The following is a 49372-nucleotide window of genomic DNA, read 5'->3' as shown; positions in this document are numbered from 1 at the left end:
ATCGCCTCGAGCTGCTGCAGCCGCTGCAACTCCGCGGCCTTCTCCTCCGCCGACCGGGCGTGCACCGGCAGCGCGTCGGACAGCTGCACCGGCAGGATCCCCAGGCACACCGGCCGGCGGCTCCAGCAGGGCCCACCGTCAGCCCCACCCCGAACCCGCTGCCGCCGAACACACCCCCAACCTAGGCCGCAGGTACGACACTTCCCGCCCCTGAGCAGCACAGATGCCGACAACCCCGTGCGCATCGGCGCAGCACGGCGCCGGCACCACCGGCGAGCCCTCGCACGAGCACCGACCGGAGAGCTGCTGGCACCCGGGTCAGCCGGTGCCTCGCACCAGCCGGTGCCCCAGAACCCAGGAGCCCCGACCCGGCGCCCGGGAGCCCTCCACGAGCGTCCCTCGACGCCGGTCACGCGAGCAGCTCCGCCACCCGGGCCGGATCGGTCGCCACGTCCAGGTGCGCGCCGCTCCCGTCGCCGCGCACCTCCCACCGCGAGCCCGCGCAGCCGCGGCGTCCCGGTCGTACGCCGCGGAGAGCTGCACGTACCGGACGTCGCCACCCGGCCACCGGTCGGGCACCGGGACGTCGACGTCGACGTCGACGTCGAAGAAGCCGACCGGCAGTTCGTGACCCTCCGCGAGGACCGGGCGGGCGACCGCCGCCGGGTCGTAGCGGCGGTGGCCCCCGGCCGACCGCGGGTGGCCCCCGGCCGACCGCGTCGGCGGGTCGACCAGCCCCTCGTCGGACCAGAACCGCACGGTGTGCACCGGGACGCCGAGCCGGCCGGCCAGCCGGCCGATCGGGAGCGCGCCGTCGTCCATGGCGCCACCCTGCACCCTCCAGTCGCTGGAGGGTCCACAGCGAGAGCGGCACCACTCCGCGGCTGCTGTGTGGGGCGGGGGTGTGCTGGGGAGTATCGGGACGTGACGCGCACGCCGACGACGGACGAGTGGGGCATCGACGCCAGCTGGCTCGACGCCCTCGACGAGGAACACCAGGTCGCCCAGGCCACGATCGATCGACTCCGGGAGGTGATCGGTGCCCCACCGGCCGACCTGGAGGACCGCGCGCCGATCGTGGCCCGCCCCGGCGACGCGCTGGAGGTGGACCAGGCGGAGGTGACCCTCGAGGACGGCTCCACCCGGCACGTCGACGGGGAACTGCCGGAGGACTTCCCGTTGGGCTACCACTGGCTCCAGGTCCCCGGCGGACACCGCCGGCGGCTGATCGTCTCCCCTGGTCGGTGCTGGCTGCCCGACCAGCGAGCCTGGGGCTGGGCCGTGCAGCTCTACGCCACGCGCAGCCGCGCGAGCTGGGGCATCGGCGACCTCGCCGACCTGCGCACCGTCCGGGAGATGGCGGCCGGCCAGGGCGCCGGCTTCGTCCTGATCAACCCGCTGCACGCCGTCGCGCCCACGCCGGGCCAGGAGGCCAGCCCCTACCTCCCGGCCACCCGCCGGTTCCGCAACCCGATCTACCTCCGCGTGGACGAGGTGCCCGGCGCCGACCGGGTCGACCTCGAGGCGGACGCCGGCCGTGCGCTCAGTGCCGGCGACCTCATCGACCGGGACGCGATCTGGGCCCTCAAGCGCGAGGTGCTGCGCCGCGTCTTCGACGCCACCGGCCGCGACGACCCCGCCTTCCCCGACTGGTGGTGGCACCAGGGCCAGAAGCTGCAGGACTGGGCCACCTGGTGCGCCCTCGCCGAGGTCCACGGCGGGGACTGGCAGACCTGGCCCGAGGAGTTGCGCGATCCCCGCAGCGACGCCGTCGCCCGGTTCGTGGCCGACCACGAGCGGGACGTCGCCTTCCACGCCTGGCTGCAGTGGGCGCTGCACCTGCAGGTGGAGCGGGCGACGGAGGGCATGACCGTCATCCAGGACCTGCCCATCGGGGTCGCCGGCGGTGGCGCCGACGCCTGGACCTGGCAGGACGTGCTCGCCGACGGCGCCTCCGTGGGTGCGCCGCCGGACGCCTTCAACGCGCAGGGACAGGACTGGGGCTCGCCCCCGCTGGTCCCGTGGCAGCTGCGGGCGGCCGACTACGAGCCGTTCGTGCAGTCCATCCGCGCCACGATGGCCGGCGCCGGGGGCCTGCGCATCGACCACGTCATGGGTCTGTTCCGGCTCTGGTGGGTGCCGCGCGGCGAGAGCCCCGCGGACGGCGCCTACGTGCGTTACCCGGCCGAGGACCTGCTCGACATCGTCGCGCTGGAGAGCTCCCGGGCCCAGGCGGTCGTCGTCGGTGAGGACCTCGGCACCGTCGAGGAGGGCGTGCGCGAGGCGCTGGCCGACCACGGCATCCTCAGCTACCGGCTGCTGTGGTTCGAGGAGGACGACCCCGCGCAGTGGCCCGAGACGGCGATGGCCGCCGTCACCACCCACGACCTGCCGACCGTGGCCGGCCTGTGGACCGGGGCGGACGTCGAGGAGCAGCGGGAGCACGGCACCGGCACCGACGAGGAGCTCGAGCAGGGCCGCGAGTCGCTGCTGGAGAAGCTCTCCGGCGTCCGGAAGAACGCCCGGCCCGAGACCGCGGTGAAGCGGGCGCACGAGCTGCTGGCCAGGGCGCCGTCCCTGCTGCTGTCGGCCACCCTGGACGACGCGCTCGCCGAGCGGCGCCGCCCCAACATGCCGGGGACGACCGAGCGGCCCAACTGGTCGCTCCCCCTGCCGGTCCCGGTGGAGGACCTGTCCGACCACCAGCTCCTGCAGACGGTGGCCCGCACCCTCGGCGACGCCGTCTCCGGCGGGTCCTGACCCCTGAGGACGGGCGCTCCGCGCGGACGACGCGGAGCGCCCGTCTTCGTCTCCTGTCGAACAGCTGTTCGACCTCGTGCGACACTTCCGACGTGGCTGGCGGCATGCACCCCGGGCGGTCGGGCCGCTCCCTCGGGGAGCGGGCGGCCTCCTCCGGGGTCCCCCCGCCGCAGCCGGCCCGACCGGCGACGGCGGGGCGCGGCGAGGGTCGCGGGCGGCACTGCTGGGTGCACGACCCGCCCGGCGCGCCGGGGGTGTGGCCCGGGCTGCTCGTCGAGTGGCGTCAGGACGAGGCTGGCTGGCAGGGCCGGGTGGCCTACGCCCTGGCCGGTCCGCACGGTCCGGTGCTGGTCGAGGGCTGGGTGCCGGCCGCGCTCCTGGAGCAGCGCTGATCACGGGTTACGGCGCGGGCGGGCTGGCTATGGGTCCCGGGAGCGACATCCCCGACGAAGCGGAGACCCCGATGAGCGAGCCCGACCGCCCCAACCTGGACGACGTCATGGACACGACGGAGTCCGCGCCCCGCGACCGCCAGCAGCACGCGGGCGGCTACGACCGGCCCAACGACGACGCCCTCCAGCACCGCACCGAGCAGGAGCGGCAGGCGGTCGACTCCGACGACGCCGACCCCGCCGGCGCGGAGCAGCACTCCGCCACGGACTAGGGCACGGTCGGCCAGGCCCCGTCCCCCGGTGAGGAGACGCAGTGACCCGTCTCGTCCCGGGGGACGTCGCCTGCTGGGTGCTCAAGTCCACCCGGCCGCCCGCGGCCATCGACCCGTCATGGCGGGTGGGGACGAGCCGCACCCTCACCCGCTGCCTGCGCCGCTCCTACCGACTGGACCTCATGGGCCGCGGCCAGGTCTGCGTACTGTGGGTCAGCGGCCGCACCGAGCCCGGCGTGCACGCCCTCGGGGAGCTGACCGGGGAACCCGAGGAGCGGGACGGCGGCCCGGTGGTCGCCGTCCGGCTCACCCGGCTGGCCGCGCCCGTGCCGCGGGCCGACCTGCTCGCCGACCCCGCCGCCCGCGACGCCGAGGTCCTGCGCATGCCCGCCGGGAGCAACCCCTCCTGGCTCTCGTCCGGTCAGCTCGCCGCCGTCGTGGCGCACCTGCCGCCCGGCGTCCGCCCCAGGGCGGGGCTGGGACCATGGCCTCCGTGACTCCCACCCGCCACCGCTGGGGCGCGCTCGCCTGGCTGCTGACCCTCCAGTTCTTCGTCGTCGAGACGGTCGTGGCGCTGCAGGCCACCGGGTACTCGCGCGCCGACGACCTGATCAGCGACCTCGGCACGGCGCTCTCCCCCGCGCACCTGCTGATGAACGCCTCCTTCGTCCTGCAGGCCGTGCTCATCGGGGTGGGCGCCTGGCTGCTGCGCCCGGCGCTGACCGGCGCGGGGGGCCGGGCTGCGCCGGTGCTGCTCGGCGCGGCGGCCATCGGGGTGCTCCTCGTCGGGCTGTTCCCCCGGGACGGCCGGGCGGCCCTGCACGAGGCCGGGGCCGGGCTGTACCTGGTCGGCGGCGGGATCGGGCTCATCGCGCTGGCCTACGCCGTCCGCGCGAGGTCGGAGGCCCTGGGGACGACGCTGGCCCTGCTCGGCCTGGTCGGCACGGCGATGACGGTCTTCTTCGTCGCCGGGATCACCGGGTACCTCGGCGAGGGGGGCACCGAGCGGGCCGCCGCCTACGTGCTGCCGCTCGGGCTCGCGCTGGCCGGCGGCGGCCTGTGGCTCCTGCGGGACCGCCCCCGGCCGGAGCGGGCGGGGAAGCCCTCCCGCCGCGAGCTGCGCGAGCAGGAACGGGCCGCACGCGCCGAGCGCGACCGGCAGCGGGACGCGGCCCTGGAGGCCGCGGCGTCGCGCACGGAGGCGTCCCGGCCGGCGCCCCCGGCCGAGGCCACGGCCGACCCCGACGACGACTTCGACCCCGACGACCCCTGGGCCTCGCCCGGCCGCCGCGGCTGAGGAAGGACCCCGTCCTCCCACTCCGCGCGAGCTCGAGGCGGTGTCCTGGACGGGGCCGCCCTGCCGCCTGCCAGGGGTCCTCCTTCAGCCGGCCGCCGGCTCGAAGCGCAACACGTCCTCGACCGGACGGCGACCCGAGTGCGCCGCCCCCGCGGTCGAGGGGTAACCCATGCGCAGGAGCATCTGCGGATGGCCCACCAGCGACAGCCGGCCGCGCATCCGGGTGCGGGTGGACGGCCAGTCCAGCGCCTGGGTGAGGGGCGAGGCGGCCACCCCCTCGGTGGTCGCGAGCAGCAGCAACCGGCCCAGCGCCTGCCCGGCCAGCAGCCACGCCGTCCGGTCGTCGTTGTCGGTGCCCAGCAGGAGGACCGTGGGCCGCTCCACCGCGGGCGGCGGCGCGTCGGCCGCGCCCTCCGGCAGGAACGCCGGGTGCTGGCCCCGGCTGCCGACGACGAAGTCGCGGATCAGCCAGTTCGACGGCCGGGTGGCCGGGTCCTCGCTCAGGACGGCGTCGACGGGGACGCCGTCCAGCGCGGTGGGGTCGGTGCGCACCCAGCGCTCCAACTCGGCCACGTACTCGGGGTCGCCCTGCTCGATCTCCTCGGCCCGCGAGATGAGGAAGACGGTCGCGACCTCCTCCTCGGACTCGGTGATCTGCTTGACCCACACCCCGAGCCGCCCGGCATCGGACTGCATGCGGTCGACCAGGTCGGCCGGGACCGCGCGCGGGAGGAACGGCGCCCGCTCGGTGTGCCGCCGGCCGATCGCCACGGCCAGCGCGCGGTCCTCCGCCGTCCCCTCGCGGGAGGCCCCCACCCGCACCGTCGCCAGGTGGTCGGGGTCGCCGTCGTCGGGCAGCAGCTCGACCTCGGCCTCGACCCCCGAGGCGCGCAGGGCCACCGCGGCGAACTCGACCGCGACGCCGCAGCTGATGACCTGCTGGCGCCCCGTCGGGTCGAGGACCGGCAGCGCGCGGTCCCGGTCCAGGTGCACCTGCAGGCGGTCGGGGGTGGCGGTGAAGCGCCAGGGCTGGGTGTTGTGGATCGACGGCGCCCGGATGGCGGCCGCCACCACCGCGGTCCAGTCCTGCTCGTCCATCGGTGCACCTCCGCTGCGGGTCGGCCGCCCGACGCGGGCGTCCCCGTCCTGCCTACCCCATCGCCGGCCGGGACCGCACGTGGCCTCCGCAACGGTCCCCACGGCGGAACCGGACCCGACCGACCCCCGCGCCGCCCCCGTGGTCGGGGAAGATGAGGGCATGAGCGCCCCAGACCCCGGACGGCCCCCACGCGTGCTGGTCGGCTACGACGGTTCACCGAGCTCGGTCAACGCCATCGAGGCGGCGGCCTGCCTCGTGCCGTCGGCCTCCGCCACGGTCCTGCACCTGTGGGAGCCGCCCTTCACCTCCCCGGAGCTGCGGCAGCGGCTGGCCGGCCGTGCCGGGCACCTGCAGGCCCTCGGTGACCTGCTCGAGAAGGAGGGCCGCGCGGAGGCCGACCGCCTGGCCCGCAACGGCGTCTCGCTGGCGCGCGCCGCGGGCTGGGACGCCGAGCCGCTGGTCAAGCGGACCTTCGGCGGCGACGGCTACCAGTTCGCCCGGACGGCGGAGGAGCGGGGCACCGACCTCGTCGTCGTCGGCACCCGGGGTCTCGGCGGCATCCGCGCCGCCCTCGGCAGCGTCTCGGAGCTGGTGGTGCACGTCAGCCCGGTGCCGGTGCTGGTGGTCCCCTACCCGCTGACCACCGTCGAGTGGTCCGCGGCTGCCTCCGGCCCGGTGATGGTGGGCACCGACGGCTCGCCCGGCGCCCAGGAGGCCATCGCCGCGGCGCGCCGCCTGTTCGCCGGTCGTGAGCAGCTGCTGGTCGCGGTCGCCGAGCCGGGCGACGGCCCCGGACCGACCGCGCCCGACGGCGCCGAGCTGTTGACCGTGCCGTGTTCCGGCCGTCCCGGCAGCGCCCGGGCCACGGCCGCCACGCTGGCCGAGACCGCGGCGCACCGCGGCGCCGCCGTCGTCGTCGTGGGCAGCCGGGGCCGGTCGGCCAGCCGCGAGCTGCTGGTCGGCAGCGTCCCCCGGGCGCTCCTGCACTGCGCCCACCGGCCGGTGCTGGTCGTCCCCCCTGCCCCCGCTCCGGAGGCCTGAGCCGGACCTCAGGCTGACCGGGTGGGGCCCTCCTGAGCCACACGGGAGGGCCCCACCCGCGTCCGCGGTCGGCCGCCGGCCGGCGCGGACGACGGTCCCGGTGTGCCGCGGGGTCAGACCGCCGCACCCGCCTCCTGCGGGAGCGGGGCGGGGCGGACCCGGGCGCGGTGGCGGGCCAGCGCGACACCGGCCAGGCACACCGCTCCCCCGACGACGGCGAGCGCCGGCGGCACCTCGTCGAGCAGCAGCCAGCCGAGCGCGATCACCAGAGGCGGCACGAGGTAGGTGGTGACGGCCAGCGTGCCGGCGTCCGTGCGGGCCAGCGCGTACGCCCACGTGCTGAACGCCAGTGCCGTCGGCACCACGCCCAGGTAGACCATCCCGGCGACCGACCCGGCCGGCGCCTCCGCGAGCTCACCGGCGAGGGTGCCGGCCCACGGCAGGCAGCACAGCGCGCCGATGCCGCAGGCGGTGAGCGTGACCTGCAGCGGCGGCAGCCGGCGCAGCACCGGCTTCTGCGCCACCACGCCCGCGGCGTAGGTCAGCGCCGCCACGAGGCAGAACACCACGCCCACCGCGTCGGCGTCGGCCCCGCGGGTGGCCAGCCCGATGAGCACCACCCCGGCGAAGGCGACGGCGATGCCGGCCAGCAGCCGACGCGGGAACCCCTCCCCCAGCAGCAGGCCCGCGAGGACGGCGATGAGGATCGGCCCGATGTTGACCAGCATCGCCGTCGTCCCGGCGTCCAGGTGCTGCTCGGCGGCGTTGAGCGCCACGTTGTAGACGCCGAACCAGCCCACTCCGCAGACCGCGAGCAGTGCCCACTCCCGTCCGGTCGGGGCCACCCAGCGGCGGACGGAGACCGCCCACAGCAGCGCGAGGACCGCCGTCCCGACGGCCAGCCGGCCCAGCGCCAGAGCGCCGGGCGAGAGGTCGGCACCGACGCCGCGGATCGCGACGAAGGCCGACGCCCACGCGAGCAGGGTCGCGGTGACGGCGGCGAGGACGGGCAGCCGGGAGCTCTTCACGCGCCGACCCTAGGGCCGGGCACCGACACCGATCCGGCACTTCCCGGACGCCGTCCTCCGCGTTGCGGGATCGGGCAGGAACGCCGCGGTCGGTCAGCTCCTGAGGTGCTCGGCGTACGTGCGCCGGCCGCGGTCACCGCGGGTGGGCAGCGCCGCGCCGTCCCGGAAGGCCGACGACAGCCGCCCGGGGACCGGCGTGGCGACCACGCGGGCGTTGGGCTCTCGCACGGCCGCCCAGGCCCGTGCCATCTCGGCGGCGGTCAGCTCCTCGGGCCCGCCGTACTCGACGACGTCCCCGGCCGGCGACCCGGTGGCGACCGCGGCGGTGTACTCGGCGGCCTCCGCGACGTCGACCGGCTGGGCCCGCCAACCCATGGGCACCGGCAGCACCGGTCCGCGCTTGGCGGTGGACAGCAGCTCGTCCACGAAGTCGTAGAACTGGGTGATCCGCAGCAGCGTGACGGGGAGCCCCGAGGCCATCAGCACCTGCTCGGCGGCGAACTTCGCGTGGTAGTAGCCGAAGGGGATGCGGTCGACACCGACGATGGAGACGAAGACGAGGTGGCGCAGCCGATCGCGGTCGACGGCCTGCACCAGGCGCCGCGCGCCCGCGACGTCGGCCTGCCAGTAGTCCCCCCGCGCGTCGCTGGCCGCGTGCACGACCACCTCTGCACCGGCCAGGGCCGCCGACAGGTCGCGTCCGGTGGCCAGGTCACCGCGCACCCCGCCGGGCCCGGTGCCGCGGCGGGACATCTGCCGCACCCGGTGGCCCGCACCCTGCAGCCGCTCGACGACCCGCCGGCCGAGCCGCCCGGTCCCTCCCGTCACGAGAACGTCCATGCCCGCAGTCTGTCCGGACCGGTTCGTCCCGCGCACGCGGCGCGCCTGCACCGTTCGTATCTCACATGCGAGATGCTCCCGGGGTGACCGCTCTCGACCCGGCTCCCCCCGACACCGCGAGCGCCGAGGCCAGCGCCAGCACCCCGGCGCACGAGTCCAGCGCCGGCACCCAAGCGCACGAGTCCAGCGCCGGCACCCAAGCGCACGAGTCCAGCGCCGGCACCCAAGCGCACGAGTCCAGCGCCGGCACCCAAGCGCACGAGTCCAGCGCCGGCACCCAAGCGCACGAGTCCAGCGCCATGCACCGCATCGGGCTCCTCGTCCGCGACGCCCGCCGCCACCACGGCCTCACCCAGCAGCAGCTCGCCGACCGCCTGGGCACCAGCCAGAGCGCCATCGCCCGCATCGAGCAGGGCGGCCAGAACCTCACCCTCGACCTCCTGGGCCGGCTCTCCGAGGCCCTGGAGCGCGAGCTGTTCAGCGTCGGCCCCGCCGGCCCCACCCACCTGCGGGTCACCGGTGGCGCCCCGCTGCGCGGCCGGGTCACGGTGAAGTCCTCGAAGAACGCCGCGGTGGCCCTGCTGTGCGCCGCGCTGCTCAACCGGGGCCGGACGACCCTGCGCAACGTGGCCCGCATCGTGGAGGTCGAGCGCATCCTCGACGTGCTGCGCTCCATCGGCGTCTCGGCCACCTGGGACGGCACCGGACGGGACCTGACCCTCCAGGTGCCCGACGAGCTGGACCTGGCCGGCATCGACGCCGACGCCGCCCGCCGCACCCGCAGCATCATCATGTTCCTCGGCCCGCTGCTGCACCGCGCCCCGTGCTTCGACCTGCCCTACGCCGGTGGCTGCGACCTGGGGACCCGCACCGTGCAGCCGCACATGATCGCGCTGCGCCCGTTCGGCCTCGAGGTGGAGGCGCGGGCCGGCGAGTACCACGCGACCGTCACGCCGCCGACGACGGCCGACCGCACCATCGTGCTGACCGAGCGCGGGGACACCGTCACCGAGAACGCCCTGCTGGCCGCCGCCCGCACCGACGGGGTGACGACCATCCGCAACGCCAGCTCCAACTACATGGTCCAGGACCTCTGCCTGTACCTGCAGCTGCTCGGCGTCGGCGTCGAGGGGCTGGGCACCACCACCCTCGTCGTCCGCGGCAAGCCGGTGCTCGACGCCGACGTCGACTACACGATCAGCGAGGACCCGGTGGAGGCGATGAGCCTGCTCACCGCCGGCATCGTCACCGGCTCGGAGCTGACCGTCGAGCGCACGCCGATCGAGTTCCTGGAGATCGAGCTCGCCGTCCTCGCCGAGATGGGCCTGCGCTACCGCCTCTCCCCCGAGTACCTCGCCGACAACGGGCACACCCGCCTGGCCGACGTCACGATCTCGCCGTCGGAGCTCAGGGCGCCGATCGACAAGATCCACCCGATGCCGTTCCCCGGCCTCAACATCGACAACCTGCCCTTCTTCGCCGTCATCGCGGCGGCGGCCGGCGGGTCGACGCTGATCCACGACTGGGTCTACGACAACCGGGCGATCCACCTGTCCGACCTGACCCGCCTGGGCGCCGACGTCCGCCTGCTCGACCCGCACCGGGTGCTGGTCAGCGGGCCGACCCGGTGGTCGAGCGCGGAGGTGGTCTGCCCTCCCGCGCTGCGGCCGGCGGTCTGCATCCTGCTGGCGATGCTCGCGGCCAAGGGGACATCGGTGCTGCGCAACGTCGACATCATCGCCCGCGGCTACGAGCAGCTCTACGAGCGCCTGGTGGAGATGGGCGCCCGCATCGAGGTCTTCCACGACTGAGGCCGAGTGCCAGGGTGCGGTTCCCGCGCCCTGGCACACCGCGTCAGCGTTCCTGGTCCGTCGGGCGGACCAGCACCTCGTTCACCGCCACGTGCGGCGGCTGGGTGACCACGTAGAGGATCGCCCGGGCGACGTCGTCGGACTGCAGCGTGCGCATGCTCTCGGCCATCCGCCGGGACTCCTCGCGGGCCTGCGGCTGGGTGATGTGGCTGGACAGCTCGGTGGCCACCGCGCCCGGCTCGACCAGCGAGACGCGGACCCCGCGGGCGGTCACCTCCTGCCGCAGCGACTCGCTGAAGGCGTTCACCGCCCACTTGCTGGCGTTGTAGACCCCGGCGCCCTTGCGCGCGGTCCGGCCCGCGACGCTGGAGATGTTCACGACGTCGCCGGAGCCCTGCTCGAGCATCCCGTCGATCGCCGCGTGGGTCATGTAGAGGACGCCCATGACGTTGGTCTGCACCATCCGGCGCCAGTCCTCGGGATCGGCGCCCACGATCGTGCCCAGCAGCATCACGCCGGCGTTGTTCACCAGGACGTCGAGCCCGCCGAGCTCCTCGCGGGTCCGCCGGACGGCGTCGGCGCACGCGGCCTCGTCGGTGACGTCGAGGTCGAGGGCCAGCACCCGGGCGCCGTCGTCGCGCAGCTTCCCGGACAGCGCGTCCAGGCGGTCACGACGCCGGGCACCGAGGGCGACGGCGGCACCGGCCTGCGCCAGGGCGAGCGCGGTGGCCTCGCCGATGCCGGACGACGCGCCGGTGACGAGCGCGACCTTGCCGGCGAGCGGGCGGGCGGCCTCGGTCATGCGATCTCTCCCCTCCGGGCCGCCGGGCGCGGGCCCGGGCCCAGCCTCCCCGATCCGGGCGCCCACGGCGCGCGGAGGGATCAGGCGAGCCGGACGCCGAAACCGCGGACGGCCAGCCGGAGCAGCACCGGCCCGGGCCGCAGCAGGTCGCGCACCCGCGCCGCTGCGGCGTCCTCCAGCTCGGCCACCCGGCGGGCGTAGTCGTCGGGCCCCCGGCGCCGGGCACGATCCAGCTCGGCGGCGTTGGCCCACACCTTCCGCCGGGACTCGCGCAGGAACACCTGGCTGGCCGTGCGGTTGGCCGGGGAGAGCAGCCGGTCGACGACGGTGCGGCGGCCGCCGGCCCGGTGCAGCTCGGCGTCCTCCACGGCCACCCGGGCGGACAGCACCCGGTCGATCCGCCCGTGGTCGCGCCGCCGCCGGTCGAGCACCTCGGGGTCGGCGAAGTCGGCCGGCGGGATGACCCGCACCAGCGACTGCGGCAGGTCGTAGTTGATGTGCGCGTTCATGCCCAGCAGCACGTGCGCCTCCGGCGGCAGACCGGGCCGCGCGCCGAAGGCCAGGCGCCACGGGCGGGGCGGCGCGGCCGGGTCGCGGCGGTGGGCGGCGAGCGCGTCGAGGTAGAGCCCCGCGAAGTCGACGTCCCACTCCTCGACCCACGCCGGGTCCTCGAACTCGCCCCCGCGGATCGCCGCGGCGACCGCCTGCGTGGTCCGCAGGTAGACGCCGTGGAAGAAGCGGGCCGGGTCGCGGTCGGCCTCCAGGGGCGCCTGGAGCTCGGTCATCCGGCCGATGAGTGCCGCCACGCTCGTGCCCACGGCGCTGACCCTGGCGGGCTCAGATCAGCGCGTCCAGCCCTTCGTCCGGGGGCAGTCCCAGGACGGCGTCCACCGGCGGCCGGTGCGGTTGGTCCAGGCCCCGCATCCGGGCGGCGTGCAGCGCCAGCAGCAGGTTCAACCGCAGGGTCGGGTCGGTCGTGAAGGGGCCGAGCAGCCGCTCCAGCTTCCCGATCCGGTAGCGCATCGTGTTGTAGTGGAAGTGCAGCCGCCGGGCGGACTCCGCGACGTTGAGGTTGGTCTCCAGGAGCACCCGGAGCGTCTCCCGCAGGTCGGCGGAGTCCGGGTCGGCGGCGTCGGCCAGCGTCCCCAGCACCTCGTCGACGTAGTTGCGCAGCTCGGTGCTGTCGGGGATCAGCGACAGCAGCCGGAACACCCCCAGCTGGTCGAAGTGGGTGACCGCCTGAGACCCGTGGATCTCCTGCCCCACGCTCAGCGCCCTGGAGGCCTGCTGGTGGGCCTCCCCCAGCGCCGACAGCGACCCGGCCGGCCGGCCGATGCCGGTGCCCAGCACCCGGCCGACGCGGCGCACCCGGGCGTTGACCCGCGAGGTCACGGCCGACACCAGCGAGGAGATCTCGTCGGGCGTCCGCCCGTCCAGCGGCAGCACGGTGACGATCTCGGTGGACAGCCCCGCGACCGCCGCGCCGGAGACCTCCGTCTCCAGCGCCGAGCGCCAGCCGTCGGCCAGCCGGTCGAGGACGTCGAGGGCGCGGGTCGGGTCGGCCTGCGGGTCCGCGGCGGTCTCGGTCGCGGTCACGAGGACGACGACCGGCCCGTCGAGCCGCCAGCCGAAGGAGCGGGTCTGCGCCAGCGCCCGCTCGGTGTGCCGCAGCGACCCGGCGACCAGCCGGCGGACCAGGTCGCCCTGGAACCGCAGCTCGACCGAGTGCACCGCCTGCTGCCGGATCACCGAGAGGGCCGAGACCACCGCCGCGCGCTCGAGCACACCGCCGGCGCCGACCATCATCGGCCCGCTCCGGTGGACGGCGACCAGCCAGCCGTGCCGCTGGTCGCCGGCCATGATCGGCGCGACCGCGTACTCGCCGACCCCGCCGGGCAGCTCGTGGTGGCCGGGGACGAGCAGGATGCCGTCGGCCGGCGAGAGGTCGGCGTCGGCGAGCACGTCGGCGGGGGTCACCACGGTCTGGTCGGCGCGCAGGCCCGACAGCCGCCGCGAGGGCGCCATGAGCGCCAGCTCGTCCTCGGCCTCGGCGTCCAGCAGCCACAGCCAGTCGCTGATCTCGGACACGTCCTCCGCCGGCCCCGCGGTGGTGACGATCTCCCGGTCGGGTCCCAGACCCAGGACGGCGGCGCCCTCCAGCGCGTGCGCCAGCTGCTCGGTCACCTCGGCCAGCCCGCCGCCGCTGAGCGCGACGTCGATGAACTGGTCGTGCATGCGGTAGGAGAGCGCCAGCGCCTCGCTCTGCTTGCCGACGACCGCGCCGAGCACCTCGGAGACCAGCTCCTCCGGGCGCGCGCCCGCGGGCAGCGCCAGCACCGGGAAGGACCGACGGTCGGCCTCGGCGAGCACCTCGTCGGGCACCGGCGCCGGGCCCTCGCTGCGCCGGAACGCCAGGCCCGCGGTGCCCATGGAGTCCAGCCGCTCGACCAGGGCGCGGCAGTTGGCGGCGTCGGCCTGCGGCAGCCGGGCCCCGAGGACCACGAGGACGTCGGGCCCGGCCAGGGCCAGGGGGTCGGCCGGGTCGTCGACGACCATGTGCCGCAGGACCCGGTCCAGCCCCCGGGCGCCGGCCACGACGTCGGTACCCTCCAGGGCCGGCAGCTGCAGGGCCTCGTCGAGGGTGAGGCCCATGCGCTCCAGCCAACTGGGCCGCTCCGGGCGGTTCTCGGTCACCGGCGCCTCCGCTGCCGACAGGTGGCGACGAATGGGAGTCGCGCCGTTACGTTCAGTTCGAGCGATGGGCGTGGCCTCACTCCGGGTCACGGCATCCACTGTTCCAGTCGCCCTTCCCTCAGGCCATACCACGGCATCCTGTCAGGAGTGCCTGGACCAACGACCCCATTCTTGGCGACTTCCGCCATACAGGGGCATGCGACGCGCCGCTTAGGTTCGACTCCCGGATCCATTCCGCCCGCTGGATGGTAGGCCGACCACCGCACCGCGGTGCCGCCGAGTCCCTCCGGCGGAGGAGCGGGACCGGGCGGGGGGTCTCGAGCCGACGGTTCCTCCCGTTGCTCCCACGGTGAAGAGGCCACCATGCGCACCATCGACGAGACCGCCGGCCCGGGCGACACCCGTCCCGGAGCCCCGACCTCCCCGCGCGGCCGCGCCGCACAGGCCGGAGTGCCGACCATCCCCCTCCCCCGCGAGTCGGCCCAGGCGACCGCCCGCACCGCGCGTCCGGCACGAGCGGCCACGGCGGTCCCCGCCTCCGCCAGCACCGGTGTCGCGGCCCTGCTCCGCGGCCCGGTCCGCCCGGCGCGGGTGCTGATGAGCGTCCCGGCCGCGGTCTACCTGCACGTCCCCGGCGAGCGCGGGGGCGACGTCGTCGGTGTGCTCACCAGCGACGCGGCCCGGTTGCCGCTGGGGTGTGTCCTCTTCCGCCCGAGCAACGGCCGCCCGCTGGTGGCCCTGCCCAGTGACGCACCGGCCGAGGTCGGCGGCGGCCGGATCGTCGTCGGCGACCTCGCCGTGAGCGCGGCCGCGTGGTGGGACCCCCACCCCCGGCTGCCCAGCCCCCGCCCCGCGCTGCTGCCCGAGGGCGTCCGACAGCTGCGCAACGCGCTCTACGGCGAGGGGGTCCCGCACAGCGCGTTCACCCTCCCCGGCCTGCCCGCCGGTCCCGGTGGCCCGCTGGCCGCGCTGCGCGGCGCCGTCCGCCGGGCCGACTTGGACGCCGCCCTGCGCACCGCCGCCCGGCTGGTGGGCCTCGGCCCGGGGCTGACCCCGGCCGGGGACGACGTCATGGCCGGGACCATGGCCGGTCTGGTGCTGCTGGGCCACCCGGCCGCGGAGCGGTTCGCCGCCGGCGTCTACGCCCTCGCCGCGGGGCGCACCACCGAGCTGTCGCGGGCGCTGCTGCGGCACGCCGCCGCCGGGCGGGTCAGCGGCGAGTACGCCGCCGTCCTGCACGGCCTGGTCGGCGAGCGGCCGCTGGGCCCGGCGATCGCGGGCCTGCTGGCCACCGGCTCCACCAGCGGGCGGGCCATGGCACTGGGGCTGTGCACCGCCATCGACCTGGTGGACCGCACCACCCGCCAGCGCTGAGGGGTCGGACCCGTCGCGGGCCGGAGGGCTCCCGACGGGTCCTCCTTCAGATCCGGCAGGCGTGGATGCTGGTGACCAGGATGGCGCGGGCGCCGAGCTCCCAGAGCTCGTCCATCACGCGGTTGGTGTCGGTCTGGGCGACCATCGCCCGCACCGCCGACCACCCCTCGGTCTGCAGCGGGCTCACCGTGGGGCCCTCCAGGCCGGGGGTCAGCGCGGTGGCCTTCTCCAGCAGCTCGTTGGGGCAGTCGTAGTCGAGCATCACGTACTGCCGCGCCACCAGGACACCGCGCAGCCGGCGGCGCAGCTGGGCCACGGCCGGGATCTCCTCGGCCCCGGCCCGCCGCACGAGGATCGCCTCGCTGGTCAGCACCGGCTCGCCGATGATGTGCAGCCCCGCGGCCCGCAGCGTCGTCCCGGTCTCCACCACGTCGCACACGGCGTCGGCGACGCCCAGCCGGCAGGCGGTCTCCACCGCGCCGTCGAGCTTCACGACACCCGCGCGGATGCCCTTCTCGTCCAGGTAGCGCTGCAGCAGCACCGGGTAGGCGGTGGCGATCCGCTTGCCGGCCAGCTGCTCGACGGACGTGATGTCGGACTCCACGGGCGTGGCGAACCGGAACGACGACCGGCCGAAGCCCAGCGGCATGACCTCGACCGCGGCCGCTCCCTCGCCGTCGGCCGGGGCCGTCTCCAGCAGCATGTCGCGGCCGGTGATGCCGACGTCCAGCGTGCCGGCGGCCACGTACACGGCGATGTCGCGCGGGCGCAGGTAGAAGAACTCGGTGTCGCTGTCGGGGTCGTAGACGGCAAGGTCCTTGGTGCTGCGCCGCTGCCGGTATCCGCTCTCGGCGAGCATGGCGGCCGCGGGCTCACTCAGGACGCCCTTGTTCGGCACGGCGATGCGCAGCACGGCGGGTCTCCTTCGGTCGGTGTGTCGGCCCTCGTGCAGGGTCCCGCCGCGAGCCTGCGAGCGGTGGGGGGCAGGAGGGCCCTTGTTCAGAGGGGGGCGGCGTCAGAGGGGGCGGCGTCAGAGGTGTGCATAGACGTCGTCCAGCGTCAGGCCGCGGGCCAGCATGAGGACCTGCACCCGGTAGAGCAGCTGGCTGATCTCCTCCGCCGTCCGCTGCTCGCCCTCGTGCTCGGCGGCCATCCAGGACTCCGCGGCCTCCTCCACGACCTTCTTGCCGGCCGCGTGCACGCCGTCGCGGACCGCCGTGACCGTGCCGGAGGCGGGGTCACCGGCGGCCACCTTGGCCGCGAGCTCGGCGAACAGCGAGTCGAAGGTCTTCACGCCCGGCCTCCGTCCGCGGCGGGGATGACGGAGAAGCCGGTGGGCCGGGAGGGCCCCCGCAGCGAGCGGAGGGTGAGCGCGGTGGCCAGCGCCGCGATCGCCGCCTCCCAGCCCTTGTCCTCCGCGGAGCCGGGCAGCCCGGCACGGTCGCGCGCCTGCTCCTCGGTGTCGCAGGTGAGGACGCCGTTGCCGACCGGCGTGCCCGCGTCGAGGGCCACCCGGGTCAGGCCAGCGGTGACCGCGTCGCAGACGTACTCGAAGTGCGGCGTCCCACCCCGGATCACCACGCCCAGGGCCACCACGGCGTCGTGCCGCTCGGTCAGCGCCTGGGCGACCACCGGCAGCTCGACCGCACCCGGCACCCGGGCGACGGTCGGCTCGGGGACGCCGGAGGCGACGGCCGCGGCGATCGCGCGGTCCAGCATGGCCCCGGTGAGCTCCGCGTGCCAGGTGGTCGCGACGATGCCGAGCGTGAGGCCCGCGGCGTCGACCGGCTGCGCCTGGGGTGCGCCCGTGCCACTCACAGCTGCTGCTCCCGCTGGCGGAGGGGCACGTCGGTGCCGGGGACGGTGGGGACGTCGGCGGGACCGGACTCGGTCTCGGGCTCGATGATGTCGAGGAGGTGGCCCATGCGGTCGCGCTTGGTGCGCAGGTAGGCGAGGTTCTCGGCGGTGACGTGGCTGGGCAGCGGCACCCGGCCGGTGATCTTCAGGCCGTAGCCCTCCAGGCCGGCGCGCTTGGCCGGGTTGTTGGTCAGCAGCCGCATGGTGTGCACGCCCAGGTCGACCAGGATCTGGGCGCCGGTGCCGTAGTCGCGGGCGTCGGCGGGCAGGCCGAGGTCGAGGTTGGCGTCGACGGTGTCCACCCCGGAGTCCTGCAGCTGGTAGGCCTGCAGCTTGTGCAGCAGGCCGATGCCCCGGCCCTCGTGCCCGCGGATGTAGAGCACCACCCCGCGGCCCTCCTGGGCGACGGCGGCCAGCGCGGCCTGCAGCTGCGGGCCGCAGTCGCAGCGCAGCGAGCCGAACACGTCTCCGGTCAGGCACTCGGAGTGCACCCGGACCAGCACGTCCTCGCCGCTGGAGATGTCGCCGTAGACGAAGGCGACGTGCTCGCGCTCGTCGTAGGAGGACCGGTAGCCCACCGCGGTGAACAGCCCCGGGGCCAGGGGCACCGCGGCCTCGGCGACCCGCTCGACGAGCTTGTCGAACCGCTTGCGGTAGGCGATCAGGTCCGCGATCGACACCAGGCACAGGTCGTGCTCGTCGGCGAAGACCCGCAGCTCCTCCCCGCGCGCCATGCCGGTCGGGTCCTTCTCGCTGACCAGCTCGCACAGCGTGCCCGAGGGGCGCAGCCCGGCCAGCACCGCCAGGTCCACGGCGGCCTCGGTGTGCCCGGGCCGGCGCAGCACCCCGCCGTCGCGGGCGCGCAGCGGCACGATGTGCCCGGGCCGGGCCAGCTCGGCCGAGGTCGTGTCGGCGCCGGCCAGCAGCCGGATGGTGTGCGCCCGGTCGGCGGCGGAGATGCCGGTGGTCACCCCCTCGCGGGCGTCGACGGTGACGGTGTAGGCCGTGCCCCGGCGGTCCTGGTTGACCCGGTACATCGGCGGCAGGTCCAGCCGGTCGGCGTCGGCCTCGGTCACGGCCACGCAGATGTAGCCCGAGGTGTAGCGCACCATGAACGCCACCAGCTCCGGGGTGGCGAGCTCCGAGGCGAAGATCAGGTCGCCCTCGTTCTCCCGGTCCTCGTCGTCCATCACCACCACCGGGCGGCCGTCCTTGACCGCCGCGATGGCGGCCTCGATGGTGTCCAGGCGCAGCGTGGACTCACTCACCGGCGTGCTCCCAACAGGCGTTCCACGTACTTGGCGACCACGTCGACCTCCAGGTTGACCGGGCTCCCCGGAGGCACCGAGCCGAGCGTGGTCTCGCGCAGGGTGGTGGGGATGAGGCTGACCTCGAACCACGGCTCGGGGTCGTCGACCGCGCTCACCGCGCTGACCGTGAGGGAGACGCCGTCGACCGCGACGGACCCCTTCTCCACCACGTAGCGGGCCAGCTCGGGCGGCAGGGAGACCCGGACGACCTCCCAGTGCTCGCTGGGGGTGCGGCTCAGGACGGTGCCGACGCCGTCGACGTGGCCCTGCACGAGGTGGCCGCCGAGCCGGGTGTGCGGGGTCACCGCGCGCTCGAGGTTGACTGCGTCACCGTTCGCGAGCGCGCCGAGGCTGCTGCGCCGGAGGGTCTCGGCCATCACGTCGGTGCTCCAGACGCCGTCGGCTCCGTCCACGCCGGTGACGGTGAGGCACACGCCGTTGACCGCGATCGAGTCACCCAGTGCCACCCCCTCCAGCGCCCTGCGCGCGCGGATCCGCAACCGGGCCGCGTCCTGCTGGTCCTCGCGGACGACCAGGGTCCCGATCTCCTCGACGATCCCGGTGAACACGATCAACTCCCTCCGGTCGCGGCCGGGCTGTCCGCGGACCGACCTGCACCAGTGTGCCGGTCGGCGCGCAGCCGGATGCCGACGTCCCCGCCCAGGAGGGTGACGTCGACGAGCGACAGGGTCAGCGCGTCGCCGATCGAGGTGATTCCCAGGTCCCCGACGAGGCACGCGCCGGCACCCAGCAGCTTCGGCGCGAGGTGCACGACGGCCTCGTCGACCAGCCCGTCGCGGAAGAACGCCGCGGCCAGGGTCGGGCCGCCCTCCAGCAGCACTCGCCGCACGTCGCGGTCGAACAGCTCGGCGAGCAGGGCGCGCGGGGTGGCGGCGGCACTGACCAGGGTCGGCGCCGCGCCGACGCGCACCCGGGCGGTCGCCGGCAGCCGGCCGCGGCGGTCGAGCACCACCCGCAGGGGCTGCCGGTCGGCGTCCCGGCCCTCGGCGTCGCGGACGGTGAGCTGCGGGTCGTCGGCCAGCGCGGTGCCCGAGCCGACCACGACCGCGTCGCAGGTGGCGCGCAGGCGGTGGACGGCGGCGCGGGCCTCGGGCCCGGTGACCCACCGGCTGCTGCCGTCGGCGGCGGCGACCCGGCCGTCGAGCGTGCCGGCGGCCTTCCAGACCACGTGGGGCCGGCCCTGCCGGACGCCGGTCAGCCACCCGGCCAGCGCCCCCTCCTCCGCCCGGTCCTGCTCGACGCCGAGCACGACGTCCACCCCGGCGTCGCGCAGCCGCCGGGCACCGCCCCCGGCCAGCTCCGTCGGCTCCGGGACGGCGACGACGACGCGCGCGACGCGCGCCGCCAGCAGGGCGTCGGCGCACGGACCGGTGCGGCCGGTGTGCGCACAGGGCTCCAGGGTGACGACGGCGGTGCCCCCGCGGGCCCGGTCGCCGGCCGCCGCGAGGGCACGGACCTCGGCGTGCGGGCCGCCGGGCGGGGCGGTGGCCCCCTCCCCCACCGGCGTCCCGTCGGCGGCCAGGACGACGGCACCGACCGGTGGGTTGGGGCTGGTGGTGCCCAGGACGCCCTCGCCCAGCTCGCGCGCCCGCGCCATGGCGGAGAGCTCGGCCGCGGAGACGCTCATCCCTGCCGCGCCGCGGCGGCCTGCGCGCGGAGGCCGGCGATGGCGCGGGTGGGGTCGTCGGCGCCGTAGACCGCGGAGCCCGCGACGAAGACGTCGGCACCGGCCGCGGCCGCCTGCTCGATGGTGTCGGCGTTGATGCCGCCGTCCACCTCGACGAGCAGGGTGAGGTGCCCGGTGTCGACCAGCTCGCGGGCGCGGCGCACCTTGGGCAGCACCTCGGCCATGAACTCCTGGCCGCCGAAGCCGGGCTCGACGGTCATGACCAGGAGGGTGTCGAAGTCCGGGAGGACCTCGAGGTACTCCTCCAGCGGGGTGGCCGGCTTGAGGGCCAGACCGGCCAGCGCCCCCGCCGCGCGGATGTCGCGGGCGACGGCGCGCGGGTCGGCGCACGCCTCGGCGTGGACGGTGACGTTGCGTGCGCCGGCCTCGGCGTAGCCAGGGGCCCAGCGTTCGGGGTGGTGGATCATCAGGTGGCAGTCCAGCGGCACCGGGCTGACCGCCTGCAGCGCCTGCATCACCGGGAGGCCGAAGGTCAGGTTCGGCACGAAGTGCCCGTCCATGACGTCGAAGTGCAACCAGTCGGCGTCCTTGACCCGCTCGGCCTCGTCCGCCAGCCGGGCGAAGTCCGCCGACAGCAGGCTGGGCGCGATCATCGGGGTGCGGGACACGTCTGCCGAGTCTAGGCGGGGGCGAACCGCCCTCCGCCCCGGGAGCCGATCACCGCCGGGCGCGCGACCGCCGTACCCACAGGCCCCCGGCCACGGCGGCGACCACGAGCACGCCCAGGCCGACCAGCCAGCCGGTGGCGACGCCGCCGTCGTCCTCCTCCGCCGCCGAAGGGGTGGTGGCCGGTGCGGCCGCCGTCTCCTGGGGCGACGCCTCCGGCGTCGGGGACGGCGTGGGGTCGATCGCGGGTGGCGTCGCCGGCGCCGGGGCGCCCGGGGCCACGGTCAGCACCGGCGCGGGCTGCTCGGGTTCGGGCGCGCCGGCTGCGGCCTGCTCGATCCAGGCGTCCTCGGCACCGTCGGCGTAGCGCTGGATGGTGGGGAAGGCCAGCTCGGTGACCTCGAACGGCAGCTGGGCGACGGTGACGGCGACCTCGGCGTCCTCGCCGGGGGCCAGGGGCGGTCCGCCGACCTCGAAGCCGTCCGCGGTGGAGGTGAGCGTCCAGCCGGCCGGGCCGGAGGCGAGCGAGACGGTGGCCGGGTCGATGCCCTCGGGCAGCCGCGTGCGCAGGCCGGCGACGCCGGACGGGTTCTCGGCCGCGGCGGAGAACGTCACGGTGACCGGCCCGGTGCCGGCGGTGGCGCCGGGCGCGCTCACCTCGACGTGGGCGGCGGCCGTCCCGGTGCCTGCGGCGAGCAGGACGGCGGCCAGGGCGCCGGTGGCCAGGGAGCGGCGCAGGGCCGCGCTGCGGGTCCTCACGGCGCTGTAGTCGTCCTCCCGGCGCCGCTGGTTCCCGGCGCGGCCCGCGCCGGTCTCACTCCCGGTCGGGCAGGGCCACCCACTCGGCCCAGGAGAGGTCCCGGCCCACGTAGCGCGGACGGCGCAGCGGCCAGCGCTGCGCGATCCACCGGGGGACGAACCCGTCGAGGGCCCGCTCCACGTCGGTGCCGACCAGCCCGTCGACGACCCACCAGGAGACCTCGGCGTCGGCGTCCCCGGCCTTCTCCGGCGGGTCGATGTAGACGCAGCCGAGCAGCTCGGTCTCGGCCTCGTCGTGCAGCGAGTAGTTGAAGCTCTCGTGCGCCTCGATCTCGGCTTCGTGACGGGCGAGGTCGGCGCGGTCCTGCTCGCGGGTCATGGTGGCCGGCGGCCAGCCCCAGGCCTCGCCGTGGATCGACCAGAGCCGCTCCCGGCAGGCCATCACGACCGGGAAGTCCAGGTCGACGTCGGCCTCGCGGATGGGGCGCAGGTGGTGGCCGGTCGGGAGGTCGGCACGCAGCGGGTGGAGGAAGTCGTCGGGCAGCCAGGGCACTCGCGCACGGTAACCGCGCGGACTACCGGAACGCGGGAGTACCACGGCGGGGGTGGCCGGTCCTAGCCTGAGCCCGTGGGACGCACTCCCCGGTTCCCCGGCACCGGTCGGATCTCGGTGGCGGCCTCCGTCACGCGCTTCACCGTCGCCGGCGTCGTGGCGACCCTCGCGCTGTCCCTGCTCATCGCGGCCCTCTCCCGGCGCGCGGGGGACGAGCAGGGTGTCCGGTCGGCCGAGCGGGTCGCCCGGGTCGTCGGCCACGGGGTGGTGGCGCCGCTGCTGACCCCGGAGCTGCGGGCCGGCGACGCCGACGCCCGGGCCCGGCTGGAGACCGCCGTCGCCGCCGCCGCCTCCTCGGGTCCGGTGACCCGGATCGATGTCCTCGACGGCCGGGGGCGGGTGCTGTGGTCCGACGAGCCGCGGGTCGTGGGCGAGGTCGTCCCGCTGGACACCCTGGAGCGCGACGCGCTCGAGAACGAGACCGTGGCCTCGCACGTCACCGACCTCGCCGCACCGACGAACCGCTTCGAGTCCCCGGACCGCGCCCTGCTCGAGGTGCACGTGGGCGTCCGGGACGCCGGCGGACGGCGACTGCTGGTCAAGGTCTACCAGGGCTACGACGTGGTGCAGGAGTCGGCGCGAGCGGCCTACATGCGCTTCGCCCCCGCCTCCCTGGGCGCCCTGCTGCTGCTCCAGGCGGTCCAGATCCCGATCGCCTGGCACCTCGCCCGCCGGCTGCGCCGTCACCAGGAGGCCGAGACCCGGCTGCTGCAGTCGGTGGTCGACGCCTCGGAGGACGAGCGCCGGCGGATCGCGGCCGAGGTGCACGACGGCGTCGTGCAGGACCTCACCGGCCTCACCTACGACCTCGACGTCGCCCGGCTCCACCCGTCCAGCGCGGACCCGGAGCTGGTCGCGCGCACCGCCGAGCGGGTCCGGCACAGCGTGACCGAGCTGCGGTCGCTGCTGGTCGACCTCAACCCGCCCCGGCTGCCGGAGGCGGGCCTGGCCCCCGCGCTGGCCGTGCTCGCCGAGGGCCTGCAACGGGAGGGCCTGCAGGTGCAGCTGGACACCGAGGCCGCCGAGGACCTCCCGGAGCCGGTCGCCTCGCTGCTCTACCGCGCGGCGCTCGAGGCGCTGCGCAACGTCCGGTCCCACAGCGAGGCCACGCGGGTAGCCGTCGTCGTCACCCGGACGCCGACCGAGGCGGCGATCGTGGTCGACGACGACGGCCGCGGGATGGACCGCGTGGGCCTGGCCGCCAGCAACGTCCACGGCCACCTCGGGCTGCGCACCCTGGAGGACCGCCTGCTGGCCGCCGGGGGTGCCCTGACCATCTCCAGCGCGCCGGGCGCGGGCACGCGGGTCCTGGCCCAGGTCCCGCTCGACGACTCAGGCCCGCTGTACCGCGGCGCGGCGGCCTCCGACTCCGTGGGGGTGGCCCGGTGATCCGCGTCCTGGTGGTCGACGACCACACCGTCGTCCGCCGGGGACTGACCCACCTGCTGGCCACGACCGACGACATGGAGTGCGTCGGGGAGGCGGCCGACGGCGACCAGGCGGTCGAGATGGTCGCCGAGCACCGGCCCGACGTCGTGCTGCTGGACCTGTCCATGCCCGGCTCGGACGGCGTCTCGGTGATCCGCCGGCTGCGCGCGGCCGGCGACCCGACCCGGGTGCTCGTGCTGACCTCGTTCAGCGACGCCGGGCTGGTCCTCGACGCCGTCTCGGCCGGCGCGGACGGCTACCTGCTCAAGCAGAGCCGGGCCGAGCAGATCCTCGACGGCGTCCGGACCGTCGCCACCGGCGGCGCGCCGGTCGACCCCGCCGTGGCCAGCTCGCTGCTGCGCGACGTCCGCGACCGGGGGGCGCCGGGCGTGCCGCTGACCGATCGCGAGGCCGAGGTGCTGGAGCTGATCCGGCTCGGGTACCCGAACCGGCTCATCGCCCGCCGGCTGGCGATCAGCGAGCGCACCGTCAAGGTGCACGTGACGCACATCCTCCAGCGCATCGGCGTCACCGACCGCACGCAGGCGGCGCTGTGGGCCGAGCGCAACCTGCGGCCGACGCGGCGGTGACCGGGGCTCAGCGGGTGCGGCGCAGCAGCGCCATGAACATCGCGTCGGTGCCGTGCCGGTGCGGCCACAGCTGCCCGTACCGCCCGCGGGCGACCCCAGGGACGTCGGGGAACAGCGGGGCGACCGGCAGCACCTCGACGTCGTCCCGGGCGGCCGCGGCATCGACGACGGCGACGGTCTCGGCCGTGTGCGGGGAGCAGGTCAGGTAGGCCAGCACCCCGCCGGGCCGCACCGAGGCCAGTGCGCCGGCCAGCAGCGCCGTCTGCAGCTCGACCAGCGGGGGCACGTCCTCCGGCGTCCGCCGCCACCGGACCTCGGGGCGGCGGCGCAGCGCGCCGAGCCCGGTGCACGGGGCGTCGAGCAGCACGCGGTCGAAGGAGCCCGCCGCCCACGGCGGGCGGCGGCCGTCGGCGACCAGCACGTCGACGTCCTCCTCGTCGCGCAGCGCCTGCCGGACCAGCTCGGCGCGGTGTGGCGACCGGTCGGCGGCGGTCAGCCGCACCCCCGCCGGGCGCACCGCCGCCAGCAGGGCCGCCTTGCCGCCGGGGCCGGCGCACACGTCCAGCCAGGCCGTGTCGGGTCCCTCCAACGGCGCGCGGGCGAGCAGCAGCGCGGCCAGCTGGCTGCCCTCGTCCTGGACGCCGGCGGTCCCCGCTCGGACCGAGGGCACCCGGCCGGGGTCGCCGCTGCCCAGCCGGACGGCGTGCGGCGACCACGGTCCCGGCGTGCCGCCGGACTCCTCGGCCAGCCGGTCGCGGGTCACCCGGCGGGCCACCAGGTGCACCTCGGGCGCGGTGTCGTCGGCGAGCAGTGCGCCCTCGAGCTCGTCGTCCCCGCCGAGCGCCTCCCGCCAGGCCCGCACGATCCAGCCCGGGTGGTCGGTGGCCAGCGCCAGCCGCCGCTCGTCGTCCCCGCCGAGCCGGTCGAGCCAGGCCGCGCGGTCCCCGCCGGCGGCCACCTTGCGCAACACCGCGTTCACCAGCCCGGAGGGGCCGGCGCCGATGATCGCCCGCGTGAGGTCGACGGTGGTCGCGACCGCGGCGTGGGCGGGCACCCGCAGGTCGAGCAGCTGGTGGGTCCCGAGCCGCAGCAGGTCCAGCACCCGCGGGTCGAGGTCGGCCAGCGGGCGGTCGACCAGCTCGGCGAGGACCGCGTCGAGGGTCCCGGTGGCGCGCAGGGTGCCGTAGGCCAGCTGGGTGGTGAAGGCGGCGTCGCGCGCGTCGAGCTCCCGATCGCGCAGGAGCTGGGGCAGCAGCAGGTTGGCGTAGGCCTGGCGGGAGGAGACCGCGTCCAGGACGTCGTAGGCGGTCAGCCGTGCGCCGTCGAGCTGCGGCCGGGGTGCCCGCCGTCCGTCGCGCCGTCCGGGCCGGGGCCGGCCGGGACGGCGCGGAGGGCGGCTCACGTGCCGACCCGCTCGCCCGGGGCCGGCCGGGCACCGCGCGCCCAGTCGCCGGCCCGGAGCAGCCGCTTGCCGGCCGGCTGCACCTCCCCCAGCCGGACCGCGCCGGAGCCGGTGCCGACCAGCACGCCCGTGGGACCGACCGACAGCTCGCCGGGGGCGAGACCGAGGGAGGTCGGCAGGGGCTCGACCGGGCCCAGGCGCAGCCGGTCCCCGCGCCAGGTGGTCCACGCGCCCGGCGCCGGGGTGACCCCCCGGACCCGGCGGTCGACGACGTGCGCCGGCAGCGCCCAGTCGACCCGCGCGTCGGCCGGCTCGATCCGCGGGGCCAGGCTCACGCCCTCGGCCGGCTGCGGCTGCGGCTCGAGCGTGCCGGCCGCGATGCCGTCGAGCGTGGCCAGCAGCAGCCGGGCACCGCTGGCCGCCAGCCGGCCGAGCAGGTCGCCGGCGGTGTCCCGCGGCGCGATCGGCTCGGTGACCACGCCGTAGACCGGCCCGGTGTCGAGACCGGCCTCCAGGCGGAAGGTCGAGGCCCCGGTGAGCTCGTCACCGGCCATGATCGCGTGCTGCACCGGCGCGGCCCCGCGCCAGGCCGGCAGCAGGGAGAAGTGCAGGTTGACCCAGCCGTGCCGGGGCAGGTCCAGTGCCGCCTGCGGGACCAACGCGCCGTAGGCGACGACCGGCGCGCAGTCGACCGCGAGGGCTGCCAGCCGGTCGAGGAACTCCGGGTCGCGCGGGCTGCGCGGCTGCAGCACCGGCACGCCGGCGGCGTCGGCCCGTTCGGCGACCGCGGAGCGGCTCACCTTCCGGCCGCGCCCGGAGCGGGCGTCGGGGCGGGTGAGGACGGCGACGACCTCGTGGGAGGAGTCGAGCAGCAGGTCCAGGGCGGGGACGGCGACCTCCGGCGTCCCGGCGAAGAGGAGCCTCAGTGGGGGCTCACCTCCACGCGCGGCACCCAGGCCGGCACACCGGACCACTCGGCGGCAGCGATCTCGGCCAGGGCGGCCGCGCGGGCGGCGTCCTCGAGCCGGTCCACGAACAGCACGCCGTCGAGGTGGTCGACCTCGTGCTGCACCGCGCGGGCCAGCAGGTGGGAGCCCTCGACGCGCAGCGGCTCGCCGTGCAGGTCGAACCCGGTGGCGGCCACGTAGAGGTGACGGCGGCAGTCGTAGGCGAACCCCGGGATGGACAGGCAGCCCTCGGGCCCCTCCTGGTACTCCTCGCCCACCGCGGACACCACCGGGTTGACCAGGTGGCCGAGCTCGCCGTCGACGTGCCAGGTGAACACCCGCAGGCCGACGCCGATCTGCGGAGCGGCCAGCCCCGCGCCCCCGGCGGCGAGCATCGTGTCGGTCAGGTCGGCGACCAGCCCGCGCAGCTCCTTGTCGAAGTCGACGACGGGCGCGGCGGGGGCCCGCAGGACCGGGTCGCCGTAGAGCCGGATGGGGGTGACGCTCACCGGTCGATCGTAGGCAGGGCCCGCGGCACCCCTCGGACGGCGGCCCGGGTCAGCCGCCGACGAGCGCGCCGGCGGGCAGGGACGGGTCGGCCCAGCTCGGCCACGGGCGCGTCTCCTCGGCCCCCGCGTGGACGGCCAGCTCGGCGATGGCGGTCGCCACGTCCGGCCGCCGGGCGGGGTCGGGGTCGGTGAGCCGGTCGACGACCGCGGCCACGCCTGCGGCGCCCTCGGCGCCGGGGTCCAGGATCCTGCGCAGGGTCGCCCCCACCCCGTAGACGTCCAGCGCCGGCGTCACCGGGAGGCCGGTCGGGTCGCCCACCTCGGGTGCGGTGTAGCCGTCGGTCCCGACCCGCTCGCCGGGGTGGAGCCGGGAGCCCAGTCGGCGGGAGGAGCCGAGGTCGACCAGCCGCGGGCGGCGGTCGACGAGCAGCACGTTGAACGGGTCGACGTCCAGGTGGACGAGGCCGCGGGCGTGCAGGGCGCGCAGCGCCCCCAGGACGAGGACGCCGAGGCCGGCGGTGTCCTCCGCGGGGAAGGGACCGCCCTCGGCGAGGCAGTCGCCCAGGTCGGGCCCGTCCAGGTACTCGACGGCGATGAACGGTTGCCCCGCGTCCCGGCCGTCGTGCAGCAGGCGAGGGACGGCGGGGTGCAGCAGGCGGGTCAGCGCCCGGACCTCCCGGTGCAGCGCGGTGGCGTGCTGCGGCTGCCACCCGGGGCGCACGGTCTTCACCACGGCCGGCGCCCAGAGGTCGACCGACCAGCACAGCCACGTCTCCCGGCGGGCGCCGACCGCCAGCCGGGTCCAGGCGAGGTGTCCCGGGACCAGGGGGTCCCCCGGCGCCGGGTCCCACACCGGCCGGCCGTCGCGCCGGGCGGCGGCCATCGGCACCGCGTTCGGGTCCATCGTCGCTCCCTCGTCGGCGACCGGGAGCCGTCCCACCGGAGCCGGTCCGGTGGGACGGCCCTCCCCACGGCTCAGTCGCAGTCATCCCAGTCGTGGCGGTCGTAGTCGTCGTCGTGGTGGTCCCAGTGGTCGTGCTTGTCGTGGGTCCACGTGTCGGTGTCGTCGTGGTCGTGGTGCCGGCGGACGGTCACCTCGCCGACGACGCGGCGGAAGGTCGTCATGGTCGTTCACCTCCTCTCGACGGTCTCGTGGGCTGCGGCGGGGACCAGCACCTGACCCCCGTCGTCCTGCGCGGCGGGCGGCCGCGGGCGCGGGGCACCGTTCCCCGAGCGGTGCCGGGCGGGCCGGGGCTCGCCGGCGGCGGCGCTCCCCGGCGAGCGGGGGGCGTCCGCGGTCCGGGGGACGGGGCGGGGCCGCAGGGGGCGCACGTGCACCGTCCGGTCGGCGATGGCTGCCAGGACCGGGTCGTGGGTGACGAGCAGGACCGTGCGGTCGCGCGTGGCGTCGCGGATCGCGCCGACCACCTGCCGCGCCGCCTCGGCGTCCAGCGACGTCGTGGGCTCGTCGAGGAGGACGACCGGCGCGGTCGAGACCACCGCGCGGGCCAGCGCCACGCGGCGGCGCTGGCCGCCGGAGAGCAGGACCCCGCTCTCACCGAGGGGGGTGTCGTAGCGCTCCGGCAGGGTGGAGGCGAACTCGTCGACCCAGGCGGCCCGGCCGGCGGCGAGCACCTCGGCGCGCGTGGCGGCCGGGTTCCCGAAGGCGATGTTCTCCGCGAGGGTGGCGTCGAGCAGCCACGGGTCCTGCGGCACGAACGCCAGCTGCCGCCGCAGGTCCACGGTCGAGAGCTCCCGGACGTCGACGCCGTCGAGGAGCACCCGCCCCGCGTCGGGGTCGTAGAGCCGCAGCAGCAGGGCGAGGACCGTGCTCTTGCCCGCCCCGCTGGGACCGAACAGGCAGACCGTCTCGCCGGCACGGACGGTGAGGTCCAGGTCGCGCAGCACCGGGCGGTGGGGGGTGTAGGAGAAGGTGACCGACTCGAGGCGGATGCCCTCGCGGACCGCCGGGACCGGCGCCGGCGACGCCGGTTCGGGCACCACCTCCGGGCAGGCCAGCACCTCCTGGATGCGCTGGGCGCTGGCGTTGGCCTTGGCCTGCACACCGACCAGGCGCACGAGGCTGCGCACCGGGGACTGCAGCTTGGCGAGGTAGGAGAGCACGACCAGCAGTTGTCCCGTGGTCAGCGCGCCCGCGCGGACCTGGAGGCCCCCGGCGACGAGCACGATGCCGGCCCCCAGCGCGAGCAGGACGCCGGGCACGGGCCCCCAGCGCGCCTCGACCACCGCCGCGCGGGTGGACGCGGCGACGGCCTGGTCGTTGGGGCCGCCGAACAGCTGCCCGGCCCGGTCCAGGCGACCGAACGCCTGCACGGCCCGCACGTTGCGCAGCAGGTCCGTGGCCACCGCCGAGAGCCGCCCCGAGGCCTCGCGGGCCTCGCGCGTCGCCGCCCGGACCCGGCGCCGCTGGCTCAGGGTCAGCCAGACCAGCACGGGCAGGACGACGAGGCCCAGCCAGGCCAGCGACGGGTCGACGGTGAACAGCAGCACCAGCGAGCCGGCCAGCAGCAGGACGTTGGGCAGCAGGGTGGTGAAGGTCGCGACCACCGCGTCGGTCACCCGGCCGACGTCTGAGGTCAGCCGGGAGACGACCTCGCCGGTGCGCATGCGGTCGTGCCAGCGCAGGGAGAGGGTCAGCGCCCGTCCGAAGAGGGCCGCGCGCAGCGCCCCGCCCATCCGCGTGGACGCTCGCATGGCGCTCGACCAGGTGGTGATGTCGAGGACGGCGTTGGCGGCCGACAGGCCGACCGTCGCGGCCCCGGCGGCCACCAGGAGTCCCACCGGGCCGAGGCCGGACAGCACCGCGACCGCCCCGGTGAGCGGGCGCCCGCCCAGCCCGTGGTCGACGGCGAGCGCGAGTGGCCACGGCGCCAGCAGCGACGTGGCGACCTGACCGGCGGCCGACCCCGTCGCCAGCGTCAGGCGACCCACCTGTGGCCGGACGAAGGGTGCCGCGACCCGCAGGGCCCCGGGAGGCCGCGGAGCAGCGTGCGCCGGCATGCGGACCAGCCTGAGCCGGTTCGAGGTGGAGTATCCATCCGTCCCTGGGCGTACACCGTTGGTCCCCGGCGCGCGGTATACCGGTCACCGCACCGCGGACACCCATTCCGAGCCGGATGCGTCTTATCCTCAGCAACGTGATCCCGATCACGTTCCGCCAGGTGGAGTGGCGGGCGGCGCCCCGGCCGGGCTCCGTGGGGGTGGTCTCCCGGATGGTGGCCGCCGGGTCGCCGTCGTGATCCGCGTCCTGGTCGTCGACGACCACGCGGTCGTCCGCCAGGGACTGATGAGCCTCCTCGAGGAGGGCCCGGACATGGAGTGCGTCGGGACGGCGGGTGACGCCGACGGCGCGCTCGACCTGACCGATCGGCTCCGGCCCGACGTCGTCATGCTGGACCTGTCCATGCCGGGGCAGGACGGCATCAGCGTGATCCGCTCCCTCCGGGGGCGTGGCGACCGCGCGCGCATCCTGGTCCTCACCTCGTTCGGCGAGGGCTCACGGGTCCTCGAGGCGCTCGACGCCGGTGCCGACGGCTACCTGCTCAAGCACGCCTCGGCCGAGGCGATCCTCGACGGCGTCCGCGCCGTGGCCGCCGGGGGCGGGCCGATCGACCCGCAGGTCGCCCCGTCGGTGATCGCCGCGCTGCGCGACCGCGGCCAGACCGAGCTGCTCACCGACCGGGAGCGCGAGGTCCTCGAGCTGCTCCGCCAGGGACACCCCAACAAGGTCATCGCCCGCCGGCTGCGCATCGCCGAGGGCACCGTGAAGACCCACGTGACCCACATCCTGCAGCGGGTGGGCGCCGCCGACCGGACCCAGGCGGCCCTGTGGGCCGAGCGCCACCTCCGTCCCACGCGCCACGAGGAGGGGAGCTCCTGATGTCCCGGAGCGCCCCGCGCGGCCGTCGGGCCCCCGGCCCTGCGCAGCTCCCTCCCGACAGCCGACACCGGACGGTGGTGGTCCGGCGCGCGGCGGCGGTCCCCCCGACGCACCGCCGCTGGTCGGGGATCGCGCGGGTGACGGCCGGCACGCTCACGATCGCCGGGGCCTTCCTGCTGGTCGTCCTGGTCGGCACGTGGACCGGCTTGTCGCTGGTCGACGGGCCGCGGGTCCCCGGCCGCCCCCCGGTCCCCCTGGCCCTGCCGGCGCCGCAGGACCACCCGCCGCCCGCCGAGGCGCTCGGCACCGACGGACACCTGCCACCACCGCCACGCGTCCTGCCCGTCGACCCCACCGGACCGTCCGGGCAGGCCATGCTGCCGGCCGCGGCCACCCGGCAGCGTGCCGTCGCCGTGGCTCCTCCCGACCGCGGGAACCGCACGATCGCGCTCGTCCCGCAGGTCCCGGCGGCGTCGGCTCCCGTGACGGGACCGCCGCCGCTGGCGGCGCTCGGCCCGGTCGACCGTCCTGCGGCCACCGCACCCACGCCGGCACCTCGACCCGCCGATCCCACCGCACCCGCCCCGGTCCTGCCGGCACCCGGCGCCCCGCAGCCCGCCGTCGCCCCGGAGCCCGCACCGGTCCCCCCGGCCGACACCGAGCCCCCGACCGACACCGCATCTCCGGCCGACACCGCATCTCCGGCCGACACCGCATCTCCGGCCGACACCGACCCGCCGGCCGCCGCCCGGCGCACCCCGACGACGACCGACCCCGGCGCGCCCGGTACCGACCGGGAGAGCGACCGCGATCGGCACGGCCAGCGCGACGGGGAGGGCGACGGCGACGGCAAGCACGACCGCGACGGCAAGCACGACCGCGACGGGCACGGCGACGGCAACGGCGACGGCGACGGCGACGGCGACGGGAAGGGCGGCGACGCGAAGGGCCACCACGACCGGGAGCGGGACCGTGACCGTGACCGTGACCGGCACCACGGCGGCCACGGGCAGCACGACGGGGGCCGGCACGCCGACGGGGACCAGGAACCGTCCCGCCCGGCCCAACCCGCACAGGGCCCGGCATGTGGCGGCGACGAGCCGTGCGAGCCCGCCCCGCGGCCGACGCGCCCGGCTGCTCCCACCGCCGCTCCGGCCGTGGGGACGCCCGCCGATGCCGCTCCCGCTGATGCCGCTCCCGCCGGGGACGCATCCACCGAGGTGCCCACTCCGGAGTGACCGCCGCCGGGCCCCGGCTCAGACCAGGTCGAGCGGGTCCAGCTGCACGCGCACGTGCTCCGGGGCCTTCTTCGCACTGCGCACGCCCTGCACCTCGGCCAGCGCGTGCGCCAGCGCCACCCCCTCCGCGCGGGGCACCCGCACCAGGTAGCGCTCTCGCTCGCCGTCCTGACCGGGACGCGGCGGCTCGGGCACCGGTCCCAGCAGGTCGGCGTCGGCCGGGAGGCGCGCGGCCTCGAGGAACTCCGCCAGCGCGTGCGCCGTCCCCGACAGGGCGGCCATGCGGGTCACCGGCGGGAAGCCCAGCGCCCGCCGGTCGGCCAGCTCGCGGTCGGCCAGCCAGGCCGGGTCCCACCGGACGAGCGCCTGGACGACCGGGTGCGCGGCGTCGGCTGCGACGACGACCTGGCCGCCGGCCGACGCGGGACGCACCAGGGCCGCCGCGTTCATCCAGCGGCGGAGGGTCTCCTCCCCCGCGCGCAGGTCGGCGCGGCCGAGCAGGGCCCACGAGTCCAGCAGCAGGGCCGCCCCGTAGCCGCCCTCGGCGACCGGTTCGGCGCCCGGTGTGGCGACGACCAGCGCCGGCCCCCTGGGCACCGACGCCAGCACGCCCGAGCCCCGCCCGGAGACCCGCACCGTCGCGCCGGGGAACGCGCGGCCCAGCTCCTCGGCGGTGCGGGTGGCGCCCACGACCGACGCGCGCAGCTTGGTGCCGTGGCAGTGCGGACAGTCGAAGGTCGCCGCCGGGCGGGCGCACCAGCGGCAGGCCGGCACCCGGGAGCCGCCCGGTCCGGGGGTGGGGGCGATCCCCAGCGGCCCCGAGCAGACCGCGCAGCGGGCCGGGGCGCGGCAGCGGTCGCAGGCCAGCCCGGGCGCGTACCCCGCGCGCGGCACCTGCACCAGCACCGGGGCGCCGTCCGCGAGGGCCTGCCGGGCGATCCGGTGGGCCAGGCTGGGTAGCCGGGCGGTGCGGGCGGCCGGGTCGCGGGCCAGCTCGGCGTCGGCCCCGAGCGCCTGCACGCGCGGCATGGCGGCGCGCAGGGTGGCCCGGTCGGCGACCAGCTCGTGCGCCCAGCGGCTCTCCACGAGCAGCTGCGCCTCCGCGGTGCGGGCGGTGGCCGCGACGACCGCGGCGCAGGAGGCCAGGTGCGCGCGGTGCACGAGGACGTCGCGCGCGTGGGCGTAGGGCGCCCGCGGCTCGGCGTGCAGGTCGTCGCCGTCGTCCCAGATCGCCACCAGGCCCAGGTCGGCGACCGGCGCGAAGGCCGCAGCCCGTGCCCCGAGGACGACCCGGGCGCTCCCGCGGACCGCGTCGAGGAAGCGCCGGTAGCGGGCGTCGGGCGCGGCGTCGGCACGGAGCACGACGACGGACCCGGGGGGCAGCCGCCGCTCCGCGGCGGCCGCCAGCCGGTCGAGGTCGCGGCCGTCCGGCGCGACGACCAGCGCGCCGCGGCCGCCCGAGAGCGCGGCCTGGCACAGCTCGACCAGCCGGGCCGGCCAGTCCTCGCCGGGCAGCGCCGTCCAGACCCCCCGGGCCGGCCGGCCCTCGGCGACGGCCGTCAGCAGGGCTGCACCGGCCGGGTACCGCGCGAAACCGGTCGGGTCGGGGGCGGCCGGGGGCGGCGGCGGCTCGGCGGCGGGCCGCTTCTCCGCGGCGGCGCGGCGCGGCGGGACGGCCAGCCGGAGCACGTCGGTGACCGTCCCGCCCCAACGCTGCGCGACCGAGCGGGCCAGGGCGAGCACCTCGGGGGTGAGCACCGGCTCCGGCGAGACCAGCTTGGCCAGCGGCGCCAGCTTCCCGCCGTGCTCGCTGGTGTCCCCCAGCTCGACGACGAACCCGTCGACCAGCTGGCCGGCGAAGCGGACCCGCACCCGGCAGCCGGCCCGGACCTCGCCCGCCATCTCCTCCGGGACCGCGTAGTCGAAGGGACGGTCCAGGTGCGCGAGCGGCACGTCGACGACGACCCGGGCCACCAGCGGGGTGCGGGCGCCCGGGTCGTCGGGGGTGGGCCGGGTCAGCGGGATCTCCGTTCGGCGCGGGGAGGGGCCACCCGAGTGTCGGGGCCGGTACCGACAGCGGAGTGCGCCCGGGATGCGCTCCGCCAGGGAACGCGCCACGGGCGCACGTCATCGACTCGGCCGCCCCCGCGGGTCCACGGGGGCGGCGGCCCTGCCCTCCTCACCCCGAGCTCGCGAGGGGTGAGGAGGGCAGGGCCCTTCGTCAGACCCCGGCGGCCGAGCGGAGGGCGTCGACGCGGTCGAGTCGCTCCCAGGGCAGCTCGACGTCGGTGCGGCCGAAGTGCCCGTAGGCGGCGGTCGGCGCGTAGATCGGCCGCAGCAGGTCCAGGTCGCGCACGATCGCACCCGGGCGCAGGTCGAACACCGCAGCGATCGCCTTCTCCAGCACGTCGTCGGCGACCGCGCCGGTGCCGAAGGTCTCGACGAACAGGCCGACCGGGTGGGCGGCGCCGATGGCGTAGGCCACCTGGACCTCGCAGCGGCGGGCCAGCCCCGCGGCGACGACGTTCTTGGCGACCCAGCGCATCGCGTAGGCGCCGGACCGGTCGACCTTCGACGGGTCCTTGCCGGAGAAGGCGCCGCCGCCGTGGCGGGCCATGCCGCCGTAGGTGTCGACGATGATCTTGCGGCCGGTCAGCCCGGCGTCGCCCATGGGACCACCGATGACGAACTTGCCCGTGGGGTTCACCAGCAGGCGGTAGCCGTCGGTGGGCAGGCCGAGGGCGGCCAGCTCCGGCTCGACCACCAGCTCCTGGACGTCGGGGGTGAGCAGCTGCTCGATCGAGATGTCCTCGGCGTGCTGTGAGGAGACGACGACCGTGTCGACGCCGACCGGCCGGTCGTCCTCGTAGACGACGGTGACCTGGGTCTTGCCGTCAGGCCGCAGGTAGGGCACCGACCCGTCCTTGCGGACCGCGGACAGCCGCCGGGACAGCCGGTGGGCCAGCGCGATCGGCAGCGGCATCAGCTCGGGGGTCTCGTCGGTGGCGTAACCGAACATCAGCCCCTGGTCACCGGCGCCCTGGCGCTCGATCTCGTCCTCGGCCGTGCCGGAGGTGCGCGCCTCGTAGGCGGTGTCGACGCCCTGCGCGATGTCCGGCGACTGGGAGCCGATCGAGACGCTCACCCCGCAGGAGGCACCGTCGAAGCCCTTGCGGGAGGAGTCGTAACCGATCCGGAGGATCGTCCGGCGGACGATGTCGGCGATGTCGACGTAGCCGGCAGTGGTGACCTCACCGGCGATGTGCACCTGGCCGGTGGTGATGAGCGTCTCGACCGCGACCCGGCTGCGCGGGTCCTGCTCGAGCATCGCGTCGAGGATCGAGTCGCTGATCTGGTCGGCGATCTTGTCCGGGTGGCCCTCGGTCACCGACTCGGACGTGAAGAGACGGCGTGGCACTCGGGGCTCCTGTCGTTGGCAACGGATGGGCCCTGCCGCGGAGCAGGGGCGTGGGGTGAACGGTACCGGCGGGCGACGGCGGCCGGGCGGCGCACCGTCGGGAGGCTCAGGGCAGCCGCGCGGCGACCACGGCCCAGATGCCCGCCGCGACGGCGTCCTTGCCGCCCTGCGGGACGTCGGTCGCGGTCCCGTCCGCGGCCAGCACGACCGCGGCGTTGTCCGGGCGGCCGAAGACCTGCCCGCCGGACACGTCGTTGACCACGAGCAGGTCGCAACCCTTGCGGGCGAGCTTGGCCCGGGCGTGGGTGAGGACGTCGCCCTCGTCGTCCCCGGTCTCGGCGGCGAAGCCGACGACGAGCTGGCCGGACCGCCGCTTGGTGACCAGCTCGGCGAGCACGTCGGGGTTGCGCACCAGCGGCACCGCACCGGGCTCGGCGGCGCTGTCCTTCTTCAGCTTGGTGGCGGCGACCGTCGCCGGGCGGAAGTCGGCCACCGCGGCGCTCATCACGACGACGTCGGCGTCCGGCGACTCCGCGAGCATCGCGGTCCGCAGCTCCTCCGCCGTCCCGACCGGCACGACGCGGACGCCGAACGGGGCGGGGAGGTCGACGTTGGCCGCGACGAGCACCACCTCCGCGCCGCGGGCGGCGGCGACCCGCGCCAGCGCCCAGCCCTGCCGGCCGGAGGAGCGGTTGCCGAGGTAGCGGACCGGGTCCAGCGGCTCACGGGTGCCGCCGGCGCTGACCACGACCCGCCGTCCGGTGAGGTCGGGGGCCAGGGCCGCGGCGCCCTCGGTGAGCACCACGCCGGCCAGGGCGGCGATGTCGGCCGGCTCGGGCAACCGCCCCGGGCCGGAGTCCGGGCCGGTCAGCCGGCCGACGGCCGGCGGGAGCACGATCGCCCCGCGGCGGCGCAGGGTGGCGACGTTGTCCTGGGTGGCCGGGTGCAGCCACATCTCGGTGTGCATGGCCGGGGCGAAGACCACCGGGCAGTGCGCGGTGAGCAGCGTGGCGGCGAGCAGGTCGTCGGCCCGGCCGGCGGCCGCGCGCGCGAGCAGGTCCGCGGTGGCCGGCGCGACGACGACCAGGTCGGCGGTCTGCCCGATGCGCACGTGGGCCACCTCGTCGACGTCGGACCAGACGCTGGTCGTCACCGGGTTGCCCGACAGCGCCTCGAAGGTCGCCGCGCCGACGAAGTGCAGCGCCGACGGGGTCGGGACGACCCGGACGTCGTGCCCCGCCTCGGTGAAGGCCCGCAGCAGGAGTGCTGCCTTGTAGGCGGCCACGCCCCCGCTGACGCCCAGCACGATCCTCGCCATGCGCCCATCCTCCTCACGCGACGAGACACCCGGCACCTGCCGGGTGTCTCGTCACCAGTTCGGGGCCCCGCGACGGGGTGGACCGGGGTCCTCGTTCAGTTCTCGCCGGCGGTGTGGGTGAGCAGGCCCTCGTTGATCTCGCGCAGCGCGATCGAGAGCGGCTTCTCCTGCGGGGCGGTGTCGACCAGCGGGCCGACGTATTCCAGCAGGCCCTCGGAGAGCTGGCTGTAGTAGGCGTTGATCTGCCGCGCGCGCTTGGCGGCGAAGATCACCAGGCCGTACTTGCTGCTGGTGCGCTCGAGCAGCTCGTCGATCGGCGGGTTGGTGATGCCCTCGGGGGCGGGTGCGACTCCGGACACGGGCGGGCGTGCTCCTCAGATCGTTCGGCGGGAGTGACGGGCGGCGCGATCGGCGGGCCCGCTACTCGTGGGCGTCGCTGCTCGGGACGGTGCCGGGCGACGGCGCAGTCAGCAATCGTACCAACTCGTCTGCGGCCCGGGCGACGTCGTCGTTGACCACGACCACGTCGAACTCCCCCGCGGCGTCCAGCTCGGCCTGCGCGATCGCCAGCCGCCGCTCCTGCACCGCCGGCGGCTCGGACCCACGGCCGGCCAGCCGGCTCACCAGCTCGGCCCACGACGGCGGGGCCAGGAACACCAGCTGCGCACCGGCGTCCCGGGCGCGGACCTGGCGCGCCCCCTGCAGCTCGATCTCCAGCAGCGCGGGCGCCCCGGTGGCGAGTCGCTCGCGCACCGGGGCGACCGGCGTGCCGTAGCGGTTGCCGGCGTACTCGGCCCACTCCAGGAGCCCGTCCTCGGCGATCAGCCGGTCGAACTCCGCATCGGAGAGGAAGTGGTAGTGCACCCCGTCGACCTCACCGGGGCGAGGCCGGCGGGTGGTGGCCGACACCGACACCCAGACGTCGGGGTGCCGGCGTCGGACCTCGGCCACGACCGTGCCCTTGCCCACCCCCGACGGGCCGGAGAGCACGGTCAGCCGCGCCGGGGTGCGGTCCTCGGCAGCACTCGCCACTCGTCGTCGTCCTCGACCTCCGGGTGCCTCGTCGTGCGGGTCAGCCCTCGACGGAGACCTGCTCGGCAGCGACCTTCTCGCCACCGAACTCCGCTTCGAGGGCCTTGCGCTGGTTGGCACCCAGGCCACGCACCCGGCGGGTCGGGGAGATCTCGAGCCGCTCCATGATCTTGGCAGCCCGCGCCTTGCCCACTCCCGGCAGGGACTCCAGGACCGCGGAGACGCGCATCTTGCCGATGACCTCGTCGGTCTCCCCCTGACGGAGGACGTCGCCGACGGTGGCGCCCTTGCTCTTGAGCCGCTCCCGCAGCTCGGCACGGGTCTTGCGGGCCGCGGCCGCCTTCTCCAGTGCGGCGGCGCGCTGTTCGGGGGTCAGGTCAGGAAGGGGCATGGTGCGACCCAATCGTGTCGTCGCCGGCTCGCGTCTCGACCGGCGGGCTCGGTGCGGTGTCGGGGACCAGGCTCGCTGCTGAGCCTGTCGGCCAACCTAGTTCCCGGTATATGTGCAGGTCACGCCCTCTCGACGCACCCGATTCCAGCAATCGGTGACCTGTCGTTCACCCTCTGTTGCACATCGTCGTGACCGTCCGTGATCAGCGCAGGTGGACCGGGGTCTCGCGGCCGGACGATCCGCACGGGATTGCGGACGATCCCGTCCAACACACCGGCGGCGACACGCCGACGGGCTCCGGAAACCGCAGGTCCGCGCGGGGGGACACGGCCGTTGCGCAAGTCAACGGGTCAGCTCGGGTGCGGCCTGGCCGAGCGGCGGCCCGACCTCCGGCCGAGCACCCAGCCGGCGACGGCTGCGAGGACGAGCAGCCCAGGACGACCAGTCAGCCAGGGAGCGACCCGCCTCACCGGGCGAGCTCGGCGGCCCAGCGGTCGGCCGCGGCCCGCAGTGCCGCTGGGTCGGGGCCGGCGGCGAGCACGTCCCGGGACACGGTGGGGACGACGGCGCTGCCCTCGCCGAACAGCCGGCGCAGGTCGGCCACCGACCCGCCCTGGGCACCCAGCCCCGGGGCGAGCACCGGCCCGCCCAGGCCGGTCAGGTCGACGTCGCACGCGGGCAGCGTCGCACCCACGACGACGCCGAAGGAGCCGGTGGCCGGCCCGAACCGGCTGCCGAGGTCGCGGACCGCGGCGACGTCGGGCAGCGGGTCGCCGACGACCCAGCCCGGGGTGTTCCAGCCGCGGACGGTGTCGACGACGACCTGCGCGACCGACCGCTCCCCCACGAGCGCGTGCTGCAGCGTCCCGGCGTCCGGGTTGGAGGTGCGGGCGAGCACGAACAGCCCACCCCCGTGCTGCCGGGCGGTGTCGACGGCCGGCTGCAGCGACCCCGGGCCGAGGTAGGGGCTCACCGTCATCGCGTCGACGTACAGGGGGTGCCCCGGCCGGAGGTGGTCGGCGTAGGCGTCCATCGTCGAGCCGATGTCGCCCCGCTTGGCGTCCAGCAGCACCAGCGCCCCCGCGGCCCGGGCACGGGGGACGGCGTCCTCCAGCACGGCCAGGCCGCGGGAGCCGTGCCGCTCGTAGAAGGCCACCTGCGGCTTGAGGACGGCGACCGTGCCGGCCAGGGCGTCGACGACCGCGTCGGTGAACCGGGCCAGGCCCTCGGGGCTGTCGGGCAGCCCCCAGCGCTCCAGCAGCGGCACGTGCGGGTCGATGCCCACGCACAGCGGGCCGCGGGCGGCGACGGCGTCGGCGAGCCGCTGACCGAACGGCGCCCTCACGAGGGCACCTCGACCGCGCGCGGCAGCGTCTCCCCCAGCGCGGCGATGCAGTCGCGGGCCAGGTACGGGTCGGCGAAGGCGCCGGACGCCGACTGGACCGCGTCGGCGCCCGCCGTGAACAGCGCCTCGAACGAGGCCGGGTCGGTCACCCCGCCCATCGCCAGGACGTCGAAGCGCCGGCCGCCGGCCTCGCGGAGGGCGACCAGCCGCCGGGTGAAGTCCAGCGCCGAGTCGCGCACGGCCACCCCGGACAGCCCGGCCAGCTCACGGCCGGGGAAGGTCGCCGCCCCGTCGCTGCGGCGGACCCGGCTCTGCAGCGTGTTGATGCCGGCGACCCCGTCGACCAGCGGCGCGATCCGGGGCACGAGCGCGGCCAGGCGTGCCTCGTCCAGCCAGGACAGCTTCGCCACCAGCCCGGTCCGGTCGTCCAGCGCCCGCCGCACGGCCTCGACGACGGCCACCGTGGCGTCGGCGTCCAGGCACAGCGGCGGCTTCACCCCGGTCGCGGAACGGTCCAGCGTGTTCGGGCAGGACAGGTTGAGCTCGACGACGGACGCGCCCGCCTCCTGCGCCATCGCCGCCGTCCGGGCGAAGTCGCCGGCCAGGGCCGGGAGCCCGGCGCCGTCGAGGTCCTCGCCCATGACGCTCACGAGCAGGAGCTGGTCCCCGTCGAGCACGGCCAGCGACCGCTCCAGGTCGGCCATCCACTCGTCGGGGGCCAGGGAGGGCACGCCGAAGGAGTTGACCGTGCTGACGTCCGGGGAGCCCGGCTCGACCCAGTCCCACGGGTCCGCGGTCACCTCGGCGGCCGCGCCCGGCGGGAGGCTCGCGGTCTCCCGAGCGGCGAAGACCCAGTTGGGCTGGGCGTTGGGCTCGGCGGCGCGGCTGCGGACGGTCTTGTAGGTCAGGACGCTGTAGCCGTTGCGGGCGTGGTGGCGCACCCACTCCTCGCCGCCGTTGAGCACGCACGCCGGCACCCCGATCGGGAAACCGACCGCGCGACCGAGCACCCGCCACCGCCGCCCGGCGGCGACCGGCCGCTCCGGCAGGCGCGGACCCAGCGGCGTGGTCAGGTTCTCCCGGTAGGAGCCCAGGACGTCGTAGGCCGGCGTCCGGAAGCCGTGCGTGGCCAGCACCCCGCCGAGCCGGGCGGAGAACAGCACCCGGCCCAGCAGCGGCAGGTCGTCGTCCCCCGCCTCCCCGGACGCCAGCCGGGCCGCCAGCCCGCGCGCCGCCGAGGCCAGCGCGTCCAGTTCCGGCTGCGGCGGCCGCGCGAACCGGGTGACCCCGGCCAGGAACGCGTCGGGCAGCCCGTCGACCAGCCCGCGCGCCACGAGGTCGTCGCGCACCCGCCGGACGGCCCCGACCGGAGGTGCCGCGGTCACGACCGGGCGGCCGGGGCGGCGGCGGTCAGCGCCGCGTGGACCTCCTGCAGGCTGCGGACGCCGACGTCCCCCTGGCGCAGCGCCTCGATGCCCTGCACGGCGGCCGCCAGCCCCTGCACCGTGGTGATCGACGGGATCCCGGCGGAGACGGCGGCGGTGCGGATCTCGTAACCGTCCAGCCGCGGCCCGCTGTTGCCCGGCGACCCGAAGGGCGTGTTGACCACGATGTCGACGTCCCCGGCCAGGATCCGCTCGACCACGTTGCCCGGGCCTTCGCTGAACTTGCCGACCACCTCGCAGGCCACGCCGTTGCGGCGGAGCACCTGCGCGGTCCCGGAGGTCGCCAGCACCCGGAAGCCGAGGTCGGCCAGCCGCTTGACCGGGAAGATCGCCGAGCGCTTGTCCCGGTTGGCCAGCGAGACGAAGACGGTGCCCTCGACCGGCAGCGAGCCGTACGCGGCGGCCTGCGACTTGGCGAACGCCGTCCCGAAGCCGGTGTCGAGGCCGATGACCTCGCCGGTGGACTTCATCTCCGGCCCGAGCACGGTGTCGACGTTCTGCCCCTCGACGGTGCGGAACCTGTGGAAGGGCAGCACCGCCTCCTTGACCGCGATCGGCGCGTCCGCCGGCAGGTCCGCGCCGTCGCCGGTCGCGGGCAGGACGCCGGCCGCGCGCAGCTCGGCCAGGGTCTCCCCCACCGCGATGCGGGCGGCGGCCTTGGCCAGCTGGACGGCGGTGGCCTTGGAGACGAACGGCACCGTGCGGCTGGCCCGCGGGTTGGCCTCGAGGACGTAGAGGATGTCGTCCTTGACCGCGTACTGGACGTTGAGCAGGCCGCGGACGCCGATCCGGGCCGCGAGCTGCTCGGTGGCCCGGCGGATGCGCACCAGGTCGGTGGCCCCCAGGGTGATCGGCGGCAGCGCGCAGGCGGAGTCACCGGAGTGGATGCCGGCCTCCTCGATGTGCTCCATGACGCCGCCGAGGTAGAGCTCGGAGCCGTCGTAGAGCGCGTCGACGTCCACCTCCACGGCGTCCTCGAGGAACCGGTCGACCAGCACCGGGTGCTCGGGGCTGACGTCGGTGGCCTTGGCGATGTAGGCCTCCAGCGTGGCGTCGTCGTAGACGATCTCCATGCCGCGCCCGCCCAGCACGTAGGAGGGCCGGACCAGCACCGGGTAGCCGATGCCGGCGGCGATCCCCCGCGCCTCGGCGAACGTCGTCGCCGTGCCGTGCTTGGGGGCGAGCAGCCCGGTGTCGGCCAGCACGCGGGAGAACGCCCCGCGGTCCTCGGCGGCGTCGATCGACTCCGGCGAGGTGCCCAGCACCGGGACACCGGCGTCCTTGAGCCGCTGGGCCAGCCCCAGCGGGGTCTGCCCGCCCAGGGTGCAGATGACCCCGGCGACCGGGCCGGCGGCGCGCTCGGCCTCGACCACCTCGAGGACGTCCTCGAAGGTCAGCGGCTCGAAGTACAGCCGGTCGGCCGTGTCGTAGTCGGTGGAGACGGTCTCCGGGTTGCAGTTGACCATCACCGCCTCGTAGCCGGCGTCCTGCAGCGCCTGGACGGCGTGCACGCAGGAGTAGTCGAACTCGATGCCCTGGCCGATCCGGTTGGGCCCGGAGCCCAGGATCAGCACGGCCGGCTTCTCCCGCGGCTCGACCTCGGTCTCCTCGTCGTAGGACGAGTAGTGGTAGGGCGTCCGGGCGGCGAACTCGGCGGCACAGGTGTCGACGGTCTTGAACACCGGCCGGATGCCCAGCCGCCAGCGGAGGCTGCGGACACCGTCCTCACCGGCCAGCTCCGGGCGCAGCGCCGCGACCTGCCGGTCGGACAGGCCGTGCCGCTTGGCCCGGCGGAGCAGCTCGGGGGTGAGCGCCGGCGCGTCGCGGACCTCGGTGCCGACCTCGCGCACCAGCGCGATCTGGTCGACGAACCACGGGTCGAAGCCGCTGGCCTCGGCGACCTGCTCGACGCTCGCCCCCGCCGCGAGCGCCTGCTCGGCGAGGTGCAGCCGCCCGTCGACGGGCGTGCGCAGCCGCTCGAGCAGCTCGGCAGGGTCTGCGTTCGCATCGTGGGGGCCGGTCCAGAAGCCGGCGACCTTGGTCTCCGTCGAGCGCATCGCCTTGCCCAGCGCCTCGGGGAAGTTGCGGCCCATTGCCATGACCTCGCCGACGCTCTTCATCGTCGTGGTCAGCCGCGGGTCGGCGCCGGGGAACTTCTCGAAGGCGAAGCGCGGGATCTTCACGACGACGTAGTCCAGCGCCGGCTCGAAGGAGGCCGGGGTGACGCCGGTGATGTCGTTGGTGATCTCGTCGAGGGTGTAGCCGATGGCCAGCTTCGCGGCGATCTTGGCGATCGGGAAGCCGGTCGCCTTGGACGCCAGCGCGCTGGACCGGGAGACCCGGGGGTTCATCTCGATGACCACCAGGCGTCCGGTCCCCGGGTGCACGGCGAACTGGATGTTGCAGCCGCCGGTGTCGACGCCGACCTCGCGCAGCACCGCGATGCCGACGTCGCGCATCCGCTGGTACTCGCGGTCGGTGAGGGTCATCGCGGGGGCGACGGTCACCGAGTCCCCGGTGTGCACGCCCATCGCGTCGATGTTCTCGATCGAGCAGATGACGACCACGTTGTCGCTGCGGTCGCGCATCAGCTCCAGCTCGAACTCCTTCCAGCCGAGCACCGACTCCTCGATGAGGACGGTGTGCACCGGGGAGTCGGCAAGCCCGTGACCGGCCATGCGGCGCAGCATCGGCTCGTCGGTGGCGATGCCCGAGCCGAGCCCGCCCATGGTGAACGAGGGCCGGATGACGACCGGGTAGCCCACCTCGGCGGCGGTCGCCAGCGCCTCCTCGACCGTCGAGCAGACCGTCGACCGCGGGGCGTCGGCGCCGATCGAGCGGACGATGTCCTTGAACGCCTGCCGGTCCTCGCCGCGGTTGATCGCGTCGACGTCGGCACCGATGAGGCGGACGCCGTACTCGTCGAGCACGCCGTTCTCGTACAGCCCGATGGCGATGTTGAGCGCCGTCTGCCCGCCGAGGGTGGCCAGCAGGGCGTCGGGGCGCTCCTTGGCGATGACCTTCTCGACGAACTCGGGGGTGAGCGGCTCGACGTAGGTGGCGTCGGCGACGTCCGGGTCGGTCATGATCGTCGCCGGGTTGCTGTTGACCAGGCTGACCCGCAGGCCCTCGGCCTTGAGCACCCGGCAGGCCTGGGTGCCGGAGTAGTCGAACTCCGCGGCCTGCCCGATGAGGATCGGCCCGGAGCCGATCACCATCACGTGGTGGATGTCGTCCCGCTTGGGCATCAGTGGGCCTCCCCCGTGCTGTGCGTGACCTGCGGCGGCCCACCGGCCCGCGCCTCCCCGGTCCGGGCGCTGTCCATGAGGTCGACGAAGCGGCCGAACAGCGGCGCGGCGTCGTGGGGGCCGGCGGCGGCCTCGGGGTGGAACTGGACGCTGAACGCCGGGACGTCCAGGCAGCGCAGCCCCTCGACGACGTCGTCGTTGAGCCCCACGTGGCTGACCTCGACCCGGCCGTACGGGGTGTCGGTCGGCCGGTCGAGCGGCGCCTCGACGGCGAAGCCGTGGTTGTGGCTGGTCACCCGGACCGTGCCGCTGACCCGGTCGAGCACCGGCTGGTTGAGGCCGCGGTGGCCGAAGCGCAGCTTGTAGGTGCCCAGGCCCAGCGCCCGGCCCAGGATCTGGTTGCCGAAGCAGATCCCGAACAGCGGCCGGCGCGCGTCGAGCACCCCGCGCACGGCCTCGACCGCGTAGTCCGCGGCGGCCGGGTCGCCCGGCCCGTTGGAGAGGAAGACGCCGTCGGGGCCGGCGGCGAGCAGGTCCTCGGCGGTGGCGGTGGCCGGCAGCACGTGGGTCTCCACGCCGAGCTCGGCCAGGTGCCGCGGGGTGGCGGTCTTGATGCCCAGGTCCAGGGCGGCGATGGTGAACCGCTTCTCCCCCACGGCCGGGACGACGTAGGGGTCGTTGGCGGTCACCGCGGGCGCCAGGTCCGCGCCGGTCATGCTCTCCGAGGCCCGCACCCGGGTCAGCAGCTCCTCGGCCGGGAGGCCCTCGCTGCTGATCCCGGCGCGCATCGCGCCGCGCTCGCGCAGGTGGCGGGTCAGCGCTCGCGTGTCGATCCCGCTGATGCCGACGACGCCCTGGGCGACCAGCTCGTCGTCCAGGCTGCCGGTGGCCCGCCAGTTGGCCGGGCGACGTGCGGGGTCGCGGACGACGAAGCCGGCCACCCACATGCGGCGGCTCTCGTCGTCCTCGTCGTTGACCCCGGTGTTGCCGATGTGCGGGGCGGTCATGACCACGATCTGGCGGGCGTAGCTCGGGTCGGTCAGCGTCTCCTGGTAGCCGGTCATCCCGGTGGCGAACACCGCCTCGCCCAGCGTCGTCCCGACCGCGCCGTAGGCCTCGCCCCGGAACGTCCTGCCGTCCTCGAGGACGAGCATTGCCTCACTCACTTCTGTGCCTTCCCGTCCAGAACGGTCGGCGTCCCCCGCAGGAACGTCGCGACCACCCGGCCGGGGAGCTCCCGGCCGGCATAGGGGCTGTTGCGGCTGCGGCTGGCCAGCGCGGCCGGGTCGACGGGAGCCCGGGCGGCGGGGTCGAGCAGCAGCAGGTTGGCCGGCTCGCCGGGGGCGAGGGGGCGGCCGTGCCCGTCCAGGCGCCCGATCGCGGCCGGGCGGGCGGACATCCGGTCGGCGACGCCGCGCCAGTCGAGCAGGCCGGTGCCGATCATCGTGTCGATCACCACCGACAGCGCCTGCTCCAGCCCGAGCATCCCGGGCCGGGCCTGCGCCCACTCGCACTCCTTGTCCTCCACGGCGTGCGGGGCGTGGTCGGTGGCGACGGCGTCGATCGTGCCGTCGGCCAGCCCGGCCCGCAGCGCCTGCACGTCGGCGTCGGTCCGGAGCGGCGGGTTGACCTTGAACACCGGGTCGTAGCCCTCCGCGCAGGCGTCGGTGAGCAGCAGGTGGTGCGGGGTGACCTCGGCGGTGACCTGCACGCCGCGCGACTTGGCCCAGCGGAGGATCTCCACCGAGCCGGCCGTCGAGACGTGGCAGACGTGCAGCCGCGCCCCGACGTGCTCGGCGAGCAGCACGTCGCGGGCGATGATCGCCTCCTCCGCGGCCGCCGGCCAGCCGGTGAGGCCGAGGCGGGACGACCGGTCCCCCTCGTGCATCTGCGCGCCGACGGTCAGCCGCGGCTCCTCGGCGTGCTGGGCGACGACACCGTCCAGCGCCTTGACGTACTCCAGCGCCCGGCGCATGAGCGCGGGGTCGGCCACGCAGTGCCCGTCGTCGGAGAACACCCGGACCCGCGCGGCGGAGTCGGCCATGGCGCCGAGCTCGGCCAGCCGCTCGCCGGCCAGCCCGACGGTCACCGCCCCCACCGGGACGACGTCGACCAGCCCGGCCTCCTGGCCGAGCCGCCACACCTGCTCCACGACGCCGGCGGTGTCGGCGACCGGGTCGGTGTTGGCCATGGCGTGCACCGCGGTGTAGCCGCCCAGCGCCGCGGCCCGGCTGCCGGTCTCGACGGTCTCGGCGTCCTCCCGGCCGGGCTCGCGCAGGTGGGTGTGCAGGTCCACCAGACCGGGCAGCGCGACCAGCCCGGCGCCGTGGACCACCTCGGCACCGGCCGCGGACAGGCTCGGGCCGACCGCGGCGATCCGGCCGTCCTCGAGGAGGATGTCGGCGGCGTCCTCCCCGTAGGGGCGGGCACCCGTGATCAGCAGCGTCATGAGGGGGCGCCTCCCAGCAGCAGGTAGAGCACGGCCATGCGCACGGAGACCCCGTTGCCGACCTGCTCGACGATCGTGGAGCGGACGGAGTCGGCCACCTCGGCGGCGATCTCCATCCCGCGGTTCATCGGGCCCGGGTGCATGACGATCGCCTCGTCGCCGAGGGCCGCCATGCGGCGGGCGTCGAGGCCGTAGCGGCGGCTGTACTCCCGGGCGCTGGGGAAGAACGAGGCGTTCATCCGCTCGGCCTGGACCCGCAGCATCATCACCACGTCGGCCTTGGGCAGGACCGCGTCGAGGTCGTAGGAGACCTCCGCCGGCCAGCTCCCCACGCCCACCGGCAGCAGGGTCGGCGGGGCGACGAGGGTGACCTCGGCGCCGAGGGTGTGCAGCAGCCGCACGTTGGAGCGGGCCACCCGGCTGTGCAGGACGTCGCCGACGATGGCCACCCGCACGCCGTCGAGCCGGCCGAGCCGGTGCCGGATCGTGTAGGCGTCGAGCAGGGCCTGGGTGGGGTGCTCGTGGGTGCCGTCCCCGGCGTTGACCACGCTGCCCCGGACCCAGTGCGCCAGCCGGTGCGGCGCGCCGGAGGCGCTGTGCCGGACGACGACCGCGTCGGAGCCCATCGCCTCCAGCGTCAGCGCGGTGTCCTTGAGGCTCTCACCCTTGGAGACGCTGCTGCCCTTGGCCGAGAAGTTGATCACGTCGGCCGAGAGCCGCTTGGCGGCCAGCTCGAAGGAGATGCGCGTCCGGGTGGAGTCCTCGTAGAAGAGGTTGACCACCGTGCGCCCGCGCAGCGTCGGCAGCTTCTTGACCTCGCGCCCGGTCAGCGCCTGCTCGATCTGGGCGGCGGTGTCCAGGACCAGGGTCGCGTCGGCCCGGTCGAGGTCGGCGGCCTCCAGCAGGTGCCGCTTCACGCTCTGCTCCCCTGGTCGCCTCCGCGGTCGCTCCGCTCCTCGCTCGCAGAGCTCGCTGCGATGCTCACTCCCTGTCGCCCTCCCGGCTCCTCCGTGATCAGCACCTCGTCGGCGCCGTCCACCTCGGTGAGGTGGACGCGCACCTGCTGGGTGCGGGAGGTGGGCACGTTCTTGCCCACGTAGTCGGCGCGGATCGGCAGCTCCCGGTGGCCGCGGTCGACCAGGACGGCGAGCCGCACCGCCCGCGGCCGGCCCAGGTCGCGCAGCGCGTCGAGCGCGGCCCGCACCGAGCGGCCGGAGTAGAGGACGTCGTCGACGAGGACGACCAGCCGGTCGTCGATGCCGGCCTCGGGCAGCGTCGTCGGCTCCAGCGCACGGACGCCGCGCCGCCGCAGGTCGTCGCGGTAGAGGGTGATGTCGACGGTGCCGACGTCGACCGCCGTCCCGGTGAACGCCTCGATGCGGGCGGCCAGCCGGCGGGCCAGCGGGGCGCCGCGGGTGGGGATGCCGATGAGGACGACATCGGAGAGGCCGCCGTCCGCCGCGTCGGGGCTGGCGGAGGCGGCGCGTTCGATGACCTGGTGGGCGATCCGGTCGAGGACGCGGGCCACGTCGGCGGCGGAGAGCAGTGCCGTGGCGGGCGCTCCGGCGGACGCCGGTGCCGCGCCCGGGGCAGGCTCGGGTGAACTGGCCATGAGGCCTCCTTCCCCGCCTCACGGGACGGGTCGTTAAAGGAGTGGTCGGACCGGGGCCGACGGTACTGCACGACCGGATGTGACCCGCATCGCGGCCGGGTGGGCCACGATGTGGGGCCGATCCACCCGGAGGAGTGTTCTGGTGTCGCCGATCCCGCTCGACCAGTACGCTCCGTGACGACAACTCCCCCACGACGACGCACAGTGAGCAGGAAGCGATGAGCACCGACTACTCACGGGCCCTCGGTGCCCGGCTCCGCGCCATCCGCAACCAGCAGGGGCTCTCGCTCCAGGGAGTCGAGGACAAGTCGCACGGCCGCTGGAAGGCCGTCGTCGTCGGCTCCTACGAGCGCGGCGACCGCGCGGTGACCGTGCAGCGCCTCTCCGAGCTGGCCGTCTTCTACGGCGTGCCGGTCTCCGAGCTGTTGCCCGACCCGCGGCCGAGCTCGGCGGTCACCTCGACGACGAAGATCGTCCTCAACCTCGAGTCGCTGGGCTCGCTGCCCGCCGACGAGGCCGGTCCGCTGGCTCGGTACGCCTCCACCATCCAGGCCCAGCGGCACGACTACAACGGCAAGGTCCTGTCCATCCGCGCAGAGGACCTCAAGTCGCTGGCGATCATCTACGACATGAGCCCCGACGAGCTGACCAGCCGGCTCATCGAGTGGGGGGTCCTCTCCCCCGGCATGGAGAGCGTCGTCGGCTTCGGCGGCGACGAGGACGAGGACGAGGTCAACCCCAACTGGGAGCGCCGCCGCACCCCGCGCTGAGCGCGGACCCGTCCCCGGGACGGACCAGGACGCGCGCGAGGCCCCCGACCGACGGGTCGGGGGCCT

At 75.9% G+C, this 49372-nt stretch carries 48 protein-coding genes; 13 read left to right on the top strand and 35 right to left on the bottom strand.

Annotated features, from left to right (window positions below):
- Nucleotides 1–318 precede the first annotated feature (318 nt).
- A complete protein-coding gene (locus ACI79C_RS22440; protein WP_456947905.1) occupies nucleotides 319–822 on the bottom strand; it encodes a helix-turn-helix domain-containing protein in 504 nt (167 codons plus the stop codon).
- Nucleotides 823–924: 102 nt separating this feature from the next.
- On the opposite strand from ACI79C_RS22440, the gene malQ reads away from it, so the two are divergent.
- From malQ to ACI79C_RS22415, 5 genes are all read left to right on the top strand, one after another.
- Nucleotides 925–2760 (top strand): 4-alpha-glucanotransferase, encoded by a 1836-nt coding sequence (malQ, locus tag ACI79C_RS22435; RefSeq protein WP_456947904.1) that lies wholly within the window; start codon nucleotides 925–927, stop codon nucleotides 2758–2760.
- A 92-nt stretch (nucleotides 2761–2852) separates the two neighbouring features.
- The gene (locus tag ACI79C_RS22430) at nucleotides 2853–3152 is read left to right on the top strand and encodes a hypothetical protein (protein ID WP_456947903.1); all 300 of its coding nucleotides are present in this window, start codon (nucleotides 2853–2855) and stop codon (nucleotides 3150–3152) included.
- A gap of 71 nt (nucleotides 3153–3223) precedes the next feature.
- A complete protein-coding gene (locus ACI79C_RS22425; protein ID WP_456947902.1) occupies nucleotides 3224–3424 on the top strand; it encodes a hypothetical protein in 201 nt (66 codons plus the stop codon).
- Between the two features lie 41 nt (nucleotides 3425–3465).
- On the top strand, nucleotides 3466–3921 hold the full coding sequence (locus ACI79C_RS22420) for a hypothetical protein (RefSeq protein ID WP_456947901.1): 456 nt from the start codon (nucleotides 3466–3468) through the stop codon (nucleotides 3919–3921).
- Complete coding sequence (locus tag ACI79C_RS22415) at nucleotides 3909–4721, top strand: DUF998 domain-containing protein (RefSeq protein ID WP_456947900.1); 813 nt, start codon at nucleotides 3909–3911, stop codon at nucleotides 4719–4721. The genes ACI79C_RS22420 and ACI79C_RS22415 overlap by 13 nt, the downstream gene beginning before the upstream one ends.
- A gap of 84 nt (nucleotides 4722–4805) precedes the next feature.
- Here ACI79C_RS22415 and ACI79C_RS22410 read toward each other — a convergent pair whose 3' ends face one another.
- On the bottom strand, nucleotides 4806–5819 hold the full coding sequence (locus tag ACI79C_RS22410) for an Acg family FMN-binding oxidoreductase (protein WP_456947899.1): 1014 nt from the start codon (nucleotides 5817–5819) through the stop codon (nucleotides 4806–4808).
- Between the two features lie 160 nt (nucleotides 5820–5979).
- Here ACI79C_RS22410 and ACI79C_RS22405 point away from each other — a divergent pair, with 160 nt between their 5' ends.
- On the top strand, nucleotides 5980–6861 hold the full coding sequence (locus ACI79C_RS22405) for a universal stress protein (protein WP_456947898.1): 882 nt from the start codon (nucleotides 5980–5982) through the stop codon (nucleotides 6859–6861).
- Between the two features lie 113 nt (nucleotides 6862–6974).
- On the opposite strand, the gene ACI79C_RS22400 is transcribed toward ACI79C_RS22405, so the two are convergent.
- Together ACI79C_RS22400 and ACI79C_RS22395 are read right to left on the bottom strand one after the other, a co-directional pair.
- Nucleotides 6975–7889, bottom strand: a complete 915-nt coding sequence (locus tag ACI79C_RS22400) for a DMT family transporter (protein WP_456947897.1) — start codon at nucleotides 7887–7889, stop codon at nucleotides 6975–6977.
- Nucleotides 7890–7982: 93 nt separating this feature from the next.
- Nucleotides 7983–8729 (bottom strand): SDR family oxidoreductase, encoded by a 747-nt coding sequence (locus tag ACI79C_RS22395; protein ID WP_456947896.1) that lies wholly within the window; start codon nucleotides 8727–8729, stop codon nucleotides 7983–7985.
- An 83-nt stretch (nucleotides 8730–8812) separates the two neighbouring features.
- On the opposite strand from ACI79C_RS22395, the gene ACI79C_RS22390 reads away from it, so the two are divergent.
- Nucleotides 8813–10540 carry a helix-turn-helix domain-containing protein gene (locus ACI79C_RS22390; RefSeq protein WP_456947895.1) on the top strand — a complete coding sequence of 576 codons (1728 nt, stop codon included), beginning with the start codon at nucleotides 8813–8815 and terminating at the stop codon, nucleotides 10538–10540.
- Nucleotides 10541–10583: 43 nt separating this feature from the next.
- Here ACI79C_RS22390 and ACI79C_RS22385 read toward each other — a convergent pair whose 3' ends face one another.
- From ACI79C_RS22385 to ACI79C_RS22375, 3 genes are all read right to left on the bottom strand, one after another.
- Nucleotides 10584–11342 carry an SDR family NAD(P)-dependent oxidoreductase gene (locus ACI79C_RS22385; RefSeq protein WP_456947894.1) on the bottom strand — a complete coding sequence of 253 codons (759 nt, stop codon included), beginning with the start codon at nucleotides 11340–11342 and terminating at the stop codon, nucleotides 10584–10586.
- Between the two features lie 80 nt (nucleotides 11343–11422).
- Nucleotides 11423–12160: a DUF5995 family protein gene (locus ACI79C_RS22380; RefSeq protein WP_456947893.1), complete on the bottom strand. Its 738-nt coding sequence runs from the start codon at nucleotides 12158–12160 to the stop codon at nucleotides 11423–11425.
- Nucleotides 12161–12179: 19 nt separating this feature from the next.
- Complete coding sequence (locus ACI79C_RS22375) at nucleotides 12180–14036, bottom strand: PucR family transcriptional regulator (protein ID WP_456947892.1); 1857 nt, start codon at nucleotides 14034–14036, stop codon at nucleotides 12180–12182.
- Nucleotides 14037–14399: 363 nt separating this feature from the next.
- Here ACI79C_RS22375 and ACI79C_RS22370 point away from each other — a divergent pair, with 363 nt between their 5' ends.
- Nucleotides 14400–15410, top strand: coding sequence for a DUF2877 domain-containing protein (locus tag ACI79C_RS22370; protein ID WP_456947891.1), 1011 nt, complete (start codon nucleotides 14400–14402; stop codon nucleotides 15408–15410).
- Nucleotides 15411–15456: 46 nt separating this feature from the next.
- Here the strand turns inward: ACI79C_RS22370 and hisG are convergent, their stop codons facing one another.
- The 9 genes from hisG to ACI79C_RS22325 form a co-directional block, all read right to left on the bottom strand.
- Complete coding sequence (gene hisG / locus ACI79C_RS22365) at nucleotides 15457–16323, bottom strand: ATP phosphoribosyltransferase (RefSeq protein ID WP_456947890.1); 867 nt, start codon at nucleotides 16321–16323, stop codon at nucleotides 15457–15459.
- Nucleotides 16324–16440: 117 nt separating this feature from the next.
- On the bottom strand, nucleotides 16441–16704 hold the full coding sequence (locus ACI79C_RS22360) for a phosphoribosyl-ATP diphosphatase (protein WP_456947889.1): 264 nt from the start codon (nucleotides 16702–16704) through the stop codon (nucleotides 16441–16443).
- Complete coding sequence (gene ribH / locus ACI79C_RS22355) at nucleotides 16701–17228, bottom strand: 6,7-dimethyl-8-ribityllumazine synthase (protein WP_456947888.1); 528 nt, start codon at nucleotides 17226–17228, stop codon at nucleotides 16701–16703. The genes ACI79C_RS22360 and ribH overlap by 4 nt, the downstream gene beginning before the upstream one ends.
- Nucleotides 17225–18535, bottom strand: coding sequence for a bifunctional 3,4-dihydroxy-2-butanone-4-phosphate synthase/GTP cyclohydrolase II (locus tag ACI79C_RS22350; RefSeq protein ID WP_456947887.1), 1311 nt, complete (start codon nucleotides 18533–18535; stop codon nucleotides 17225–17227). Before ACI79C_RS22350 ends, ribH begins: the two co-directional genes overlap by 4 nt.
- Nucleotides 18532–19146, bottom strand: a complete 615-nt coding sequence (locus ACI79C_RS22345) for a riboflavin synthase (RefSeq protein WP_456947886.1) — start codon at nucleotides 19144–19146, stop codon at nucleotides 18532–18534. The genes ACI79C_RS22350 and ACI79C_RS22345 overlap by 4 nt, the downstream gene beginning before the upstream one ends.
- A 2-nt stretch (nucleotides 19147–19148) precedes the next feature.
- Nucleotides 19149–20225 (bottom strand): bifunctional diaminohydroxyphosphoribosylaminopyrimidine deaminase/5-amino-6-(5-phosphoribosylamino)uracil reductase RibD, encoded by a 1077-nt coding sequence (gene ribD / locus ACI79C_RS22340; RefSeq protein ID WP_456947885.1) that lies wholly within the window; start codon nucleotides 20223–20225, stop codon nucleotides 19149–19151.
- Nucleotides 20222–20893, bottom strand: a complete 672-nt coding sequence (gene rpe / locus ACI79C_RS22335) for a ribulose-phosphate 3-epimerase (protein WP_456947884.1) — start codon at nucleotides 20891–20893, stop codon at nucleotides 20222–20224. Before rpe ends, ribD begins: the two co-directional genes overlap by 4 nt.
- Nucleotides 20894–20942: 49 nt before the next feature.
- Entirely contained in the window at nucleotides 20943–21650 is a 708-nt protein-coding gene (locus ACI79C_RS22330) for a DUF1775 domain-containing protein (protein ID WP_456947883.1), read from the bottom strand.
- Nucleotides 21651–21705: 55 nt separating this feature from the next.
- Nucleotides 21706–22203, bottom strand: coding sequence for a hypothetical protein (locus ACI79C_RS22325; protein WP_456947882.1), 498 nt, complete (start codon nucleotides 22201–22203; stop codon nucleotides 21706–21708).
- 75 nt (nucleotides 22204–22278) lie between these two features.
- On the opposite strand from ACI79C_RS22325, the gene ACI79C_RS22320 reads away from it, so the two are divergent.
- Both ACI79C_RS22320 and ACI79C_RS22315 read left to right on the top strand, forming a co-directional pair.
- Complete coding sequence (locus ACI79C_RS22320) at nucleotides 22279–23652, top strand: sensor histidine kinase (RefSeq protein WP_456947881.1); 1374 nt, start codon at nucleotides 22279–22281, stop codon at nucleotides 23650–23652.
- A complete protein-coding gene (locus tag ACI79C_RS22315; RefSeq protein WP_456947880.1) occupies nucleotides 23649–24281 on the top strand; it encodes a response regulator in 633 nt (210 codons plus the stop codon). The genes ACI79C_RS22320 and ACI79C_RS22315 overlap by 4 nt, the downstream gene beginning before the upstream one ends.
- Nucleotides 24282–24288: 7 nt before the next feature.
- Here ACI79C_RS22315 and ACI79C_RS22310 read toward each other — a convergent pair whose 3' ends face one another.
- From ACI79C_RS22310 to ACI79C_RS22285, 6 genes are all read right to left on the bottom strand, one after another.
- Nucleotides 24289–25683 (bottom strand): RsmB/NOP family class I SAM-dependent RNA methyltransferase, encoded by a 1395-nt coding sequence (locus ACI79C_RS22310; protein WP_456947879.1) that lies wholly within the window; start codon nucleotides 25681–25683, stop codon nucleotides 24289–24291.
- Nucleotides 25680–26657: a methionyl-tRNA formyltransferase gene (fmt, locus tag ACI79C_RS22305; protein ID WP_456947878.1), complete on the bottom strand. Its 978-nt coding sequence runs from the start codon at nucleotides 26655–26657 to the stop codon at nucleotides 25680–25682. The genes ACI79C_RS22310 and fmt overlap by 4 nt, the downstream gene beginning before the upstream one ends.
- Nucleotides 26606–27139 (bottom strand): peptide deformylase, encoded by a 534-nt coding sequence (def, locus tag ACI79C_RS22300; RefSeq protein WP_456947877.1) that lies wholly within the window; start codon nucleotides 27137–27139, stop codon nucleotides 26606–26608. The genes fmt and def overlap by 52 nt, the downstream gene beginning before the upstream one ends.
- 49 nt (nucleotides 27140–27188) lie before the next feature.
- A complete protein-coding gene (locus ACI79C_RS22295; RefSeq protein ID WP_456947876.1) occupies nucleotides 27189–28043 on the bottom strand; it encodes a protein kinase domain-containing protein in 855 nt (284 codons plus the stop codon).
- Between the two features lie 71 nt (nucleotides 28044–28114).
- Nucleotides 28115–28264 (bottom strand): hypothetical protein, encoded by a 150-nt coding sequence (locus ACI79C_RS22290; protein WP_456947875.1) that lies wholly within the window; start codon nucleotides 28262–28264, stop codon nucleotides 28115–28117.
- A 6-nt stretch (nucleotides 28265–28270) separates the two neighbouring features.
- Nucleotides 28271–30091: an ABC transporter ATP-binding protein gene (locus ACI79C_RS22285; RefSeq protein WP_456947874.1), complete on the bottom strand. Its 1821-nt coding sequence runs from the start codon at nucleotides 30089–30091 to the stop codon at nucleotides 28271–28273.
- A 304-nt stretch (nucleotides 30092–30395) separates the two neighbouring features.
- On the opposite strand from ACI79C_RS22285, the gene ACI79C_RS22280 reads away from it, so the two are divergent.
- Nucleotides 30396–31040: a response regulator gene (locus ACI79C_RS22280; protein WP_456947873.1), complete on the top strand. Its 645-nt coding sequence runs from the start codon at nucleotides 30396–30398 to the stop codon at nucleotides 31038–31040.
- Between the two features lie 137 nt (nucleotides 31041–31177).
- Nucleotides 31178–32278: a hypothetical protein gene (locus tag ACI79C_RS22275; protein ID WP_456947872.1), complete on the top strand. Its 1101-nt coding sequence runs from the start codon at nucleotides 31178–31180 to the stop codon at nucleotides 32276–32278.
- Between the two features lie 18 nt (nucleotides 32279–32296).
- Here ACI79C_RS22275 and ACI79C_RS22270 read toward each other — a convergent pair whose 3' ends face one another.
- The 13 genes from ACI79C_RS22270 to pyrR all read right to left on the bottom strand — a co-directional run bounded on the left by ACI79C_RS22270 (nucleotide 32297) and on the right by pyrR (nucleotide 48536).
- A complete protein-coding gene (locus ACI79C_RS22270; RefSeq protein ID WP_456947871.1) occupies nucleotides 32297–34396 on the bottom strand; it encodes a primosomal protein N' in 2100 nt (699 codons plus the stop codon).
- Nucleotides 34397–34499: 103 nt separating this feature from the next.
- Nucleotides 34500–35696 carry a methionine adenosyltransferase gene (metK, locus tag ACI79C_RS22265; protein ID WP_456947870.1) on the bottom strand — a complete coding sequence of 399 codons (1197 nt, stop codon included), beginning with the start codon at nucleotides 35694–35696 and terminating at the stop codon, nucleotides 34500–34502.
- A gap of 106 nt (nucleotides 35697–35802) precedes the next feature.
- The gene (coaBC, locus tag ACI79C_RS22260; protein WP_456947869.1) at nucleotides 35803–37014 is read right to left on the bottom strand and encodes a bifunctional phosphopantothenoylcysteine decarboxylase/phosphopantothenate--cysteine ligase CoaBC; all 1212 of its coding nucleotides are present in this window, start codon (nucleotides 37012–37014) and stop codon (nucleotides 35803–35805) included.
- Between the two features lie 95 nt (nucleotides 37015–37109).
- Nucleotides 37110–37373 carry a DNA-directed RNA polymerase subunit omega gene (rpoZ, locus tag ACI79C_RS22255; protein WP_012949163.1) on the bottom strand — a complete coding sequence of 88 codons (264 nt, stop codon included), beginning with the start codon at nucleotides 37371–37373 and terminating at the stop codon, nucleotides 37110–37112.
- Nucleotides 37374–37434: 61 nt separating this feature from the next.
- Complete coding sequence (gene gmk / locus ACI79C_RS22250; protein WP_456947868.1) at nucleotides 37435–38046, bottom strand: guanylate kinase; 612 nt, start codon at nucleotides 38044–38046, stop codon at nucleotides 37435–37437.
- Nucleotides 38047–38086: 40 nt separating this feature from the next.
- Nucleotides 38087–38437, bottom strand: a complete 351-nt coding sequence (gene mihF, locus ACI79C_RS22245; RefSeq protein ID WP_456947867.1) for an integration host factor, actinobacterial type — start codon at nucleotides 38435–38437, stop codon at nucleotides 38087–38089.
- A 466-nt stretch (nucleotides 38438–38903) separates the two neighbouring features.
- Nucleotides 38904–39782: an orotidine-5'-phosphate decarboxylase gene (pyrF, locus tag ACI79C_RS22240; protein ID WP_456947866.1), complete on the bottom strand. Its 879-nt coding sequence runs from the start codon at nucleotides 39780–39782 to the stop codon at nucleotides 38904–38906.
- Nucleotides 39779–41167 carry a dihydroorotate oxidase gene (locus tag ACI79C_RS22235; RefSeq protein WP_456947865.1) on the bottom strand — a complete coding sequence of 463 codons (1389 nt, stop codon included), beginning with the start codon at nucleotides 41165–41167 and terminating at the stop codon, nucleotides 39779–39781. The genes pyrF and ACI79C_RS22235 overlap by 4 nt, the downstream gene beginning before the upstream one ends.
- The gene (gene carB / locus ACI79C_RS22230) at nucleotides 41164–44475 is read right to left on the bottom strand and encodes a carbamoyl-phosphate synthase large subunit (protein ID WP_456947864.1); all 3312 of its coding nucleotides are present in this window, start codon (nucleotides 44473–44475) and stop codon (nucleotides 41164–41166) included. The genes ACI79C_RS22235 and carB overlap by 4 nt, the downstream gene beginning before the upstream one ends.
- Nucleotides 44475–45629 (bottom strand): glutamine-hydrolyzing carbamoyl-phosphate synthase small subunit, encoded by a 1155-nt coding sequence (gene carA / locus ACI79C_RS22225; protein WP_456947863.1) that lies wholly within the window; start codon nucleotides 45627–45629, stop codon nucleotides 44475–44477. The genes carB and carA overlap by 1 nt, the downstream gene beginning before the upstream one ends.
- Before the next feature lie 8 nt (nucleotides 45630–45637).
- On the bottom strand, nucleotides 45638–46924 hold the full coding sequence (locus ACI79C_RS22220; RefSeq protein ID WP_456947862.1) for a dihydroorotase: 1287 nt from the start codon (nucleotides 46922–46924) through the stop codon (nucleotides 45638–45640).
- Nucleotides 46921–47841: an aspartate carbamoyltransferase catalytic subunit gene (locus tag ACI79C_RS22215; protein WP_456947861.1), complete on the bottom strand. Its 921-nt coding sequence runs from the start codon at nucleotides 47839–47841 to the stop codon at nucleotides 46921–46923. The genes ACI79C_RS22220 and ACI79C_RS22215 overlap by 4 nt, the downstream gene beginning before the upstream one ends.
- A complete protein-coding gene (gene pyrR / locus ACI79C_RS22210) occupies nucleotides 47838–48536 on the bottom strand; it encodes a bifunctional pyr operon transcriptional regulator/uracil phosphoribosyltransferase PyrR (protein WP_456947860.1) in 699 nt (232 codons plus the stop codon). The genes ACI79C_RS22215 and pyrR overlap by 4 nt, the downstream gene beginning before the upstream one ends.
- Before the next feature lie 218 nt (nucleotides 48537–48754).
- Between pyrR and bldD the strand changes: the two genes are divergently transcribed.
- Entirely contained in the window at nucleotides 48755–49306 is a 552-nt protein-coding gene (gene bldD / locus ACI79C_RS22205; RefSeq protein ID WP_091217936.1) for a transcriptional regulator BldD, read from the top strand.
- The last annotated feature ends 66 nt before the right edge of the window (nucleotides 49307–49372 follow it).

This window comes from Geodermatophilus sp. SYSU D00697, assembly GCF_054050175.1.
Note: the sequence above shows the minus strand (reverse complement) of the source record. Positions and strands in the feature narration are given on the sequence as shown.

Excerpts from the sequence above, each read along its gene's own strand:
- ACI79C_RS22405 (WP_456947898.1), top strand. The coding sequence starts at position 5,980 with ATGAGCGCCCCAGACCCCGGACGGCCCCCACGCGTGCTGGTCGGCTAC.
- carA (WP_456947863.1), bottom strand. The coding sequence starts at position 45,629 with ATGCTCGTCCTCGAGGACGGCAGGACGTTCCGGGGCGAGGCCTACGGC.
- ACI79C_RS22290 (WP_456947875.1), bottom strand. The coding sequence starts at position 28,264 with ATGACGACCTTCCGCCGCGTCGTCGGCGAGGTGACCGTCCGCCGGCAC.
- ribD (WP_456947885.1), bottom strand. The coding sequence starts at position 20,225 with ATGAGCGTCTCCGCGGCCGAGCTCTCCGCCATGGCGCGGGCGCGCGAG.
- ACI79C_RS22395 (WP_456947896.1), bottom strand. The coding sequence starts at position 8,729 with ATGGACGTTCTCGTGACGGGAGGGACCGGGCGGCTCGGCCGGCGGGTC.
- ACI79C_RS22220 (WP_456947862.1), bottom strand. The coding sequence starts at position 46,924 with ATGACGCTGCTGATCACGGGTGCCCGCCCCTACGGGGAGGACGCCGCC.
- ACI79C_RS22385 (WP_456947894.1), bottom strand. The coding sequence starts at position 11,342 with ATGACCGAGGCCGCCCGCCCGCTCGCCGGCAAGGTCGCGCTCGTCACC.
- ACI79C_RS22425 (WP_456947902.1), top strand. The coding sequence starts at position 3,224 with ATGAGCGAGCCCGACCGCCCCAACCTGGACGACGTCATGGACACGACG.
- bldD (WP_091217936.1), top strand. The coding sequence starts at position 48,755 with ATGAGCACCGACTACTCACGGGCCCTCGGTGCCCGGCTCCGCGCCATC.
- ACI79C_RS22295 (WP_456947876.1), bottom strand. The coding sequence starts at position 28,043 with ATGGACCCGAACGCGGTGCCGATGGCCGCCGCCCGGCGCGACGGCCGG.
- ACI79C_RS22410 (WP_456947899.1), bottom strand. The coding sequence starts at position 5,819 with ATGGACGAGCAGGACTGGACCGCGGTGGTGGCGGCCGCCATCCGGGCG.
- mihF (WP_456947867.1), bottom strand. The coding sequence starts at position 38,437 with ATGCCCCTTCCTGACCTGACCCCCGAACAGCGCGCCGCCGCACTGGAG.
- ACI79C_RS22415 (WP_456947900.1), top strand. The coding sequence starts at position 3,909 with ATGGCCTCCGTGACTCCCACCCGCCACCGCTGGGGCGCGCTCGCCTGG.
- coaBC (WP_456947869.1), bottom strand. The coding sequence starts at position 37,014 with ATGGCGAGGATCGTGCTGGGCGTCAGCGGGGGCGTGGCCGCCTACAAG.
- ACI79C_RS22370 (WP_456947891.1), top strand. The coding sequence starts at position 14,400 with ATGCGCACCATCGACGAGACCGCCGGCCCGGGCGACACCCGTCCCGGA.
- carB (WP_456947864.1), bottom strand. The coding sequence starts at position 44,475 with ATGCCCAAGCGGGACGACATCCACCACGTGATGGTGATCGGCTCCGGG.
- ACI79C_RS22440 (WP_456947905.1), bottom strand. The coding sequence starts at position 822 with ATGGACGACGGCGCGCTCCCGATCGGCCGGCTGGCCGGCCGGCTCGGC.
- pyrR (WP_456947860.1), bottom strand. The coding sequence starts at position 48,536 with ATGGCCAGTTCACCCGAGCCTGCCCCGGGCGCGGCACCGGCGTCCGCC.